The sequence below is a fragment of the Sorangium sp. So ce145 genome (assembly GCF_051525985.1).
Classification (GTDB): domain Bacteria; phylum Myxococcota_A; class Polyangia; order Polyangiales; family Polyangiaceae; genus Sorangium; species Sorangium cellulosum_B.
The window spans coordinates 1,150,912-1,208,582 of the sequence record NZ_CP150315.1; the positions used below are offsets into that span (position 1 = coordinate 1,150,912).

At 72.2% G+C, this 57,671-nt stretch carries 38 protein-coding genes (1 of these 38 running past the window's edge); 21 read left to right on the plus strand and 17 right to left on the minus strand.

The features are described 5' to 3' along the window. The 7 genes from WMF34_RS04290 to WMF34_RS04320 form a co-directional block, all read left to right on the plus strand. Window positions 1-1,418 carry the 3' portion of a nitrate- and nitrite sensing domain-containing protein gene (locus WMF34_RS04290; RefSeq protein ID WP_437992493.1) on the plus strand. It extends 1,372 nt beyond the left edge of the window, so the window shows 1,418 of its 2,790 coding nt (coding positions 1,373-2,790); its start codon lies off the left edge, out of view; its stop codon occupies window positions 1,416-1,418. 48 nt (window positions 1,419-1,466) lie between these two features. Further along, window positions 1,467-2,003, plus strand: coding sequence for a chemotaxis protein CheX (locus WMF34_RS04295; RefSeq protein ID WP_437992494.1), 537 nt, complete (start codon window positions 1,467-1,469; stop codon window positions 2,001-2,003). Window positions 2,004-2,039: 36 nt separating this feature from the next. Next, complete coding sequence (locus WMF34_RS04300) at window positions 2,040-2,417, plus strand: response regulator (RefSeq protein ID WP_012233438.1); 378 nt, start codon at window positions 2,040-2,042, stop codon at window positions 2,415-2,417. A gap of 341 nt (window positions 2,418-2,758) precedes the next feature. Further along, window positions 2,759-3,418 carry a hypothetical protein gene (locus WMF34_RS04305; RefSeq protein WP_012233439.1) on the plus strand — a complete coding sequence of 220 codons (660 nt, stop codon included), beginning with the start codon at window positions 2,759-2,761 and terminating at the stop codon, window positions 3,416-3,418. A 367-nt stretch (window positions 3,419-3,785) separates the two neighbouring features. Then, window positions 3,786-4,616: an SDR family NAD(P)-dependent oxidoreductase gene (locus WMF34_RS04310; protein ID WP_012233440.1), complete on the plus strand. Its 831-nt coding sequence runs from the start codon at window positions 3,786-3,788 to the stop codon at window positions 4,614-4,616. Between the two features lie 209 nt (window positions 4,617-4,825). Next, window positions 4,826-5,002 (plus strand): hypothetical protein, encoded by a 177-nt coding sequence (locus WMF34_RS04315; RefSeq protein ID WP_437992495.1) that lies wholly within the window; start codon window positions 4,826-4,828, stop codon window positions 5,000-5,002. 475 nt (window positions 5,003-5,477) lie between these two features. Next, a complete protein-coding gene (locus WMF34_RS04320; protein ID WP_437992496.1) occupies window positions 5,478-5,678 on the plus strand; it encodes a hypothetical protein in 201 nt (66 codons plus the stop codon). A gap of 10 nt (window positions 5,679-5,688) precedes the next feature. Here WMF34_RS04320 and WMF34_RS04325 read toward each other — a convergent pair whose 3' ends face one another. The 6 genes from WMF34_RS04325 to WMF34_RS04350 form a co-directional block, all read right to left on the minus strand. After that, complete coding sequence (locus tag WMF34_RS04325) at window positions 5,689-6,423, minus strand: hypothetical protein (RefSeq protein ID WP_012233442.1); 735 nt, start codon at window positions 6,421-6,423, stop codon at window positions 5,689-5,691. Window positions 6,424-6,646: 223 nt separating this feature from the next. Beyond that, window positions 6,647-8,548: a glycosyl hydrolase gene (locus WMF34_RS04330; RefSeq protein WP_437992497.1), complete on the minus strand. Its 1,902-nt coding sequence runs from the start codon at window positions 8,546-8,548 to the stop codon at window positions 6,647-6,649. Between the two features lie 502 nt (window positions 8,549-9,050). Continuing rightward, the gene (locus WMF34_RS04335) at window positions 9,051-9,407 is read right to left on the minus strand and encodes a hypothetical protein (protein ID WP_231864681.1); all 357 of its coding nucleotides are present in this window, start codon (window positions 9,405-9,407) and stop codon (window positions 9,051-9,053) included. Between the two features lie 97 nt (window positions 9,408-9,504). Continuing rightward, window positions 9,505-9,669 carry a hypothetical protein gene (locus WMF34_RS04340; RefSeq protein WP_162143973.1) on the minus strand — a complete coding sequence of 55 codons (165 nt, stop codon included), beginning with the start codon at window positions 9,667-9,669 and terminating at the stop codon, window positions 9,505-9,507. Window positions 9,670-9,772: 103 nt separating this feature from the next. Beyond that, window positions 9,773-10,117: a hypothetical protein gene (locus WMF34_RS04345; protein WP_044963947.1), complete on the minus strand. Its 345-nt coding sequence runs from the start codon at window positions 10,115-10,117 to the stop codon at window positions 9,773-9,775. Between the two features lie 286 nt (window positions 10,118-10,403). Beyond that, window positions 10,404-11,177, minus strand: a complete 774-nt coding sequence (locus tag WMF34_RS04350; protein WP_012233447.1) for an acyl-CoA desaturase — start codon at window positions 11,175-11,177, stop codon at window positions 10,404-10,406. A 555-nt stretch (window positions 11,178-11,732) separates the two neighbouring features. Here WMF34_RS04350 and WMF34_RS04355 point away from each other — a divergent pair. Beyond that, complete coding sequence (locus tag WMF34_RS04355) at window positions 11,733-12,542, plus strand: transglutaminase-like domain-containing protein (RefSeq protein ID WP_437992498.1); 810 nt, start codon at window positions 11,733-11,735, stop codon at window positions 12,540-12,542. 293 nt (window positions 12,543-12,835) lie between these two features. Beyond that, window positions 12,836-14,185, plus strand: coding sequence for an MBL fold metallo-hydrolase (locus WMF34_RS04360; RefSeq protein WP_437992499.1), 1,350 nt, complete (start codon window positions 12,836-12,838; stop codon window positions 14,183-14,185). A gap of 73 nt (window positions 14,186-14,258) precedes the next feature. Here the strand turns inward: WMF34_RS04360 and WMF34_RS04365 are convergent, their stop codons facing one another. After that, complete coding sequence (locus tag WMF34_RS04365) at window positions 14,259-15,437, minus strand: hypothetical protein (RefSeq protein ID WP_437992500.1); 1,179 nt, start codon at window positions 15,435-15,437, stop codon at window positions 14,259-14,261. Window positions 15,438-15,739: 302 nt separating this feature from the next. Between WMF34_RS04365 and WMF34_RS04370 the strand changes: the two genes are divergently transcribed. Then, complete coding sequence (locus WMF34_RS04370; protein ID WP_157906441.1) at window positions 15,740-16,489, plus strand: hypothetical protein; 750 nt, start codon at window positions 15,740-15,742, stop codon at window positions 16,487-16,489. A gap of 33 nt (window positions 16,490-16,522) precedes the next feature. On the opposite strand, the gene WMF34_RS04375 is transcribed toward WMF34_RS04370, so the two are convergent. Further along, the gene (locus WMF34_RS04375) at window positions 16,523-19,102 is read right to left on the minus strand and encodes an ATP-binding protein (RefSeq protein ID WP_437992501.1); all 2,580 of its coding nucleotides are present in this window, start codon (window positions 19,100-19,102) and stop codon (window positions 16,523-16,525) included. A 511-nt stretch (window positions 19,103-19,613) separates the two neighbouring features. Between WMF34_RS04375 and WMF34_RS04380 the strand changes: the two genes are divergently transcribed. The 3 genes from WMF34_RS04380 to WMF34_RS04390 are packed head-to-tail and all read left to right on the plus strand — an operon-like array spanning window position 19,614 to window position 36,783. After that, window positions 19,614-21,263: a PfaD family polyunsaturated fatty acid/polyketide biosynthesis protein gene (locus tag WMF34_RS04380; protein WP_437992502.1), complete on the plus strand. Its 1,650-nt coding sequence runs from the start codon at window positions 19,614-19,616 to the stop codon at window positions 21,261-21,263. Window positions 21,264-21,289: 26 nt separating this feature from the next. Beyond that, a complete protein-coding gene (locus tag WMF34_RS04385; protein ID WP_437992503.1) occupies window positions 21,290-29,002 on the plus strand; it encodes an SDR family NAD(P)-dependent oxidoreductase in 7,713 nt (2,570 codons plus the stop codon). Window positions 29,003-29,013: 11 nt separating this feature from the next. Continuing rightward, entirely contained in the window at window positions 29,014-36,783 is a 7,770-nt protein-coding gene (locus tag WMF34_RS04390; RefSeq protein WP_437992504.1) for a beta-ketoacyl synthase N-terminal-like domain-containing protein, read from the plus strand. 128 nt (window positions 36,784-36,911) lie between these two features. On the opposite strand, the gene WMF34_RS04395 is transcribed toward WMF34_RS04390, so the two are convergent. From WMF34_RS04395 to WMF34_RS04410, 4 genes are all read right to left on the minus strand, one after another. Continuing rightward, window positions 36,912-37,562 carry a DUF4276 family protein gene (locus WMF34_RS04395; RefSeq protein ID WP_012233456.1) on the minus strand — a complete coding sequence of 217 codons (651 nt, stop codon included), beginning with the start codon at window positions 37,560-37,562 and terminating at the stop codon, window positions 36,912-36,914. After that, window positions 37,559-38,929 (minus strand): AAA family ATPase, encoded by a 1,371-nt coding sequence (locus tag WMF34_RS04400; RefSeq protein ID WP_012233457.1) that lies wholly within the window; start codon window positions 38,927-38,929, stop codon window positions 37,559-37,561. The genes WMF34_RS04395 and WMF34_RS04400 overlap by 4 nt, the downstream gene beginning before the upstream one ends. Window positions 38,930-39,047: 118 nt before the next feature. Next, window positions 39,048-40,076 carry a PEGA domain-containing protein gene (locus WMF34_RS04405; protein WP_012233458.1) on the minus strand — a complete coding sequence of 343 codons (1,029 nt, stop codon included), beginning with the start codon at window positions 40,074-40,076 and terminating at the stop codon, window positions 39,048-39,050. A 26-nt stretch (window positions 40,077-40,102) separates the two neighbouring features. Next, a complete protein-coding gene (locus WMF34_RS04410; protein ID WP_012233459.1) occupies window positions 40,103-41,056 on the minus strand; it encodes a hypothetical protein in 954 nt (317 codons plus the stop codon). Between the two features lie 180 nt (window positions 41,057-41,236). Between WMF34_RS04410 and WMF34_RS04415 the strand changes: the two genes are divergently transcribed. The 5 genes from WMF34_RS04415 to WMF34_RS04435 all read left to right on the plus strand — a co-directional run bounded on the left by WMF34_RS04415 (window position 41,237) and on the right by WMF34_RS04435 (window position 47,390). Beyond that, complete coding sequence (locus tag WMF34_RS04415) at window positions 41,237-42,703, plus strand: formylglycine-generating enzyme family protein (RefSeq protein WP_012233460.1); 1,467 nt, start codon at window positions 41,237-41,239, stop codon at window positions 42,701-42,703. Continuing rightward, window positions 42,703-44,085, plus strand: coding sequence for a formylglycine-generating enzyme family protein (locus tag WMF34_RS04420; RefSeq protein ID WP_012233461.1), 1,383 nt, complete (start codon window positions 42,703-42,705; stop codon window positions 44,083-44,085). Before WMF34_RS04415 ends, WMF34_RS04420 begins: the two co-directional genes overlap by 1 nt. A 78-nt stretch (window positions 44,086-44,163) precedes the next feature. Then, on the plus strand, window positions 44,164-45,558 hold the full coding sequence (locus WMF34_RS04425) for a serine/threonine-protein kinase (protein ID WP_437992505.1): 1,395 nt from the start codon (window positions 44,164-44,166) through the stop codon (window positions 45,556-45,558). A 36-nt stretch (window positions 45,559-45,594) separates the two neighbouring features. Then, a complete protein-coding gene (locus WMF34_RS04430) occupies window positions 45,595-46,752 on the plus strand; it encodes a serine/threonine-protein kinase (RefSeq protein WP_437992506.1) in 1,158 nt (385 codons plus the stop codon). A gap of 128 nt (window positions 46,753-46,880) precedes the next feature. After that, window positions 46,881-47,390 carry a hypothetical protein gene (locus tag WMF34_RS04435; protein ID WP_157906443.1) on the plus strand — a complete coding sequence of 170 codons (510 nt, stop codon included), beginning with the start codon at window positions 46,881-46,883 and terminating at the stop codon, window positions 47,388-47,390. Between the two features lie 266 nt (window positions 47,391-47,656). Here WMF34_RS04435 and WMF34_RS04440 read toward each other — a convergent pair whose 3' ends face one another. Further along, entirely contained in the window at window positions 47,657-47,878 is a 222-nt protein-coding gene (locus WMF34_RS04440; RefSeq protein WP_157906444.1) for a YdcH family protein, read from the minus strand. Window positions 47,879-48,216: 338 nt separating this feature from the next. On the opposite strand from WMF34_RS04440, the gene WMF34_RS04445 reads away from it, so the two are divergent. Then, window positions 48,217-49,389 carry a tetratricopeptide repeat protein gene (locus WMF34_RS04445; RefSeq protein WP_437992507.1) on the plus strand — a complete coding sequence of 391 codons (1,173 nt, stop codon included), beginning with the start codon at window positions 48,217-48,219 and terminating at the stop codon, window positions 49,387-49,389. 36 nt (window positions 49,390-49,425) lie between these two features. On the opposite strand, the gene WMF34_RS04450 is transcribed toward WMF34_RS04445, so the two are convergent. Further along, window positions 49,426-50,559: a vWA domain-containing protein gene (locus WMF34_RS04450; RefSeq protein ID WP_437992508.1), complete on the minus strand. Its 1,134-nt coding sequence runs from the start codon at window positions 50,557-50,559 to the stop codon at window positions 49,426-49,428. Between the two features lie 634 nt (window positions 50,560-51,193). On the opposite strand from WMF34_RS04450, the gene WMF34_RS04455 reads away from it, so the two are divergent. Beyond that, on the plus strand, window positions 51,194-52,546 hold the full coding sequence (locus WMF34_RS04455; protein ID WP_049876161.1) for a hypothetical protein: 1,353 nt from the start codon (window positions 51,194-51,196) through the stop codon (window positions 52,544-52,546). A gap of 82 nt (window positions 52,547-52,628) precedes the next feature. Here the strand turns inward: WMF34_RS04455 and tmk are convergent, their stop codons facing one another. Beyond that, complete coding sequence (tmk, locus tag WMF34_RS04460) at window positions 52,629-53,327, minus strand: dTMP kinase (protein ID WP_044963957.1); 699 nt, start codon at window positions 53,325-53,327, stop codon at window positions 52,629-52,631. Beyond that, entirely contained in the window at window positions 53,328-54,218 is an 891-nt protein-coding gene (gene panC / locus WMF34_RS04465; RefSeq protein ID WP_437994608.1) for a pantoate--beta-alanine ligase, read from the minus strand. Between the two features lie 193 nt (window positions 54,219-54,411). Between panC and ppk1 the strand changes: the two genes are divergently transcribed. Beyond that, window positions 54,412-56,625 carry a polyphosphate kinase 1 gene (gene ppk1 / locus WMF34_RS04470; protein WP_437992509.1) on the plus strand — a complete coding sequence of 738 codons (2,214 nt, stop codon included), beginning with the start codon at window positions 54,412-54,414 and terminating at the stop codon, window positions 56,623-56,625. A gap of 77 nt (window positions 56,626-56,702) precedes the next feature. On the opposite strand, the gene WMF34_RS04475 is transcribed toward ppk1, so the two are convergent. Then, entirely contained in the window at window positions 56,703-57,500 is a 798-nt protein-coding gene (locus WMF34_RS04475) for a hypothetical protein (protein ID WP_437992510.1), read from the minus strand. Window positions 57,501-57,671: the final 171 nt, after the last annotated feature.

Below are 57,671 nucleotides of genomic sequence, written 5' to 3' on the forward strand. Positions count from 1 at the left end.
GCACGATGGAGCCCGTGCACTCCGCCGCCTTCGAGCGCCTCTTCGGCGTGCCGGCGCGCGACGAGCACTTCGCCGATCGCATCGCCGGCCACGATCCGCGGGCCCGCGCGTTCCTCAGGATGGGGTGGGAGGCGGCCTGCGACGATTTCCTCCCGCTCGAGGTCGTCCTCGACCAGCTCCCGAAGACCTTGCACCGCGAGGGCCGCTACCTCGCGCTCGGCTTCAAGCCGATCCTGTCGGGAGAGGGCCAGTTCAACGGGGCGCTGATGGTGATCACGGACGTCACGTCCACGATCGCCTCCGTGCGCGAGGCCGAGCAGCAGCACGAGTATATCCAGGTGTTCGAGCGGGCCGTGAAGGACCGGCTCGGCCTCGTCGGCTTCGTCAACGACACGACGAAGCTCGTCGACGCGGTGAGCGCGCGGTCCAGCGGCGAGGTGGACGAGGTGATGCGCCTCGTGCACACGATCAAGGGAAACGCCGGGCTCTGGGACGTGACGAGCGTGGCGAGGGTGGCGCACGAGATCGAGAGCTTCGTCGTCGAGGAGCGCGCGCTGCCGTCCGACGAGCAGATCGACGCGCTGAGGGACGTGTGGCTCGCGTTCGTGGGGCGCGTGAGCGTCCTGCTCGCGTCGACGGCGCAGTCCTCGCGCGCCGACGTCGGCCATGAAGAGGTCGATGCCCTGCTCGCCATGGTGCGCCAGCGCCGCGACCCCGCCGAGATCGAGCGGGCCATCGCGGCCCTCCGCGAAGAGCGGACCGAGGTGCGGTTCAGCCGGATGAAGGACCAGGCCGAGACGCTGGCCCGGAAGCTCCGCAAGCCGAAGCCCGAGGTCCGCATCGACGCCGGGGGCGTCCGGCTGCCCGCGTCGCGCTTCGCCGGGATGTGGCAGGCGCTGGGCCACGTCGTGCGCAACGTGATGGACCACGGGATCGAGCGGCCGGAGGCGCGCGAGGCGGCGGGCAAGCCGTCGAGGGGCACGCTCACGCTCGTCTCGCGGGTGACGGCGGACGAGATCGTCATCGAGATCGGCGACGACGGCGCGGGCATCGACTGGGAGCGCGTGCGCGAGAAGGCCGTGGCCGTCGGGCTGCCGGCCGCGACGCGGCGCGATCTCGAGGCCGCGCTGTTCGCGCCGGGCTTCAGCACGGCCGAGCAGGTCACGGACGTCTCCGGCCGCGGCGTCGGGCTCGGCGTCGCGCTCCACGAGTGCCGGCGGCTCGCGGGCCGGATAGAGCTCGACACCGAGCGCGGCCAGGGGACGACCTTTCGCTTCCGGTTCCCCCGGGAGCCGAGCGACGCCGCGGGGGTGTCGCTCACGACTGCCACGCTGCCGCCTCCGAGCGGGCGGGGCTCGCTGGTGCCTCCTCCTTCGCGGAGCGGATCGAGCCCGGGCATGGCGTCGGGGAGCGCGTGACACGGTGAGCACATCGACAATGCAGAGCGAGATATCGAGGAGAGGGGAATGAACTCGGAGAGCTGGGACCGCATCCACGAGGAGCTCGCTTCGTCGTGCGTCCATCTGTTTCGCGACAACGGCGTCGAGCTCCGGCGGCTGGACGACGGGACGTCGGAGGCGACGCCGGGCAACGCGGTGGTCTCCTTCATCGGCTTCACGGGCGACCACCTTCGCGGGAGCCTGACCATCGTCGCGCCCGTGGCGCTCATCACGCGCAGCCACCCGCTGCGAGAGCAGCGCGAGATCGACGAAGACATGGTGTGCGACTGGGCGAGCGAGCTCGCCAACCAGCTGCTCGGGCGGGTGAAGAACCGCCTGCGCCACCTCGGGCTGGTCATCGTGCTCTCGACGCCGAGCGCCGCGATCGGCGAGCACCTGCGCGCCAGGGAGGAGCAGAGCGAGGGGTTCCGGCGGCTCCTGTTCGCCGCGGGGAACGACCGGCTCGTCGTGCTCTTTGACGCGCTGGCGCCCGACGGCGCGCTGGAGCTCGAGGAGGTGAACATGCCCGATCCGCAGCCCGAGGGCGAGGTGCTGCTGTTCTGAGCCGGATGGCCGTACACGCAAGAGGAGACACGTCACATGGCCAAGAAGATTCTTCTCGTCGAGGATTCGAGTACGGTCCGCCAGCAGGTCGGCATTCTCCTGTCGGGGGCCGGTTATGGCACGCTGGAAGCGGACAACGGCCGAGATGCGGTCGCCGCGGTCGCAGCCCACAAGGATGAGCTGGCCATGATCATCGCGGACGTGAACATGCCCGTGATGAATGGCATCGAGATGATCCAGAGCTTGCGGGACAAGGGGCTCGCGCCGGGGGTTCCGATCCTGATGCTCACCACCGAGGGGCAGCCGGAGCTCATCGAGAAGGCCCGGAAGGCCGGGGCGAAGGGGTGGATCATCAAGCCGTTCAAGCCGGATCTGTTGCTCGCCGCGGTGAAGAAGCTCGCCGGCGAGCCCTGAAGCTGCGGCCCGCAAGGGGAGACCGCTCCCCGTGCACGAAGGGGCGCGGTCTCCCCTTGCGGGCCGCGACCTCGAGCGCCGCGAAATCCTCGCTTGCGGCGGCAGAGGCCGGAAGGGCCGAATCACAACCGCTGCCGCTCCCGGACAGAGCTACCCGACGGCGCTGGACAGCGCTCGGCACTTGCGGCGCAGCGCCGAACCGTGTGACCCTCGGTGCGGAAGTTCTCCAAAGGCGCCCGAACGCACGGATCTGGTCCACCGGTTTGACTTCTGCCTGTGCCAGCCGATGAACTCGCAATTCGCCTGTGCGCCCCGCGCGTGCTCTGCCAGTGTCGAGCGCGATGAACCAGCGTGAGAACCGCTACCAGGCGCCGCGCACCCCGATCGAGGCCGTCCCCGCGGGCCCCTTGTCACGAAGCGCTGCGAGGGTTTTCGTCGCGTGGCTTCTCGGGGCCTCGCTGGTGAGGGGCGCCGCGCTCGCCTTCCAGATCGGATACGCGCTGGCAGCGTTCGGCGCAGAGAAGCATCTCGCCGGACTGCTGGCAGCCTCCGTGCTGCGCACTGGCGCTGCCCAAGTCGCCGCGTCCGCCTGCAGTGTCGCGCTCGCGTGGGAGACCCACCATGGCCTCGGCGCCCAGCGCCCGCTCTGGCGAACGTACGCGCTCCTCCCGTTCACGGCACCCGTCGCTGCGGGCCTCATGATCGCCGTGGGGGTGGGGGCGACGACCTTCGGGTACGGCGCTACACCGTGCGCGTCGTGGCAGTCGATCCGAGCGTTCGCGACGCCCGGCGATGCGCTGTTCGGCCTGGTGCAGGCGAGCGCCCTGGCGATCGTCCTCGGTGGGCTTGCGGTGCTGCTGGGGCCTTGGCTCTCGGCTCTGCGCGCGGGCTTGCTCGCCAGGATCGTTGTGGCGCTGCTCGCGACGGGGTTGATCACCGGTGCGGTGCAGGCGGCACTCGTCGTCTTTCTCTCCGCGGGCGATGACGTGGGCGTGCCCTGACATGGCCTCTTGGTTGGCAGTCGGCAAGAGTCCTGAATTTCCTGCGAACTTTGGGCTCGACGTACATAGTTATGCGCTCCTGCAGCTGCCGCAGCACTGACGCCCTGGGGCGGACCGCAAGCGGGGCCGCCGAACCCGGCAATGCAGCCGCCAAGGTGCCTTGCGGCTGATGACGAAGACGTCGGGCAGGCGCGGCGCCACGAGGGGCGGCACGCTGGTACGGGCGTGTCGTCACTGGCCACGTGACCGAGCTTCCGCGCGTCGGCCGACTGCGTCGCGAGGAGCACCTTCCAGGTGCGCCCGGCGCGCCGAGCGGGAGCTTGACACGAGCGATGTTATCGTATGGCCTGTCCTGCTCGGAGAGCCCATGAAAAAAACGTGGAAAGATGCGGTCACCTTCATCACAGGCGGCGGCTCGGGCATCGGTCGAGCGCTCAGCCTGGAGCTCGCGCGGCGCGGAGCGCGCGTGACGGTGACGGACGTGAACGGCGACGCCGCCGCGAAGGTGGCGGCCGAGGCCGGCAACGGCGCTTCCTCGCGCGCGCTCGACGTGCGCGACGAGGCGGGCATGCGCGAGGCCATCGAGGACACCGCTGCCCGCGGCGGGCGCCTCGACTTGCTCATCAACAACGCGGGAATCGGCGCCGCCGGCGAGGCGCACGAGATCCCGCTCCCGCACTGGAACCGCGTCCTCGACGTCAACGTGCGCGGCGTGCTGCACGGCATCGTGGCGGGCTACCCGATCATGGTGCGCCAGAAGAGCGGCCATATCCTCAACGTGGCCTCGCTCGCCGGCCTGGGCCCAGCGCCGCTCTTCACGCCGTACGCGATGACCAAGCACGCCGTCGTCGGCCTCAGCACGAGCCTGCGAATCGAGGCGGCGGCCTACGGCGTCCACGTGAGCGTGCTCTGCCCGGCCGCGGTCGAGACCCCGATCCTGGACTCCGAGAACCCCCCCGATCTGCCGGCGGTCCCGTGGGTTCCGAACGCGCGCCGCCTGCTCGAGGCCCTCGCCGGCCCGCCTTACCCGGCCGACGCGCTCGCGCGCGAGGCGCTCGACGCGGCGGCCGACGACGTGCCCGTCATCGTGCTCCCCGCGCGCGCACGCTTCCTCTGGCGCCTCGGCAGGATGTTCCCGGCGCTCGTCGAGAAGGGCGGCCGCGACGAGATCGCCAAAGAGCGAGCGACGCGAGGGTGAGCGTTCGAGCACGCGCTCGCACGCAACCCGTCCAGAACGTGCGTGGGCGACGCGCCCGGCCAGGCGGCGCTGACCGACGCGTGGGTTGGTGTCTCGGCGCCGGGCGGGGCGGGGACTGGGCTCTCGACGTCCTATCCGCTCCGCATGCCGTGCCCGCTCGCCTCCTGTAGCCTCGCTTCGAGTCCTGCCGGGCGAGGGGAGGTTGCCACGTGAAGACGATCGATGTGAAGGGGCACGGCGTGGTGAGCGTGACGCCGGACGTGTCGACCCTGAACGTGCAGTGTCGGGTCACCGCGCTCGTCGAGTACGTGACGGACGAGGGCATCGGCTACGTCAAGGTGCACCACGTCATCGCCGATGGGAACTTCGTCTTCACCCTGTCGTAAGGGAAGCGCAACAACGCCGCCTGTGGCTTCTACGATCTGTTCCGCGTCGAGGGCGGCGACATCGTCGCGCACTGGGACTCGCGGCGCTCCGTGCCCAGCTCGACCAGGAGCGGGCTCCCGATCTTCTAGAGCACCGAGCACGTCGAAACCCGGAGAATTTTCACAGGGAGGCGAGGAGGCGGGGAGGAAGAAGAAATGAATTTCTCCCTCTTGCCGTCTCTCGCTCCCCGCCTCCCCGTCTCCCTGTGAAATTCCTGCTTTGTCTCGTGGTTTCAACCCATATGTCGCTCTAGTACTACAGCCGTACTTGCGGTCCATTTGCGGCTGTAGACGGGCGGACGGGCACGGATTTCTCGACGATTTTGATGTCTACAGCCGCACCTCGGACCAAGTACGGCTGTAGTACTAGCCCGACAGCCGCACCGCGAGCACCCCCCCGTCGGCCTCGAACGGGTGCGGCACGCGGCTTCACGAGATGCTCCAGGAGGCGCGAGCGCGCGGCGAGCCGCGCCCGACCGACCCCATCGTCATCGAGGTCGCGGGGCGGGCGATCGTCCACGGTCTCGCGCGCCTGTTCCTGGATGGCCACCTGCCGCGCGAGGGCGCGATGGATCTCGCCGCGGCCGTCCTCGATGTGCTCGGCGAGGGGCTCGCGCAGGGGCCCCCTGATGGGTGAGCCGCGCTCGTCAGTGCAGCTTGTCCTTCGCCTCGGCGAGCTCCTCGTTGATGCGGTCCACGAACGCGTCGAGGGTCATCGGGCCCTTGCTCGCGGCTGCGGCGGCCTCGATGGCCTGCGAGGCGAGCGAGGTGAGGCGCTCGACGTAGGCGAGCTGGCCCTCGAGCTTCTCGTAGTCCCCGTCGACGAAGTACCCGCTGTCGTCCTTGACGTCGAGCTCGGGCGCATACCGCTGCTTCACGTACCGCAGGATGGCGCACACGGCGACGTGGACCTTGGGGCCGGCGAACTGCGTCTTCGTCCAGTTGTAGCGGCTCCCCTCCTTGAAGAACTCGACGCCCGGCGCCTCTGGCAAGCTGGGGACGCCTACGCTTACGCGCGGCCCTCCGCCGCGCCCCGCCTTCTCCTGCGCTGCGCGGGTGAGGTTGCGCGTGATGGCCGCGGACTCCGCCAGCGCCTGACGCATCATGTCCGCCATCTTCGAGTCGCTGAGCAGCGCGTGGTACGTGTGGTTGATGAAGGTGCCTTCACCGTCGAAGTGGAAGTGGAGAGGCTCGCATTCGCGGTGGGGATAGAGCGTGATCCCCTCGAGACCCGAGCACGTCACGCGCCGCTCGGCGACGAGCTCCTTCATGGTCTTGCTGGGCCAGCCGGCGGCCGCAGCCTTGGCGGCGAGATCCGCGACGAGCTCGGGGACGACGGTCGGGTCGCGGAGCTTGCCCGAGTACGCGATGGAGATGCCCATGGTGCCTCCTGAACGATCTCCCCTTACTCCAGCGCCGTCGTCGAGGCCAGCGCGCGCCGGGGAGGGAGCCCTCGGCCTCGGCGACAGGGACAGTGAAAGAGCCGCCGGAGCTCCCTCGCTCCGGCGGCTCCGGGCCGCCTGGGGCCGCCTGAGCCTCGACACATGACCGCGAGGCCCCGGGCTCGGCGGATCCTTCACGTCTAGAGCGGATGTCCTCGCCGGGCTACTGGCAGGCTGTCGCGCCGAAGCAGACCGCCGGATCGCCCGCGAAGCGACGGAAGTTGTCCGCCTCCGGGTGGCCCGGGAACGGAACATAGTAGTAGACGGCCTTGTTATCGAAGTCGCTGCCGTCGTAGTAGGTCTGCCACGTCAGCGCGTAAGCGACGCCGGCGCTCTTGGCGAGATCGAGGAGGTGGGTGTTGTACCAGTCCTCGGTGAGCGCGCCTCGCCCCGCGTCCGGAAACAGGCTCGTCACCTCGGCGGAAGAGAGCGCGACGGCGCCCGCCGAGCCGAGGCCGTAGTTGGCCAGGAACTCCGTCCGCAGGCTCTCATCGAACAGGGTGTCGTGCCACTTGCTCACGTGGTCTGCCGGGTAGAGCGTGAGCGACGCGCCCGCCGCGAGCTTGCTGACCCGGTGGAGGAGGTGAAGCCGGTAGGTGCCCGTCTCGGTGAGCGCGTGAGGCTTGCCCTTGGCCGCGCCGATCGCCGCGACGGCGCTCGCCATCGCCTTCATGTCCTCGAGATCTGCCGGGGACGCCGCGCGCTCGTACGGGTAATAGAGATCGATGCCGAGGATGTCGATGAGGTCGTCGCCAGGGTACGCCTCGAGGTAGTACTCCTCCAGCAGCGCGGACGGCGGCTGGCCCTCGTTCTCGAGCGCCTCGATCGCCTCCTGGGGCGGGCTCTCGTACGCCGCGCCCAGCCCGGTGAGCTCCTCGACCAGGCGCGCCCGGAGCATGTCGCGAGAGAGGCTCTCTGGATCCCTGACCTTCGCCTCGGCGGGCGTCACCGAGCTGTCGCTCAGCTTTCGCACCTTGTCCGTCGAGTACGCGAAGATCACGTTCTCCATCCCCGGCTCGCTCCGGACGGCCTCGGCGAACGTGCGGTACGCGGCGCTGTAGGCGGCGGGGCCGGTGACGGCCTGATCGTCGTCGAGCAGGGCCTGGCAGTTCCAGTAGGGCTGACCCCACCAGAACCATCCGCCGGTGTGCTCGTGGAACGGGCGGAGGACGATCGGCTTGCCGTCGAGCCCGTGCTCGCGGAAGAACTGGGCCACGTACTTCGCGTGGGCCACGAGCCAGTCGCGCGCCGAGATCCCGGCGTGGGTCCCCTGCTCGATCGGCACGTCGTTGGCGATCTTGCAGATGCACTTCAGGTTCTCCGGGATGTCCGCGCTGGAGCCGAGGGAGCGCGAATAGTACGTCTCGGCGTAGAACGGGGTGCCTCCGCCCTGGGCGTGAATCGGGACGCTCTGTCCGTCGACCGTGATGGTGGCGAGCGGCGTCTCGATGGCGTCCGCGAAGTCCGAGGTGCTGATGTCGTAGGTGCACGGGGGCGTGTGCCAGTCGAAAGCCACCATCCCGCCCGGCTGCTCCAGCATGTACGCCGCGGCGTCCGCGGTGACGTCGCGGCGATTCCAGGGGACCGGATCGAAGACCATCGCGTCGAGGGAGACGCCGAGCAACCCGGGGTTCTCTCCCACGGTGGCGCCGGCGTCCGACGACCAGCCCCGCTCGCCGCGGCTGGCGGGGCCTGCCATGCTCGAGAACCAGTCGTTGGTCGACACGAGCTGCTTGGTGCCCGGATCGTAGAGCCCCCACGTGATGGCGTTCTCGTAACCGAACCGGAACTTGCCGGCTCGAGACGACGTCCAGAGGTCCTCGAGGAGGTCGCCCCTCGGCGTGTCCGGGAACTCCGGCGTGTCTCCCGGCGCGCCTCCCGTGCCTGACGACGTGCTCGACGAGGTGCTCGACGACGCGCCTCCCGAGGTGCCCGACGACGCGCCTCCCGAGGTGCCCGACGACGCGCCTCCCGGCGGCGTGTCCTCGTCCGACGACCCGCAGGCGGCCGTCAAGCACAGGAGGAATGCGGCATAAACGCGTGGACTGAGCGGGACAAGATTCATGGGTTCTCCCCTGCGAACGGTGCCAGTAACGAAGCGACAATAAAGCGTGTTAATCGGTTCAGTGTCAACGGCCATCTCACCAGGGGAGAGGTGCGCCGCACCGGGCTTCGCGCCGATTTCACCCTGAGCGCCGCGCGGCGCGATGCTGCGGCGCGTCACGGTGCAGCTGGCTCACCGTGAGCGCATCGCCGGCACGTTCGGCCGGCTGCCGCCGGCGCGCCCTGTCCTGGAGCCCCGCCGGGACAGGTTCTTAACCGGTTCTTCTTTTATGGGGTTACATCCGGCGAGCGCGCTTGAGCGCATGGCCTCAGCGGCCGAGGTGGCGACCCATCCATGCGTCGCGGCGGAAGCGGTTCCTACCGCCCGCCACCCGCAGCTGGCCCGTGGCGAGCACCACGCCGGACAGCCGGACCCGCGCGCTCCTTCGTCCTCGTTCGCCTACGAGGCGGCCAGATCACCGCGCCGCCGCGGCGCGTCCGCCGTGGACCGGCGATGGCACCGCTCACACGCTGCCGCTCACCTTCGCCGTACGGGTATTCCCGTCGAGCGACGATTCGATGGTGTACGACGCTCCCTGGTAGGAAATGCTCCCGTCGTCACTCAGGTTTCCGCCGCGCAACACGTTGGCGGCGCTCTCGTACAGAAGGAAGGAGGCGTGACCGGTGGGCACCGCGCTGGACAGCGTCCAGGTGCCCTCGGCGCCGCCCGATTCGATCACGAGGTGCTGCCGAGCGCCCGACGGGTCGATGAGCACGCCGAGCGTCGAGCCGCTTCGGTCGCGCGCCGTGGCGCGGAAGTGGAGGTGGGCAGCGGTGGCGAGCAACAGGGAGGAGGCGACTGGCTTCTGGGGGATGGACATGGCGGTGATGAACAGCTCCGTTGATGGACCTTGCAAGTTCCCGTACGACGCGTCGTTCCGGGGCTGCCCGGCGGCCGAGCTCTCGCGGAGAGGGCGATCACGGGCCTGCGCCGGCGAGCGCGCTCGTCGGCTGCCAGGAGAGCCCGTCGTACCTCCGGGGAGAGCCCGAGCGGTCGAGCCGCTTGAACGTCTCGCCTGCCTTGAGGTGCCGCTGCCTGTCGCGATCGAATGGACCGCGCTGCCCGCTCGCCGGCTCGTACATGACATCGCTCTTCCCATGCACATGGAAACGCCAGCAGAGCCTTTGTTCCACACCGTCCACGACCCGCGACAACAACGCTTTCATGGCCTATAGCTCTCTGCGCTCAGCGCGCGTGCTCGCGGCGAGGAAGCACGGGCGCGGCGGGATCGGCGAGCGCGGCCTTCCCGTCCGTACCACGCACAGGGCGCGCGCCTCCCTGACGTCGGCCTCGACCTCCGCCACCATCCAAGCCCTCGTCCTGCCCCGAGAGCGGCGACGGGCCTCCGGCGGAGCGGAGCGCGAACAGCGCGCTCGGGAGGAAGCGAGGCCACGATCGCAGGTCTTCCCCGAGCGCGCGCAGGACGGTCGGCATCCGCTCGACGCGCGACGGCGAGATCGACACGAGGCCGTCGCCCGGCCTCGCGTTGCTCGGCGCGGCGGTGATGCTGGGCGTAAACACGTGGATCATCTCGACGTTCTCCCGAAGGCGGAAAGCACGCCAGGCGCGTGCATCCCGGGGCTGTGCATGAACTGCCTCGAACGTCGCTTGACGGCCGTGCTTGCCGCTCCAGGACCGACGGCCCAGACGGCATCGCCGGCAACTTCGCTGCGCGTGCGCAAACAATGTATAGCAGAAAGGACGGCCGCTGCACCACGTTTATCGGCGGAGCACCCACCGATTTCACCGGCACGATGCTTTTCCGCGGCGCGGCGCCCCGGGCCTCATGAGAGATGTCTCTTTCAAGGAGGGGAGCTCAACCCTCGGCACCCGTGGTCCCGGTGTCCAACCGGGCGACCTGGCGCCTGCCGGCCATCTGGAGGATGCCCATCCAGGCGATCAAGCGGATGACCTGGTAGCCCGGGTCGATCTCGAACCAGCGCACCGCGAAGCTCGGGCTCTGCGGGTACTTGTGGTGGTTGTTCTGGAAGAGCTCGCCGAGCGTCACGAGGTCGAGGGCGATCGTGTTGCGCGAGTCGTCGTCGCTGTTGAAGTTACGGTAACCGTAGCGGTGGCCGCACCAGTTCACGATGGCGCCGTGGAGCGGGCCCATCGTCCAGTGGAGCGGGACAAACAGGAATTGCCACCATTGCGTGGCGAAGGCGATGTAAAAGAGCGCGTAGCCCGTCCCCCACGCGAGGCGGCTGACCCACGAGTTGCCGATGCGGTCGAGCGCGCGCCACTCGGGGTAGCCGCCTAGAAAGCGCGGCTCCACCTCCGCCGTGCCGTCGCAGATGGCGTCGTAGCGCTTCGCGGTCGACAGCATCATGGAGACTGGCTCCGCGTAGTAGCGTGGCGAGTGCGGGTCCTTCGGGGTATCGCTGTACGCGTGGTGCATGCGGTGCAAAATCGCATACGCCCGGGGCACAAGGTACGAGGAGCCCTGCGTGACGTAGGTGAGGAGATGGAAGATCCGTTCCCAGCGCTTCGACATCGTGAACATCCGATGCGAGGCGTACCGGTGCAGGAAGAAGGTCTGGAAAAAGACCGATAGCGTCGAATGGGCGATCAGGATGGCGACGAATTCCATGGCTCGCTTGTACACCCAGGTTGGGCCCACATGCGGTCAGCTCACGGTCACGATTCGCGAGGTCCGTTGCCGCGTCGCTCGTGCGAGCGCGTTTTCATGCCACGCGATTTCGTCCGTGGAGGCGAGTCCGTGACGGGCGAGTTCATCGACCGGAAACAATGCTGTGCTGCCAGGCGCCGCGTCGCTCCTGCAGGTATAGCGCATCACGGCATCACGCAAGCGACGTCGCACGCCGCCTTATCACGACGAGCCGAACGTTGACCGTCAGCGGCGGCGGATCGTTCTTGACATACATGGGCGCTGCGTACAGACTGGTTCAGTAAGCCATTCGAGCGTGTGCCGAAGAATTCGTCGCGCTCGGGGTCCAGGGGCCCGCAGCGGCGTCGCGCGGTGCGGCTCATCGAGCTTGACGTGGGATAGCTCGTCCGAGCGCTCCGTCGCGGCGGCGAGCTGGCGCGGCCGGCCGTCGCGCGGCGGTTCGTGCGCCGCAAGAACAGGGGGCCTCGCTGCGTCCTGCTCGTGACTGGAGCCGCGCAACCACATCGAGGTGCACGCATGCAGATCCGCGTAGGATACGAGCTGCTCTACGAGTTCCCACGACCGACGCCGGTGATCCTGACGCTGAGCGTCCACTACTCGCGTGCATCGGATCTGGTGCGGCCCGATCACATGCTCACCAGCCCGTCGATCCCGGTCCGAGCTTACCGGGATGCCTTCGGCAACTGGTGTAGCCGTATCGTCGCGCCGGCGGGTCAGCTGAAGATCTCCGCCGACGCGGTGGTGAACGACACGGGCGCGCCGGACCGCGTCGTGACATCGGCCGAGCAACACCCCGTCGATGCGCTGCCCGAGGAGACGCTGGTGTTCTTGCTGGGCAGCCGGTACTGCGAGACGGATCGCCTGTCAGAGGCGGCATGGGACCTGTTCGGCCAGTCGCCCACCGGCTGGGGTCGCGTGCAGGCCGTCTGCGACTTCGTTCATCGGCACATCGCCTTCGGGTACGAGTTTGCGAGCCCTACCAAGACGGCAGAGGAGGTGTTCAACGATCGGAGAGGCGTCTGCAGAGATTATGCGCATCTCGCGATCGCGCTCTGCCGTTGCCTGAACGTTCCGGCTCGTTACTGCACCGGCTACCTGGGCGACATCGGCGTACCTCCTCCCCACGGGACGATGGACTTCTCCGGCTGGTTCGAGGCCTATCTCGGTGGCGAGTGGCATACGTTCGACGCGCGCAACAACGTGCCTCGCATCGGGCGCGTGCTGATCGCCCGCGGGCGCGATGCCGCCGACGTGGCGATCACCACAACCTTCGGCGAGAACACGTTGCGGAGCTTCCGCGTCTGGACGGATGAGGTTGTGGGCTAGCTCCGCCCGGGGCAGCCTCGCGCGGTGGCCGCGCTCATCGGGGCGGTGAGGGTGCTCGTCGTGAGCTCGCTCGAAGGCGCCGCAGCGCTGCCTTCTTCGACCGCCGCCAGAGCGATGTGACGGCGCTGCACCGCCGCGAATGTCGTCGATGCAGGAGACGGCGGTGTGCAACTTGGACGATCGGGTGGTGAGGTGATGGCGTCATGGCATTGGGGCCGCCTCGGTGCGTCCGGCCGCTTGAGGCGAGTCGGCGCACATGCCTGCTCTCGGTCAGCGTGGTAGTCTGCGCGCCCATGGACAACGCGCAGGGCGACGGTATCGATGAAGGAGACTGGGGACGACTTCACGTCACGCGCGCCTGCTGTGGTGCAGGCGTTTGCAGGAACTTCGCTCCAGAGCTCCTGGGCGAGGTCGCGCCCGCGCACTGGGGAGCCATGGACGGCGACGTCCGGCGCCGCGGCCCCGCCGTGCTCGCGGGCACCTATGAGGACGGGGCCTTCACCGGCATCCTGCGCCAGCCCCGGAGCCGGGCCGACCTCGAGGCGGCGCGCTCGGCGGTCGCCGCCTGCCCCGTTCACGCCTTGCGCCTCCGATCGCCGCCGCCATCCGGCGCGCGGCCCGGCGCGGTCGGCGCCCCGTTCCACGCCTGGCCGCGCCGCATCGAAGAGGACGTCTGGGCCCTCGGCCACCCCGCGCGCGAGAACGCGGGCGCGACGGCCTACTTCATCGAGCGCCCCGGCGGCGGCGTGCTCGTCGACCTGCCGAGCCCGACCGAGGCCGTCTTCCGTTTCCTCGAAGAGCGCGGCGGCGTGCGGTGGATCTTCCTCACCCACCGTGACCACACCGCGCACCACGCCGAGTTCGCGGCCCGCTTCCCTGGGTGTCGCCGCGTCCTCGCCGCCGCGGACGTGAACCCGCGCGGCGCCGGGCGCAATCCGGCCACCTCCGAGGTGGAGATCCAGCTCAGCGACCGCCTCGATCCGATGACCCTCGACGGCTCGCCGCTCGCCGACAGCGACCTCGCCGGCGCCGAGCTCGCCGTGCTCTCGCAGCCCGGCCACACAGCGGGCTCGATGTGCCTGCTGTACCGGGGCCGCTTCCTGTTCACCGGCGACCACCTGGCCTACTCGCGCCGCATCGGCCAGATGATGGCGTTCCGGCTCCAGTGCTGGAACGACTGGGAGCGTCAGATCCGCTCCGTTCGCCGCCTGGTCGCGCTGGCGGACGCTGGCCACCTCCGCTTCGCGTGGCTCCTGCCCGGCCATGGCGAATGGCACCGACTCGAAGGCGACGGCGGCGCTCCCGCGGCGGCCGCCGAGCTCGGGCGGGCGCTCGCGTGGATGGAGCGGCAAGCGCCTGGCCACGTCCCTTTCTTCCGGTTCATCCCCTGGCTGCAGAGCCGCTCGTACCCCGGCACCCGCCTCGCGCGCGCGGTGCACGCGATCGGCGGCGATGGCCCCGGGAGCGAGGCCTGGGTGCTGCCGCGCGCCGCCCGCCCGTACCTGCCCGATTACCGGCCGGAGAAGGCCGCCGCCGCGTGGCTGCGGGTCTCCCTGGTCGCCGTGACGGCGCTCGGGGCCGCGGCGGCCGCCGCCCGGCTCGCCGCGCGCGCGGCGGGGGCGGTCGCGAAGAGGGGGGCGTGAAGCGGCGGCCGGCGCTCCGATCGTCGCAGCGCCGGGGCAGGGGATCGAGGCGCCGCCGCGCCGGCCTGCGCGCTCAGCCGGCCGCGCCGCCTCGGTCGTCCTGTCGTAGCAGATACGATGTCTCGGGGTTCTCCCGGCGCCAGATCACGTTGTCCATGAAATAGTGGTGGATGTTCACGAACACGAAGACGGCCGCGAAGTACGGCGTCGGGCCCAGGTCGGACATCGCTTCGCCGTCGCTCGAGCTCAGCACGAGCGCGCCGTGCGCGCCGTCGAAGAGCGCGGGTGCGCCGCGGAACACGACCCACCCGAGGCCGACGGCGGTCGCCGCCAGGATCCCGAGGCGCAAGCCGGCAGGGCGCCCGAACAGCGGCGGGCCCTCGGCGTCGCGCGCCTCGTTCCGCTTCATGAGCCAGACGAAATACAGATACTGAACGGAGTGGAGCGCCGGGATCACGTACACCATGAGCCGGTCGAGGCTCGAGTAGACCGTCCAGAGCCAGATCGTGATGAGGAAACCGGCCAGCGGCGCGAGCGGCGGCAGGCGCCGCTCCATGCGCCACCTGCGCGCGAGCACCCAGAGCAGCGCGAGCGCGCTGAGCCCGAACGCGAGCCCGGTGACGGGCTCGAGCGCCGGCGGGTGCGCGAGCGACGTGTAGACCACGCCTTTCTCCTCGACCTCCCTGCCTGGATCCGCCGGGCTCGCCCACGCGTACGCCCAGGCCGCGAAGCAGTGCGCGAGGATCACCTTGCGCTCCAGGGGACCGAACCGGAACCCACGCCGCGCCGAGAGCACCGTCAGCACGCCGAAGCCCTGCTTCACGTAGTGCCAGCCCACCAGGAGGAACATGAGCTGGATCATGAAGCCCATGGACCGCGCCGAGCCGGTCGAGAGCGCCCCGATCGCCCACGCGAGCAGCGCGGCCGGGACCAGGAGGCCGGCCAGGATGTAGCGGGCCCGCTGCGCCGGGGCGAACGCGCCGCCGAACGCGCGGCGCCTCGCGTCCTTGTAGAACAGCAGGTACGTCACCGCGAAGTGAGGATCGTTGATCACGGACGCGGCGTGGAACGTCAGGAAGCCGATCGCGAGCTCCGCCGCGTCGAGCCCGACGGCCCTGCGGGCGAGCCACGCGAGCGGGAAGAGCACGAGCGTCGCGCCCCCGACGAGCAGGAACTCGGCGAGCTGGGCGCGCAACGCGGCTCGACGCGGCGTCGCGACCGGGACTGGCAGCGTCGCGCCCGCGCTGGTCATGCGCCGAAGCTACCACACAGGGGCGCCCGTACGGCGCGCGCCGCAGATCGAGCTCCGGCCCGAGGGCGAGCTTGATGCGGTGCGCTGTCGGCTTGAGGGGGGTCGCGGGGCGCCGTGGCCTCCCTCCCTCTTCGATCAATAAATGACGAGATCTCTCGTCACAAATAAATGACAGATCGCTCGCCGCAAATAAATGACAGATCCGATGTCGCGCCGACGCCGGCGGCATCGAGGGCGTTCGGCGCGAAGCGGGCGCCGCTCCTCGTCCAGCTGTGCTATTCCGCGATCATGCGGAGTCGATCGTGAGCCTGGGCGACCTGGTCGACGACGTCCCCGAGGACCCGCTCATCACCGGCGCGGTCCGGCGCGCGCTCGTCGCCTATGGGGCGGTCCTCCCCGCAGATGTCCTCCGTGACGTCGAGATGCTCGCCACGAGGACGCTGTTCGTGCACCCGCTCGGGATCTCGTTCGTCGCCCGGCTCGCCCCCGGGATCCGCGTCGAGGTGGACATGGGCGACGATCTCGCCGAGCAGGCGCAGCAGGGGTTCGCGGTCGGCGAGATCATGATCTCGATGATGCGCGTGCTCCGCAGGCGGTCGCGCGAGCGGGGCGAGCGTCGCTTCTTGATGCCCGAGACGCCGATGCTCATGCTGCAAGCGTTCCTGGGCTACTTCAGCCCGGACCCGGCGCTCTGGACGATGGGCGACGACGCCGTGCGCGGCGCGCTGGATCGCCTCTGCGAGGCCGTCGTCGGCCTGTTCTTCACGGGCCTCGTCGTCGATGTGCTGGAGAGCCCCTCGTCGCTCGACGACTGGGGGGAGACCGGCCGCGCGCTCTCCGCGGTGCTGCCGGCCATGACCGCGGCGCTTCACGGCGCGAGGGCCCGGCTGTCCAGGCGCGACCGGCACGCGCTGGAGACCTACGACGCCTGCGGCTGGGATGCGGCGCGGCTCGAGCGCCGGCTGGGCGGCGGCCCGGAGCCCGCCCGGCCGGCGTTCTTCGCCCTGGGCGCGGCGCTCGCCGCGGAGCTCCGCGCCTCGCCGGCGAGCTGACCCCGCGTGGTCGTGAGCGCGCGCTCCCTCGCCTCACTCCGCCCCTTCCGTTTGCCGCGCGGGCAGCCACATGCGCACCGTCGTGCCCTCGCCCGGCGCGCTCTCGATACGGATGCTGCCCTGGTGCTCCTCGATGAACCGGTGCGTCAGCGACAGCCCGAGCCCGGTCCCTTGCCCGGGCGGCTTCGTCGTGAAGAACGGCTCGAAGATGCGGCTCAGGTCCTCGGCGCGGATGCCGCAGCCGTGGTCGTGCACATCGATCTCCACGCCGTGGATGTCCCCGCGCGGCCGCGGGCGAGCCTCGACCACCACGGCGCTGCCGTGCGGGCTGGCGTCGAGCGCATTGCCTATCACGTTGAGCAAGGCCGACTCGAGCTGCGATGCATTGACGAGCACCTCGGGCAGCGCCGATGAGTTGCCGTCCGTCTCGAGGTGGACCCTGCGCTCGCGCGCCCGCGGCGCGGACAGGTCGACCGCGCGGCGGAGCGCCGCGCGCACGTCGCACGGCTCCCGGCCGATCGGCTTGCCGCGCGCGTACTCGAGCAGCGCCGTCACGAGATCCGAGCACCGGATCGCCTGCCGCTCGATGGTGCCGAGCGCCTTCAGGAGCGAGGCCTCGTCGGGCAGGCCGTGCCCCTTCCGGTGCCGCCTGAGCAGCAGCTGGGCGTTCATCAGGATGGCCGACACCGGGTTGTTCATCTCGTGCGACAGCCCCGCCACCAGCGTCCCTATCGCCGCCATCTTGCCCGCCTGGAGCAGCTCCTGCTGCGCCTCCGAGAGCTGCTCCAGCGCCGCCGCGAGCTCGTCGTTCTTCGCCGCGAGCTCCAGATAGGCGCGGTGCAGCCGCTCCGCGGCGCGGACTCGCGCCCTGAGCTCCAGGGGGTCGAACGGCTTGCTCATGTACTCGTCGGCGCCGACGTCGAGCCCCCCCACGGCCTCCGCGCCGCTCGCCCTCGCCGTCAAGAGGAGGACAGGGATGTCCCGGAGCGCGGGATCCCCCTTGAGCCGCCTGACCAGCTCGAATCCGTCCATCTCCGGCATCATCACGTCCGAGACGATGACATTGGGCCGCTTCGCCGCGATCGACTCGAGCGCTTCCCGGCCGTTCGTCGCCAGGACGATCTCGTGTCCGGCCGACAGGATGTCCGCCAGGTACGATCTCATGTCCGGGTTGTCTTCCACCACGAGCACGCGCGGCCCCTCCGCGCCGCCGCCGGCGCCGGGCGCGCCTGCGGCGGGCGCCGGGGGCACCTCGAAGCCGCGGAGATTGACGGACGACGGGGGAGGCTCGGAGGTGCCCGCGCCGTCGAGCGATCGCGGCGGCTCGGGCGCGGCGGTCGCCCGCCGCGCTGCCAGGAAATCCGCGGCGCGCGGGAGCCGCACGAAGAAGCGAGAGCCGACCCCGGGCTCGCTCTCCACGCCGACCGCGCCGCCCATGAGCTCCGTGAGCTCCTTGGCCAGCGACAGCCCGATCCCCGTCCCCTCGTGCTTTCGCGTCGCCGAGGCGTCGATCTGCTGAAACCGTTGAAAGAGCAGGTGTCTCCTGTCCGCCGGGATGCCAGGGCCGGTGTCCTCGACCGAGAGCTCGAACAGACCATCGAGCGCCCGCAGGTCGACGGTGACGCGCCCGCCAGGCGGGGTAAACTTCAGCGCGTTGCCCAGCAGGTTGAGCGCTATCTTCTCGAGCTTGCGCCGATCGGCGGGGACCCTCCGCAGCTCGGGATCCACGCGAATCGAGAGATCGAGCCCGCCGCGCGCCGCCGCCGGGCGAGCCTCCTCCACCATGTCCGAGACGAGCTCTCCGACGTCGACGGCCTCCCAGTCGATCTGCATCTTGCCGGCCTCGATCTTCTGATGATCCAGGACATCGTCGACCAGCCGGCGGAGCCGCCGCCCGCTGCGCTGGATGAGCTCGAGGTCCGCCCGCACCCGCGGCGAGAGCGGTTCGTCCCGGCTCGACAGGAGCGACTCGAGCGGTCCGAGGATGAGGGAGAGCGGCGTCCGGAGCTCGTGGCTCATCACCGTGAGGAACTCTCCCTTTGCGCAGGCCGCGGCGTCCGCCGCCTCCTTGGCCTTCTGGAGCTCGATCTCCATCCGTTTGCGCTCGGTGATGTCCGCGTAGATCCCGAGGATCCCCGTCACCTCGCCCCGTTCGTCGCGGATGGGCACCTTGCTGGTGAGCAGGAACCGCTGCTCGCCGTCCGGGCGCAGCAGCGGCTCCTCGACGTCGAGGATCGGGGTGCCACCCTCCATGACCTCCCGGTCGATGCGCACGAAGCACTCCGCGTTCTTGCTGCCCCATACGTCGAAATCGGTCTTGCCGACGAGGTTCTCCAGCTCCTTCGTGTTGGTGTCGTTGAGGAAGTTCTGATTTCCCCCGAGAAACCGTCCGTGACGGTCTTTCCAGAAGATGGCATGGGGGACGTTGGCGATGACGTACTTGAGCACCGCCTGCTGATGGTCGAGGGGCTCCGGCGTCCATTCCTGCGCGGCGGTGCCAGTCGGGGCCTCGTCCGGCGGCGCCACACGGGGTGTCCGCGCGCGTGCTTCGCGCGTGCGACGGGCCGCGAGGAGCCTGCTGATCTTGGCAGAGAGGCGGTAGAGACGTCTCATCGTCGTATCGTCACAGGAGCATAAGGCGAGCGCGGGCGACATCAAACCTGCTCAGCACCGGGACGCCGCGGTCGAGCGCGGGCGGTCGTGTAAAAATGACACCCGAGCAGGCAGGCGCGTCGGATCCGCCGCTCACCTCGCCGCCGGGCGCTGTGGTAGCGCCCGGTGTCGGTCCCGTCGAGCCCTCCCGGCGGCGCTGGCCTGCGCGTCGCTGGCCTCGTCGCACAGGCCCTGAACGCCACCAGCCCTGCACCGGCGCCCGCGCGGTGAGCGCCGCGCTGCGGTGAGCGTCGCGCTGCGGTGCGCGCCGCGCTGCGGTGCGCGTGACAGTCACGAAACAAAGGCGCGGTGCGTCACGAGGGCGCGTCAGGCGCAGAGGAGCCGAGGGAAAGCGCTTTCATCGCCTGGTCAACGGGTCCGTCCCGCCGTTGCGCCGTGACCGAACCATTACCGCGGGCCGCTCACGACGGGTGTTATAGAGGCCGTGCTTGTCATTAGGAGGCAGCCCAGCATGATTGAGGATCCGCAGGTCATCCGCAGCGCCGGCCTCCAGCCGATCGGCATCTGGCGCAGCGGGCCCTGGCTCCCCGCGTTCACATCGACCGATCTGCGGGAGGCCGTCTCCTGCGTGCGAGAGCCGGTGCACGTGGTGCGTGAGACGCCGGAGGGGCGCGTCGGCGTGTCCCGCGGCGGCGCTGTCCTCCGCGAGGATCAGGTCAACGGGGTCCCGACGTTCCCGCTCCTCGGAACGCTGCCCGCCCTGTACCCGGAGTGGCTCGGAGACCGCTCCTTCGTCGAGGTCCACGGCCTGCGCTTCCCGTACGTGGCCGGCGCGATGGCGAACGGCATCCACACCACGCGGCTCACGATCGCGATGGCCAAGGCAGGCATGATGGGGTTCTTCGGCGCCGCCGGGCTCGGGCTGCGCCGGATCGAGCAGGCGATCGACGAGATCTCGGCGGCGCTCGGCACGGACGGCCCCACCTGGGGCTGCAACCTCATCCACGCTCCGAACCAGCCCAGGCTGGAGAGCGACACGGTGGAGCTCTACCTGAAGAGGGGAGTCCGGCGGGCCGAGGCGGCCGCCTACATGGGCCTGAACCCGATGGTCGTGCGGTTCGCCTACAGCGGCGTCAAGCGCTTGCCCGACGGCCGCGTCGACCGGAAGAACCACCTGTTCGCGAAGATCTCGCGCCCGGAGGTCGCCGCGCGCTTCCTGTCGCCCGCGCCGGCCGAGATCCTCGATACTTGCGTTCGCAACGGGTGGCTCACCCGCGACGAGGCGGAGCTCGCGCGGAGCCTCCCGGTCGCCGAGGACATCACCGTGGAAGCGGACTCCGGCGGTCACACCGACAACCAGCCCCTCGTCGCGCTGTTCCCGGTGATCCTCGGCGTCCGCGACGAGCTCGCGGCGAAGTACGGGTATCACCGGCCGATCCGCGTCGGCGCCGCCGGCGGCCTCTCCACGCCGGAGTCGGTCGCCGCCGCGTTCGCGCTCGGGGCGGCGTACGTGCTCACGGGCTCGGTCAACCAGTCGTGCATCGAGTCGGGCCTGTCCGACGAGGGCAAGAAGATGCTGGCCCAGGCCGATCTCCCGGACGTGGTGATGACGCCGGCCGCCGACATGTTCGAGCTCGGCGTGCAGGTCCAGGTGCTCAAGCGCGGCACGATGTTCGGTGTCCGCGCGCAGCGGCTCTACGACCTCTACGTCGCCCACGACTCCATCGAGTCGCTGCCCGGCGACGTGCGCGCGCGCATCGAGAGGGAGCTGTTCCAGATGTCGTGCGACGAGGTGTGGGCGGGCTGCGAGCGGTTCTTCGCCGAGCGCGACCCGGCCGAGCTCGAGCGCGCCGCGCGCGAGCCGAAGCACAAGATGGCGCTGATCTTCCGCTGGTATCTCGGCATGTCCAGCAAGTGGGCGATCGCCGGGGACCCGAAGCGCCGCGCCGATTACCAGATCTGGTGCGGCCCGGCCATGGGCGCGTTCAACCGCTGGGTCAAGGGGTCGTTCCTCGAGGACCCGGCGCGCCGCACCGCGGTCCAGGTCGCGCGCAACCTGCTCGAGGGCGCGGCCGTCGTCACGCGAGCGCAGCAGCTCCGGACGTACGGCGTCCCCGTGCCGAGCGCCGCATTCCACTTCACTCCTCGCCCGCTCGCCTGAGCGCCTGACCACCTGCCGAGGTCCTCATGCATCCTTCGTCTTCGCGTATCCCGCACATCGCCGTCGTCGGCGTCAGCGCCATCTTCCCCGGCTCGCTCGATGCGCACGGCTTCTGGCGCGATATCCTGTCCGGGACAGACCTCATCACGGATGTCCCGAGCACCCACTGGCTTGTCGAGGACTACTACGATCCCGACCCGTCCGCCCCGGACAAGACGTATGCGAAGCGCGGCGCCTTTCTCAAGGACGTGCCGTTCGATCCGCTCGAGTGGGGGGTCCCGCCCTCGATCGTCCCGGCGACGGACACGACGCAGCTGCTCGCGCTGATCGTGGCGAAGCGGGTCCTGGAGGACGCGGCGCAGGGGCAGTTCGAGTCGATGAGCCGCGAGCGGATGAGCGTGATCCTCGGCGTCACCTCCGCGCAGGAGCTGCTCGCCTCGATGGTGAGCCGGATCCAGCGGCCGGTGTGGGCGAAGGCGCTCCGGGATCTCGGGTATCCGGAGGACGAGGTGAAGCGCGCCTGCGACAAGATCGCGGGCAACTACGTGCCGTGGCAGGAGTCGAGCTTTCCGGGCCTGCTCGGGAACGTGGTGGCCGGGCGCATCGCGAACCGGCTCGACCTCGGCGGGACGAACTGCGTGACCGACGCGGCGTGCGCGTCGTCGCTGTCGGCGATGTCGATGGCGATCAACGAGCTGGCGCTCGGCCAGTCCGATCTCGTGATCGCGGGCGGCTGCGACACGATGAACGACGCGTTCATGTACATGTGCTTCAGCAAGACGCCCGCGCTGTCGAAGTCGGGCGACTGCCGGCCGTTCTCCGACAAGGCCGACGGCACGCTGCTCGGCGAGGGCATCGCGATGGTGGCGCTCAAGCGGCTCGACGACGCCGAGCGCGACGGGGACCGGGTCTACGCGGTGATCCGCGGGATCGGCTCGTCGTCGGACGGGCGGAGCAAGAGCGTGTACGCGCCGGTGCCGGAAGGGCAGGCGAAGGCGCTCCGCCGGACGTACGCCGCCGCCGGGTACGGCCCCGAGACCGTGGAGCTGATGGAGGCGCACGGCACCGGGACGAAGGCCGGCGACGCGGCCGAGTTCGAGGGCCTGCGGGCGATGTTCGACGAGTCGGGGCGCGAAGACCGCCAGTGGTGCGCGCTCGGCAGCGTGAAGTCGCAGATCGGCCACACCAAGGCGGCGGCCGGCGCGGCCGGCCTGTTCAAGGCGATCATGGCGCTGCACCACAAGGTGCTGCCGCCGACCATCAAGGTCGACAAGCCGAACCCCAAGCTCGACATAGAAAAGACCGCTTTCTATCTCAACACCCAGGCGCGGCCGTGGATCCGGCCGGGGGACCACCCGCGGCGGGCGTCGGTGAGCTCGTTCGGCTTCGGCGGCTCGAACTTCCACGTGGCGCTGGAGGAGTACACGGGCCCGGCGCCGAAGGCGTGGCGGGTGCGGGCCTTGCCGGCGGAGCTCTTCCTCCTGTCGGCGGACACGCCGGCGGCGCTCGCGGATCGCGCGCGGGCGCTGGCGAAGGAGGCGGAGGTGCCCGAGATCCTGCGCTTCCTGGCGCGGGAGTCGGTGCGCTCGTTCGACGCGTCGAGGCCGGCGCGGCTCGGGCTGTGCGCGACGGACGAGGCGGATCTCAGGAAGAAGCTCGAGCAGGTCGCGGCGCACCTCGAGGCGAGGCCGGAGCAGGCGCTCTCGGCGCCGCTCGTGCACTGCGCGAGCGGGGAGGCGCCGGGGCGGGTGGCGTTCCTGTTCCCGGGGCAGGGGAGCCAGTACGTCGGGATGGGCGCGGACGCGCTCATGACGTTCGACCCGGCGCGCGCGGCCTGGGACGCGGCGGCGGGCGTCGCGATCGCGGACGCGCCGCTGCACGAGGTGGTGTTCCCGCGGCCGGTGTTCTCGGACGAGGACCGGGCGGCGCAGGAGGCGCGGCTCCGCGAGACGCGGTGGGCGCAGCCGGCGATCGGCGCGACGAGCCTCGCGCACCTCGCGCTGCTCGCGGCGCTCGGGGTGCGGGCCGAGGCGTTCGCGGGCCACAGCTTCGGCGAGATCACGGCGCTGCACGCGGCCGGCGCGCTGTCCGCGGCGGACCTCCTGCGCGTGGCGCGGCGGCGCGGGGAGCTGATGGGCGCGGCGTCGTCGGAGCGGGGCGCGATGATCGCGGTCCCGCGGGGGATCGACGAGGTGCGGGCGCTCGGCCTCGGCGGCGTGGTGATCGCGAACCACAACGGCCCGAAGCAGGTGGTGCTGTCGGGCTCGGTCGCGGCGATCGAGGCCGCGGAGGAGCGGCTGAAGGGCGCCGGGATCCAGGCGCGGCGCCTCGACGTGGCCGCGGCGTTCCACTCGCCGCTCGTGGCGGAGGCGAGCGCGCCGCTCCGCGAGTTCCTGGCGGGCATCGCGGTCGAGGCGCCGGCGGCGCCCGTGTACAGCAACGCGGAGATCGAGCCGTACGCGGGCGGCGGCGACGCGGCGCGCGACCGGCTGGCGCGGCAGCTCGCGGAGCCGGTGCGGTTCGTGGAGGAGATCGAGCGGATGTACGCGGACGGCGTGCGCACGTTCGTCGAGGTCGGGCCGGGCTCGGTGCTGACGAACCTGGTCGGCGACATCCTGAGCGGCCGGCCGCACCGGGCGGTGGCGCTCGACCGCAAGGGCAAGCACGGCGTGACGAGCCTGCTCGAGGCGGTGGCGCGGCTCGCCGTGGCCGGGGTGCCGCTGGACGCGCGGGTCCTCTGGGAAGGCTTCGCGGCGCCGAGCGATCCGCGGGCGCTGCCGAAGCCGAAGCTGGCGCTGCAGATCAACGGCAGCAACTACGGGAAGCCGTACCCGCCGCAGGGGGGCGCGAAGGCGCTGCCGGCGGCGAGCCCGCCGCGGGCGGCGCAGAAGCCGGCGCCGGAGGCGGCGCGGGCGGTGGTGAGCGCGCCGCGGGCGGTGGTGAGCGCGTCGCAGCCGGTGGTGAGCGCGTCGGCGCCTGTGGTGAGCGCGCCGGCGCCGGCAGTGAGCGCGTCGGCGCCGGCAGTGAGCGCGTCGCGGCCGGCAGTGAGCGCGTCGGCGCCGGCAGTGAGCGCGTCGACGTCTGCGGTGGCGAGCGTGTCGGCGCCTGTGGTGAGCACGTCGCGGCCGGCAGTGAGCGCGTCGGCGCCTGCGGTGAGCACGTCGCGGCCGGCAGTGAGCGCGTCGGCGCCTGTGGTGAGCACGTCGCGGCCGGCAGTGAGCGCGTCGACGGCTGTGGTGAGCGCGTCGCGGCCGGCGGTGAGCGCGTCGTGGCTGGCCGCGTACCAGGAGGCGCAGCGCGCCACGGCGGAAGCCCACAGCGTGTACCAGCGCACGATGGCCGAGAGCCACATCGCCTTTCTCCAGGCCGCCGAGGCGTCCTTCTCAGGGCTTGCCGCGCTGGCGACCGGCGCTCCGTACCCGGTCGCCCCGACGACGGTGTCCGAGGTGCGGCCTGCGCCGGTTCTCCTCGCTCCGGTGCATGCGGGGCCTGTCTCGGAGGCGTCCGTACGGCCTGCAGCGGCGCCGACCGCGCGCTCCGAGGGCAGGAGCAGCGTGGCCCTGGACGGCCTGAACGGCGCAGGCGGGGAGCTCCCCACGCCTGTCGCGCTGCCGGCGCAGGCGGCGCCTGCCGTGACCGCGAAGGCGGCAGTTGCAGCGCCCGCCGTGACAGCAAGAGCGGTCACAGCGGCGCCTGCTACGGCTGTGAAGGCCGCAGCCGCGGCGCCAGTGGCAGTGTCCACGGCCGTCACCGCGCCCGCGGCCGCCGTGGTAACGCAGGCGGCGGTCGCCGCTGCGCCGCGTGTCGATATCGAGCGGTTGGTCCTCGACGTTGTCGCGGACAAGACGGGATACCCCGTCTCCATGCTCGGGCTGCAGATGGAGCTGGAGAGCGATCTCGGCATCGACAGCATCAAGCGGGTGGAGATCCTGTCCTCGGTCCGTGACCGGACGCCCGGGCTGTCGGAGGTCGACGCGTCGGCGCTGGCGCAGCTGCGCACGCTGGGGCAGGTCGTCGACCACCTCCGCGCCTCGCTGCCGGCCGCCGGGCCGGCCGCCAGCGCCAGTCCGGCTACCGCCGCGCCCGCGGCGAAGGCATCCGCCGTCGCGGCGCCTGCCGTCGCTTCTGGCGCGGCGCCTGGCGCGGCCGAGGTGGAGCAGGTGGTGATGGCGGTCGTCGCGGAGACGACGGGCTACCCGGCGGAGATGCTTGGGCTGCAGATGGAGCTGGAGAGCGACCTCGGCATCGACAGCATCAAGCGGGTGGAGATCCTGTCGGCGGTCCGCGACCGGACGCCGGGGCTGTCGGAGGTGGATGCCTCGGCGCTGGCGCAGCTGCGCACGCTGGGGCAGGTCGTCGACCACCTCCGCGCCTCGCTGCCGGCCGCCAGCGCCGGCCCGGCCGTCGCCGCGCCCGCCGCGAAGGCTCCTGCCGTCGCGGCGCATGCAGTCGCGTCCGTCGCGGCGCCTGGCGCGGCCGAGGTGGAGCGCGTCGTGATGGCGGTCGTCGCGGAGACGACGGGCTACCCGGCGGAGATGCTGGGGCTGCAGATGGAGCTGGAGAGCGACCTCGGCATCGACAGCATCAAGCGGGTGGAGATCCTGTCGGCGGTCCGCGACCGGACGCCCGGGTTGTCGGAGGTCGACGCGTCGGCGCTGGCGCAGCTGCGCACGCTGGGGCAGGTCGTCGACCACCTCCGCGCCTCGCTGCCAGCCGCCGGGCCGGCCGCCAGCGCCAGTCCGGCTGCCGCCGCGTCCGTACCGAAGGCCTCCACCGCTGCGGTGCCTGCCGTCGCGTCCGTCGCGGCGCCCGGCGCGGCCGAGGTGGAGCGCGTCGTGATGGCGGTCGTCGCGGAGACGACGGGCTACCCGGCGGAGATGCTGGGGCTGCAGATGGAGCTGGAGAGCGACCTCGGCATCGACAGCATCAAGCGGGTGGAGATCCTGTCGGCGGTCCGCGACCGGACGCCCGGGTTGTCGGAGGTGGATGCCTCGGCGCTGGCGCAGCTGCGCACGCTGGGGCAGGTCGTCGACCACCTCCGCGCCTCGCTGCCGGCCGCCAGCGCCGGCCCGGCCGTCGCTGCGCCCGCCGCGAAGGCTCCTGCCGTTGCGGCGCCTACCGGCGTGTCCGGCGCGACGCCCGGCGCGGCCGAGGTGGAGCGCGTCGTGATGGCGGTCGTCGCGGAGACGACGGGCTACCCGGCGGAGATGCTGGGGCTGCAGATGGAGCTGGAGAGCGACCTCGGCATCGACAGCATCAAGCGGGTGGAGATCCTGTCGGCGGTCCGCGATCGGACGCCGGGGCTGGCGGAGGTCGACGCTTCGGCGCTGGCGCAGCTGCGCACGCTGGGGCAGGTCGTCGACCACCTCCGCGCGAGCCTCGGTCCCGCCGCTGTCACCGCCGGCGCTGCCCCGGCGGAGCCCGCCGAGGAGCCGGCCTCCACGCCCCTCGGCCGGTGGACGCTCGTCGAGGAGCCGGCGCCCGCCGCCGGCCTCGCGATGCCCGGCCTCTTCGACGCAGGCACCCTCGTGATCACCGGCCACGACGCGATCGGCCCCGCGCTCGTCGCGGCCCTCGCGGCGCGCGGGATCGCCGCCGAGTACGCCCCCGCCGTGCCCCGCGGCGCGCGCGGCGCCGTGTTCCTCGGCGGCCTGCGCGAGCTGGCCACGGCCGACGCGGCGCTCGCCGTCCACCGCGAGGCGTTCCTCGCTGCCCAGGCGATCGCGGCGAAGCCGGCCCTCTTCGTCACGGTCCAGGACACCGGCGGCGACTTCGGCCTCGCGGGCTCGGACCGAGCCTGGGTCGGCGGGCTGCCGGGCCTCGTGAAGACCGCGGCGCTGGAGTGGCCCGAGGCGTCCTGCCGCGCGATCGACCTCGAGCGTGCCGGCCGGTCCGACGGCGAGCTCGCGGAGGCCATCGCCTCGGAGCTCCTGTCCGGCGGCGTCGAGCTCGAGATCGGCCTGCGCGCGGACGGCCGGCGCACCACGCCGCGCAGCGTCCGGCAGGACGCGCAGCCCGGGCCGCTCCCCCTCGGGCCGTCCGACGTGGTCGTGGCGAGCGGCGGCGCCCGCGGCGTCACCGCGGCGACGCTGATCGCGCTCGCCAGGGCCAGCCACGCGCGGTTCGCGCTGCTCGGCCGCACCGCGCTCGAGGACGAGCCGGCCGCCTGCCGCGGCGCCGACGGCGAGGCCGCGCTCAAGGCAGCGCTCGTCAAGGCGGCGACCTCCGCGGGCCAGCGGGTGACCCCGGCCGAGATCGGCCGGAGCGTCGCGAAGATCCTCGCGAACCGCGAGGTCCGCGCGACGCTCGACGCGATCCGCGCCGCCGGCGGCGAGGCCCTCTACGTCCCTGTCGACGTGAACGACGCGCGGGCGGTGGCCGCGGCGCTCGACGGCGTGCGCGGCGCCCTCGGCCCCGTCACGGCGATCGTCCACGGCGCCGGCGTGCTCGCCGACAAGCTCGTCGCCGAGAAGACGGTCGAGCAGTTCGAGCGCGTGTTCAGCACGAAGGTCGACGGCCTCCGGGCCCTGCTCGGCGCGACAGCGGGCGACCCGCTCAAGGCGATCGTCCTCTTCAGCTCGATCGCCGCGCGCGGCGGCAACAAGGGGCAGTGCGACTACGCGATGGCGAACGAGGTCCTGAACAAGGTCGCGGCCGCCGAGGCAGCCCGCCGCCCGGGCTGCCGGGTGAAGTCGCTCGGCTGGGGGCCCTGGCAAGGCGGCATGGTGAACGCGGCGCTCGAGGCCCACTTCGCGCAGCTCGGCGTGCCGCTCATCCCGCTCGCCGCGGGCGCGAAGATGCTCCTCGACGAGCTGTGCGACGCCTCGGGTGATCGCGGCGCGCGCGGGCAAGGCGGCGCCCCGCCCGGCGCGGTCGAGCTCGTGCTCGGCGCGGAGCCGAAGGCGCTCGCGGCCCAAGGCCACGGCGGCCGGGTCGCGCTGGCCGTCCGCGCGGACCGCGCGACGCACCCCTACCTCGGCGATCACGCCATCAACGGCGTGCCCGTGGTGCCTGTGGTGATCGCGCTCGAGTGGTTCGCCCGCGCCGCGCGCGCGTGCCGGCCGGATCTCGTCGTGACCGAGCTCCGCGACGTGCGGGTCCTGCGCGGGATCAAGCTCGCGGCGTACGAGTCCGGCGGCGAGGTGTTCCGCGTCGACTGCCGCGAGGTGAGCAACGGCCACGGCGCGGTGCTCGCGGCGGAGCTGCGCGGGCCGCAGGGGGCGCTGCACTACGCGGCGACCATCCAGATGCAGCAGCCCGAAGGGCGCGTGGCCCCGAAGGGCCCGGCCGCGCCGGAGCTCGGCCCGTGGCCCGCCGGCGGCGAGCTGTACGACGGCCGCACGCTCTTCCACGGCCGCGACTTCCAGGTGATCCGGCGGCTCGACGGCGTGAGCCGCGACGGGATCGCGGGGACGGTCGTGGGCCTCCGCGAGGCCGGCTGGGTGGCCCAGCCGTGGAAGACCGATCCGGCGGCGCTCGACGGCGGGCTGCAGCTCGCGACGCTGTGGACGCAGCACGTGCTCGGCGGCGCGGCGCTCCCGATGTCCGTGGGCGCGCTGCACACCTTCGCGGAGGGGCCGTCCGACGGCCCGCTGCGCGCGGTGGTGCGCGGGCAGATCGTGGCCCGCGATCGCACGAAGGCCGACATCGCGTTCGTCGACGACCGCGGCTCGCTCGTCGCGGAGCTGCGCGACGTGCAGTACGTCCTGCGCCCCGACACGGCGCGCGGCCAGGCGTGATCGAGGCCAGCGTGTTCGAGCCCATCGCGATCGTCGGCCGCGGGTGCGTCCTCCCGGGCGCGCTCCACCCCGCGGCCCTCTGGGACAACGTGCTCGCCGGCCGGGACCTCCTGTCCGCCGCGCCCGACGGCCGCTGGCGCCTCTCGCGCGAGCGCGCGCTCGCGCAGGAGGGGCCTTCCGCGCGCGGCGCGCGCGACGTGCGCGACGCGAAGGACCGCGCGTGGAGCGACCGCGGCGGCTACGTCACCGGGTTCGACGAGCACTTCCGCCGCGTGCTCGCGAGCGACCCGTTCCCGCGGCGGGGCGGGACGCCCGAGTCGCTGCTCGCGCTCGACCCGCTCTTCCAGTGGGTGCTCCACGCGGGCCGCGAGGCGCTGCGCGAGGCGGGCCACGAGGGCCGGTCCGACCGCGCGGGCGCGGTGCTCGGGAACCTCTCGTTCCCGTCGTCGGCCATGTCGGCGTGGGTCGAGTCGACGTGGCTCGGCGATCTCGCCGGCGTCCCGCGCCCCGATCCGCGCAACCGGTTCATGTCGGGGCTGCCCGCCCACCTGCTGGCCGACGTGCTCGGCCTCGGGGCCGGGGCGTTCGCGCTCGACGCCGCGTGCGCGTCGTCGCTGTACGCGATCGCGCTCGCCTGCGAGCGGCTGCAGGATCGCGAGGCCGACCGGATGCTCGCGGGCGCGGTGTGCCGCTCGGACGACCTCTTCATGCACATCGGGTTCTGCGCGCTGTCGGCCATGAGCCGCACCGGGCAGAGCCGCCCGTTCTCGTCGGAGGCCGACGGCCTGGTCCCGGCGGAGGGCGCGGCGTTCGTTGTCCTGGAGCGCCTGTCGGACGCGGAGGCCGCGGGCAGGCCGATCCTCGGCGTGATCCGCGGGATCGGCCTGTCGAACGACGGCCGCGGCCGCGGCCTCCTGGCGCCCTCCGTCGAGGGCCAGCTGCGCGCGATGCGGGCCGCGTACGCCATGGCGGGCCTCGATCCCCGCGAGGTGTCGCTGCTCGAGTGCCACGCGACGGGCACGCCCCTCGGCGACGCGACCGAGATCGCGACCCTCAAGGAGGTGTTCGGCTCCCGCGAGGTCCCGCTCGGCTCGCTCAAGTCGAACCTCGGTCACCTCGTCACGACGGCCGGCGCGGCCGGGCTCCTCAAGCTGCTCGGCGCCATGGCGGCCGGCGTCCGCCCGCCGACGCTGCACGCCGATCCGCTGAGCGAGGCGGTGGCCTCGAGCCCCTTCCGGGTGCTGCAGCGCGCCGAGCCGTGGGAGGGGCGGCGGCTCGCGGGCCTGTCGGCGTTCGGGTTCGGCGGGAACAATGCCCACCTCCTCGTGGAGGCGTACGAGCCGTCCTCGCCGAGGGGCCGCGCGGCCCGCGCCGCGCCGCAGGCCGCCGCGGCGGCCTCGCGCCCTGTCGACGCCGGGCGCCCCGCGCCGGCAGGCCACCTGGCCGTGGTGGCCATGGGCCTGTGCGTCGGTGAGCTCAGCGGCGTCCGGGCCTTCGCGGAGCCGCTCCTCTCGGGCCGCGGCGCGGATCCCCGCCGGGCGGCGGTCGCGCTGCCCGCGGATCGGCTCCGGTTTCCGCCGCGCGATCTGCAGCAGGCGCTCGCCCAGCAGACGCTGCTGCTCGAGGCGGCGATCGAGGCCACCGAGGGGCTCGCGCTGCCGCGCGATCGCACCGCCGTGCTGATCGGCATGGGCGCCGACACCGAGGTGTGCCGGTACATGACGCGCTGGCGGCTCGCCGAGACGGCGCCGGCGCGGCTCGGTCCGTCGGTCGACGTCGGCGCGCTCCAGGACGCGATCATCCCTGCGCTGCAGGCGGCGGGCGTCGTCGGGAACATGCCCAACATCCCGGCGAACCGGCTGAACAGCCAGCTCGACGTCGGTGGACCGTCGTTCACGATCGCGGCCGAGGAGCTGTCCGGCCCCTGGGCGCTGCGCGTCGCGTCCCGCGCCCTGCGCGCCGGCGCGGTGGACGCGGCGATCGTCGGCGCGGTGGATCTCTCGTGCGAGCCCGCCCACGCGGCTGCGCTCGAGGCGCTCGGCGTCCGCCTGCCCCCCGGCGACGCCGCCGTGGTGCTCGTGCTCGAGCGCCTCGACGACGCCGTCCGGGAGCGGCACCCGGTCCTGGCCGTTGTCGTGGACGAGCCGGCCGACCCTGGCCTCGTGCTGTCGTCCACGGATCTCGCGCCGCGGTTCGGCCACGCGCACGCGGCCTCGGGCCTGCTGCACGTGGCCGCCGCGGTGCTCGCCTGCCGTCACGGCCGCAAGCCCGACGGGGCGCCGTGGTCCGACGAGATCCGGGTCGCCGAGGTCCGCTGCGCCGGCCTCGGCGGCGGCTCGCTGTCGGTCCGCATCGGGGCCGGCGGCCCCGCCGCGCCGCTCCCGCCGCCGCGATCGGCGGAGGGGCCGACGCTGACGCTCCCCGCCCACCCGCCGGCGATCGTCGTGCCCGGCGCGGCCTCCTGTTCATCCCCCGGAGACTCCATGGAACCTGCGCCGCCTCTGCCGTCCGCTCTCGACGACCTGCCGCCGCTGTACCCCGGGCCCACGGGGTTCTCTGCCGCCGACGCGGATCGGGCGCCGTCCTGGGACGAGCCGCCGCCGGTCGGGCCGGCGGTCGTCACGGCCGTCGCCGCGAGCCTCGCAGAGGAGCCGCCGCCGGTCGGACCGGCCGTCGTCGCGGCCGCTGCCGTGGACATCCCGGGCGACGTGATCGCCGGCGCCGCGGCGTTCACCGTGCAGCTGGCGCAGATCCACAAGGAGTGGGCGGAGCAGCAGGCCCAGGTCCACCGCCGGTTCCTTCAGATGCGGCAGCGCGCGCTGGACTCGCTCGTGCAGGCGTCGTCGGGCGCGGCCGCGGTGGTGGTCGAGACCCCCTTGGCGCAGGTGCCCCACGCCGCGCCGGTCCGTATCGAGGGGCCGCGCCTGGTCGATGCGCCGCGCCTGGTCGATGCGCCGCCGCTCGCCCGCGCCGAGGCGCCGCAGCTCGCTCGCGCCGAGTCGCCGCGTGTCGTTGAACCGCCGCGCGTCGTCGAGGCGCCGCGCCTCTCCGCCGCGCCGCCCCCTGCGCCGCGTCCCTCCGCCCAGCCGGTGCTCTCCGCGGCGCCTTCCGTCGCGCCCCGCGGCCCCCGGTTCAGCCGCGAGCAGCTCGAGCACCTCGCCTCGGGGCGGATCTCCGACGTGTTCGGCCCGCTCTTCGCCCGGCAGGACGCCTATCGCCGCCAGGTGCGCATGCCCATGCCGCCGCTGCTGCTCGCCGATCGGGTCACCGGGATCGACGCCGAGCCCGGCTCGATGAAGCTCGGCACGATGTGGACCGAGACCGACGTGCGGTGGGATTCCTGGTACCTGCACGACGGCGCGATGCCGGCCGGCGTCATGATCGAGAGCGGCCAGGCCGACCTGCTGCTCATCAGCTGGCTCGGCGCGGACTTCGAGAACAAGGGCGAGCGCGTCTACCGCCTGCTCGGCTGCGAGCTCACCTTCTACGGCGGCCTGCCGCGCCCGGGCGACACGCTCGTCTACGACATCCACGTCGACGGGCACGCGAAGCACGGCGACGTCCGCCTGTTCTTCTTCCACTACGACTGCCGGATCGGCGGCGAGCTGCGCCTGAAGACGCGCAAGGGCCAGGCCGGCTTCTTCACCGACGAGGAGCTCGCGAGCTCCGGCGGCGTGCTCTGGGACGCGGACACCGCCGAGCCCGCGACGACCGCCCGCCTCGATCCGCCCCGGATCGCGTGCGGGAAGTCCGCGTTCGACCGGGCCGACCTGCTCGCGTTCGCGGCCGGCGACGGCGCGGCGGCGTTCGGCCCCGGCTTCGATCGGCTGAGCACCCACGTCAGGACGCCGCGGATCAGCGCCCCGCCCATGCTGTTCTTCGATCGCGTCGACGTGTTCGACCCGGCGGGCGGCCCGTGGAAGCGCGGCTATCTCCGGGCCACGCTGCCGATCACGAAGGACGGCTGGTACTTCGAGGGCCACTTCAAGGACGACCCCTGCATGCCGGGGACGCTCATGTTCGAGGGCTGCCTGCAGGCGCTCGCGTTCTACATGGCGGCCATGGGCTTCACGGTGGACGCGGACGGCTTCCGCTTCGAGCCCGTGCCGGAGATCCCGTACCTGCTCCGCTGCCGCGGCCAGGTGGTCCCGGCGAGCCGCGTGCTCACGTACGAGGTGTTCGTCGAGGAGGTCCACGACGGCCCGTGCCCGACGGTGTTCGCCGACTTCCTGTGCACGGTCGACGGCCTCAAGGCGTTCCACGCCCGCCGCGTGGGCCTGCGCCTCAGCCCCGACTGGCCGCTGACGAGCGCCCCCGAGCTGCTCGACGGCCACGTCGAGCCGGTGCCGGTCGCGCGCGTCCCCTGGTCCGAGACGGGCGCGCCGCCGCCGGACGGCGCCTCTGCAGACGCCGGTGGCTTCCCGTTCGATTACCGGAGCCTGCTCTCGTGCGCCTGGGGCAGGCCGTCGGACGCGTTCGGCCCGCTCTACCGCAGGTTCGACGGGGGCCAGCACGTCGCCCGGCTCCCGGGGCCGCCGTACCACTTCATGAGCCGGGTCCTGTCGGTCTCGCGCCCCATGGCGGCGATGAAGGCCGGCGCCGAGGTCGAGGTCGAGTACGACGTCCCGGAGGACGCGTGGTACTTCGACGAGAACGCGAGCCTCACGATGCCGTTCGCGGTGGTGCTCGAGGCCGCGCTCCAGACGTGCGGCTGGCTCGCGAGCTACGCCGGCTGCGCGCTCTCGACCGACGGCGCGCTGTACTTCCGCAACCTCGACGGCAAGGGCACGCTGCACGCCGAGGTCCTGCCGGCGCCGGCCGGCGGCGCCCTGCGCACCCGATCGCGGCTCACGAACATGTCCCGGTCGGGCGGCATGATCATCCTGTCGTTCCGGGTCGAGTGCAGCCTCGGCGGCGCGCGGGTGTACGACCTCGACACGGTGTTCGGCTTCTTCCCGAAGGCCGCGCTCGCGACGCAGATCGGGATCCCGCCGAGGCCCGAGGAGGTCGCCGCGCTCGATGAGCCGTCCGATTTCGAGGTCGATCTCCGCGAGCGCCCCGCGCGGTACTGCGGCGGCAAGCTCGGGCTCGCGCGGCCGTCGCTGCTGATGATCGACCGGATCGACGGCCTGTGGCAGGCCGGCGGCCGGAAGGGGCTCGGCCGGCTCCGCGCGCGGCGGGACGTGCACGCGTCGGAGTGGTTCTTCAAGGCTCATTTCCTGGGCGATCCCGTGCAGCCGGGCTCGCTCGGCATCGAGGCGATGCTGCAGACGATCCAGTTCTGGATGCTGCACCAGGACCTCCACGCGGGCCTCCGCGACCCGCGGTTCGAGCCCGTGATGACGGGGCACGAGCACTCCTGGCGGTACCGGGGCCAGGTGCTGCCGGCCAGCCGGCGGGTGACGGTCGACACCGACATCCTCGAGGTCGGCCGCGACGATCGCGGGCCCTACGTCATCGCCGAGTCCTACCTCTGGGTGGACAGCCTGCGCATCTACGGCGCGACGCTCGGCGTGCGGATCGTCGACGGCGCCTCGCCGCGGGCGCGGCGCGACGTCGGCTTCGACCCGCGCGCGAGCGCGCGCCGCCTCGCCTCGCTCCCGGGCGCCGTGGGCGGGAGCCCGCGCCTGCGCCCGCAGGAGCAGCCCGCGGCGAAGGCCGCGCCGGCGCCGGCGCTCGACGACGTCGAGGAGGTGCTGGACCCGGACGGGTGGGTCGCGGACCACCGCCCCACGTGGACGGTTCCGGCGCTCCCCGGGATGAGCATGGTCGACCGGCTGGCCGGCGCCGCGTTGCGGGCGCGCCCGGGGAGCGTGGTCGTGGCCGTGGAGGACGTGGTGGTGCAGCGCTGGCTGCCCGTGCCGGGGCCGGTGCGCGTGAAGGCCGAGGCGACCGGATCCGGCGACGTCCTCGACGTCCGGCTGCTCGCGTGGCGCGAGGCATCGAACCCGGCGCTCTCGCGGTTCGAGCCCGTGTGCACCGGCCGCGTGCGGGTGGCCCGTGACTACCCGCCCGCCCCGGCGCCGGAGCCGGCGCTCGACGCGCCGGAGGCGGACGATCCGTACGCCGCGGGGACGCTGTTCCACGGCCCTGCGTTCCAGTACCTGACCGCGCTCCGCCTCGGCGCGCGCGGGTCATCGGCGGTGCTGGACCCCCGGAGGGGCTCGGTGCCCGCTGGGACGCTGCACCAGGGCATGCTCGACGCGCTGACCCATACCATCCCGCACGACCGGCTGTCGCTGTGGGATCCGGGGTGCCCGCCCGCCCAGATCGCGTTCCCGTCGCGCATCCCGTCGCTCCGCCTGTACGGGCCGGCGCCCGAGTCGCCGGTGCGCGTGGAGGTGCGTTACGAGGGCCGTGACGATCGCTTCGTCTCGTTCCGGGTGCAGGCCATCGCGCAGGCCGGGGTCGAGGCGGGAGAGCGCGTCTGGCTGGAGCTCCGGCTGGTCGAGGTGCTGCTCCCGCAGGGGCCGATCGGCGGCGCGCCTCCCGGGATCCGCCGGGCGTTCCTGCGCGATCGCGCGCCGGTCGACCTCGCTGTCTCGCGCGTCGACGCGGCGTCGGGCGAGGCGCGCTGCAGCCCCGCCGACGTGCGCACGATGGACTGGATGCCCGGCACCGTGGCGCAGCTCTACGCCGCGTCGGGCGACCTCGTCGAGGCGGCGGCGGTGAAGGATCACGTCGCGCGGCGCGCGGGCGTGCACCCGTCGACCGTGTCGCTCGCCGGCGTCTCCTCGGCGCAGCCGCTCACGCGCTGGCCGTTCACCGTGGCGCGCGAGGGCTCCGAGGTCGTGGTCCGCGACGCGGGCCCGCCCGTGATCGACATCGCGCCTGTCCGCCGCTACTGGGGCGCGGCCATGGGCATCGGCCGGTGGCCGGCGGAGGACCTGTACTTCGGGCTCATCGAGCGGTTCATCCGCCGGGTGCACGTCGTCGATCCCGAGGCGTTCCGCGCCGTGAAGGGCCGGAGCCTGCTCTACCTCGGCAACCACCAGGTCGGCGTGGAGTCGCTGCTGTTCGGCATCGCCGTGTCCGGCCTGACGGAGGTCTCGACGGTGACGCTGGCCAAGGCCGAGCACCGGACGACGTGGCTCGGCACGATGCTCGCGCACTGCTTCGCGTACCCAGGCGCGCGCGATCCGAAGGTGATCACGTACTTCGATCGCGAGGACAAGGCGTCGCTCGGGAGCATCATCGCCGAGCTCGGGGCCGAGATGCAGGGGGCCGGCAAGGGCGTGATGGTGCACGTCGAGGGCACGCGGTCGCTCGAGTGCCGCACGCCGGTGCGCAAGATGAGCGGCTCGTTCATCGACATGGCGCTCGCGGTGGGCGTCCCGGTGGTGCCGGTGCGCTTCTCCGGCGCGCTGCCGCCGGAGCCGCTCGAGCGGCGGCTCGAATTCCCGCTCGGCATGGGCGTGCAGGACATCTGGATCGGCCGCCCGCTGCTGCCCGAGGAGCTCGCGGGGCTGACCTACAAGGATCGCAAGGACCTCGTGATCAGCGGCATCAACGGGCTCGGCCCGAGCAACACGGAGGAGCAGCCGTTCCCCGGGGATCCCGCGTTCGCGGCGTCGGTGGACGCGTGGGTGGACGAGGCGGGCGTCGCGCACGAGGACGCGACGGTCTTCCGGGTGCTGCAGGCGTGCGCCGATCCGACGCCGGAGACGGCGGCGATCCTGGAGGCCGCGCGCACGGGGCGGCTCGTCGCGCCCGACGCGCGGCGGGCGGACTGGCTGCGGAAGCTCGCCGCACGGCTCCTCGGGAGGCGGCTCGGGGGGTGAGCCTAGACTACAGCCGTACCTGGTCCGAGGTGCGGCTGTAGGCATCAAAATCGTCGAGAAATCCCTGTCCGTCCGCCCGCCTACAGCCGCAGATGGGCCGCAAGTATGGCTGTAGTACTAGGTGGCTCTCATCGCGGCCATCCCTGCGAGCGCGCGACAGCGCGGATTGCTTCGGCGAGCTCCGCTTCGAAGCGCTGGAAAGCCGGCAGTGCTCGCAGCGCCTCGAGGCTGACCTCTTTGCCGAACAAGTCGAAGAGGCGCTGGGGGTTTCGCCGCATTCCTCCTTCTTTCAGGAGCCGCCTCAGCGTCTGCTTGGGATCGTCCTCGCGTTCTGGCTCGGCGGGAAGCGCTGATCGCGCTCCGTTACCGAGCCAGGGCCGGAAGACCTCGGCATCGACCAGCATCCATGCCTCGGTCTCGTGCACTGGAACGCAAGGGACCGCCACGAGGTTCGGAAACGCGCACCGAGCGGCGGCTATTCCCGGGTCGATGCAGCGCCGTCGCGCAGATCTGGGATCGCCTGCGCCGTCGGCATGGATGACGAACAGCGTGCATTCTGCCCAGCGGTCGGCGATGGCGGCTGCGATTCGCTCGGCGCGCTCGCCTGGGGCCGGGTGCGGCGCATCGATCCCCAGGCTGTCCGCGACATCGCAGGCGCCGGGAAATAGCGACCGGGCGAGCGTGGACAGCAATCGATCGAGGAGCGGCAAGAGAAAGTCGTAGTCACTCGGACCTTCCGCATAGAGTCCTGCGCGGAGGTAGAGCCGCCTTCTGCTCATTCGGCAGCCTCGCTGGCTGCCGCCTGGAGGAGCGCGTCGACCTCACGCAGCGACACGACGTGCGCGCCGTCGCCCGGCGCGTTCAGCTGCCCCACCGTGCGCGCGCGCGTTACGAGCTGGCCGTCGCGTCGCACGAGGTCCATGAAGCGCAGATGCTCGGGTCTGTCCCGGAACGCGGCGAGGACGACAGGCGAGTGGCTGGTGAGGAGGAGCTGCGTCGCGGGTTGAGCTGAGTCAGGAGAGGCTTCGTCTCCTGGAGTCGTTATCTCACGTAACAGCGAGAGCAGCGTGCGCAGGCGGCCTGGGTAAATGCCGTTCTCAGGCTCCTCTACACCAACGATGGATGGACGAGGCTCGACGCGGAGCGCTGTGAGCAACGCCAGGCCGCGCAGCGTGCCATCAGAGGCGAGGCGAGCCGGGAGGCGCTCGCCGCCGGAGAGCTTGAACTCGATGCGCAGGTCGTCGTCGTCGGGTACGACATTGAAGCCGGCGAGCCCCGGGATGAGTGAGACCAGATCCGCGCGGATCTCTCCGAGCGTCGGTGCCGGCAGATCGGCAAGGATGGTGGGGAGGTTCGATGCGTCGGGAGCGAGCGCGATCGAGTCGGTGCGCTCGCTCGAGTCGCGCAGGCGCGCGGGGTCGAGCTGGAGGAGGCTGAAACGGGAGAGCTCGTCGGTGATGATGTTGATGACCGCCCTCCATCCCCTCTCCGAGTTTGTGTTCCGGAAGTCGGCGTACTCCTCGAAGAGGGCAGCGCGTTCAGCGGTCAATTCCTTCGGGAAGTCGAGGTTGATGTGGTAGGTTCCAGATCCTGTCTTGAGCGCCGCGAGCGCGGCGTGTGTTCGTGGACAGCGATAGTTCAGTCCCGCCCAGCTCTCGTATTCGGGCGCGATGAGCACGCGCCGCTCGCGTCCGTCTTCGTCCTCGTGGCGCAGGATGATCTCTCGTCGAGGCGGTCCGTCCTTGTCGGCGAGCGCGCGAAGGCATTCTCCGGAGACCACGAGCTCCTCGACGCCTGACGGACGCGCCCGACGCTCGATGACGAGCTCGTACCGATAACGGACCGGCAGCGGTGGCTCACCGTCTTGAAACGGCGCTGGCGTGCTTCGCAGCGACACCTCGACTGCGAGCCGGATCGTCTTCCCCGCCTCTCCCCCCGAGCGGCTGAACTGATCGATGACCCGCCCCCGTCCGAGCTTGAACGCCTCCTCGAGCGGCATGGATGCGAGCCGCCCCAGCAGTCCGATCGCCTCCAGCAGGTTTGACTTTCCCGCTCCGTTCGGCCCGACGAACACCGTCAGTGGCTCCAGATCGACCATGAAATCCCGCAGCGACTTGAAGCCGTCGATCTCGAACCGCGTGATCATGCCTCGACCCTACCATGTCCGCGCTGCCGTGCGGCTTGCCGGCCCGCCCCTATGCGCCGTCACGCGCAGCCCGGACGCTCGTCGCTCCGCGGCCCTGCCGGCTCGACGCCGCGGCCCCTCACCACCTGATCGCCGCCGGCTCCGCGACCCAGTTCAGGCTCCCCCCGTTGTAGTCCGGCTCCGGCCGCGTCAGCGCGTACGTCAGCACCACGCCTCCCGTCACCACCGCCGCCGCGCCCGTCCAGAACCACCACCGCGTCCACAGCGACGGCCGCACCGGGATCAGCTTGGCCGTCAGATCCGCCCGCTGCCCCGCGTGCAGATCCAGCGTCGCCGCGTACGTCTCGAACCCGTCTCGCACCACCTCGATCCTGTACTTCCCCGGCGGCCGCTCGAGGTCGATGGGCGCGAGCCCGGCCTCGCGGCCGTCCACGCGCACGAGCGCCTGCGCCGGCTCCGCGCGCACGGCCACGCGCGCGGGGAGGATGTCGAGGTGCAGATCGAGCGTGGCCTTCTCCCCTGGCCTGTAGGTCTTCTGGACGAAGGCATCCTGGCGCCCTGGCCGCGCCGCGCGGAAGAGGTGGACCCCGGGATCGAGCTCCACGGTGAAGGTCTTCTCCACCGGCGCCGCCGCGCGCTCGGCGGACCCGGGGAGCGTCACGAACACCCGGGTCCCATCGTCGGTCGCCGGCCGGAGCGCGCGCCCGTCGACGGTCAGCGGGGTGCCCGGGGGATCCAGCGTGACCGCCACCCGGACCACGAGCTGATCCAGCTCGGCGACGAACGCCCTCGCGTCGTCGATCTGCGCGGCCGCCAGGCCCTCGGTGGCCGCGAGCACGCGGCGGAAGGTGCGGCGCGCGGCGACGTAGCGGCCCAGGGCGCGCTCGCAGAAGCCGATGTTGTACTGGACGATGGGCGCGTCCCGCGCCGCCGCCGCCTCCTCGAAGGCGGCGAGCGCCTCGCCCCATTGAGCGTCCTTCGATCGCTGCACGCCGAGCAGGAACGCCGCCCTGCCGCGCGCGGTGCGCTCATCGACCGCCGGCGCCTCTGCCGCCTCCGGGGCCGGTGCCTCGGCGCGCGCGCGCCCGGCCGTCGAGAGATCGACCGCCGCCACGACCAGGCCACCCAGGATCCATCGTGTCCGCATCGTACCCCTCGTCCCTGGCCGTCTCCTCAGTCCGTCCCGGCGCAAGCGATCTCGCAGTGGGCGAGCGCGCAATCGAGCCCGGCCTCGTGGGGGGCCACCGCGTCCGGGAACATGGCGTCACACTCCATGAGACAGGCCTGGTCCGCGACGTCGCACGGGACCTTGCAGTTGTCCAGCAACGCACACTCGATCTCGTGCTGGCAAGCCGCCATCTCATCGGCGCAGTGCAGGTTCTGGCACTTGACGCAGGGGTCCAGCGGCTCGTTGCCGCAAGCGTCGTCGTCGAAGCAGAAGTACTGCATACACGCCATCCGGTGGCTGTAGGCGGCGTAGCCGGCGGCGTGCGCCTGGTAACACGCGCTCTCGCAGGGCGAGAATGCCGCGTCATCCGGGTCCTCGGCGCACGCCTTGACGCACGTGACCAGGTCCTGGCAATCCTGGTCGTCTTTGCAAGCCTGGTAGGTCTCGCAGCAGCGCTCGTCCTCGCACTTGTAACAGGTGTTCGGATCCGCCGACGGCGAGCACGTCTGGTTGAAATCCGGATCTGTCGGGGCGGGGATCTGACCGCAACCGGCGCACGCCGCGCCCGGGCCGGCGAGGCGGCAGTCGATGAAGGCCTGCTTCGCGCTCTGGCCAAGAGAGCCGGTGACGGGCGGGCACGCCTGCTCGCACGCGATGTCCGCGTCTCCGCTCGGGCCCAGCGGACAAGCGTCGAGGCAGTCGAGGTAGGCGGCGCAGCCCGGGTCGGCCGCGCAGGCGTTCACCTGGGACAAGCACGCTGTCTGCTCCACGCACGTTCCGCACGCGCTCGCGCCGTACGTGGCATCACCGCCACCGCCGCTGCCGCCGCCGGCGCCCGATCCCGTGCTCGCCGCCGCCCCCGGATCTCCGGAGGAGGAATCTCCGTCGCACGCGGGGGAGAGCGCCGCCGCGATGGCTACGGAGAGCGCGGCGAGCACTGGCCGGGTGACCCACGACATACAATCTCCTCGCGAGCGGCAGAGCGATGTTCGGGTGATTCGGGTAACGAGTGATTCGGGTGACGGGTGATTCGGATGAAGAAGCGAAAGAACCCTCTTGGCCTCGCCCCTCCTCGATGATAGCGAGGAGACTACCCCTGGGTCCTGTCGGGCGGCAACGAGAAAGGCGAAAGGCGGCAGGTGGTCGAACCGACACGCGCGCTCTCGATCCTCGTCGTGCTCGCTGCGGCGGGGCTCTCCGGCGCCTGCGGCCAGCGAGAGCGACCGCAGCTCCTCGTCGTCGTGGACACCGACGCGCCGGTCGCCGCGCAGCTCCTGGCAGACCCCTCCATCTCGCCGGAGGCGGTCATCGACACGGTGCGCATCGACGGGTTCGACGGCGCGTGGCGCCCCGGCTGCATCGATGACGTCGACTGCACGGCGAACTTCGTCCTGCCGGACCCTTCGTCCTGGCCGTTCTCCTTCGGGGTGGCCGCGCCGGAGGAGGGGAGCGCCGCGCTCCGCCTGCGCATCCGGGCGTTCCGCGGCGCCGTCGCGACGCGGGGGAAGGACTCCATCGAGGGGAGGGGGTTCTCGACCATCGATCCTCCGCCAGAGGTCGCCATCGACCGGCTGATCGAGGTCGCGCTCCCCGCGTCCGGCGTGGTGACGGTGCAACTCACGCTCTCGGCCGACTGCCTGGGCGTGCCCGCGTCGCTGCGCAAGCCGCCGCACACATGCATCGATGCCTCCAGGCGGACGGCGGCCCCATCGGAGGGGGTCCTCGTCGGATCAGGGGCAGAGAGGGGCGCGACGCGCGCCGGCACGTGGTCGCGCGCGCGGGAGGTCCCCTGCGGCGCCGCGCCCGAGGGCGCCGATGCCATCTGCATCCCCGGCGGATTCAGCGTCATCGGCCAGGCCGAGCTCGCTGGCGTCGACGAGCAGAGCTACGTCTCGGTCGTGCCGCCGCGGCCGGTGCATGTGGGCCCGTTCTTCATGGACAGGACGGAGTTCACGGTCGGCCGTCTCCGTGCGCTGCTGAACGAGGGGCTCCTCCACGCCGAGGCCGATGACCTCGTCGGGCCTGATCCGAGCAGGGCGGGGCTCGCGGACTGCCGCTGGCTGGGCGCCGCCGACGGAGCGAACGATGGATATCCCCTCAACTGCATCTCGTGGCGCCTTGCCCGGGAGGCGTGCAGAGCGAGCGGCGGTGATCTGCCGACGGAGGCGCAGTGGGAGCACGCCGCGCGGGGTCGAGGGCAGGGGCGAATCTATCCCTGGGGTGACGCGTCTCCCGCGTGCTGCACGGCGAGCGCCGGGCGCGGGACGCTGTGCCCTGGCGATCCGGGGCCGGAGGAGGTCGGCTCGCATCGGCCCTCGGCGACGTGCGGTGGCCTGGGCGACAGCTCCAGGGATGGCGTCCTGGATCTCGGCGGGAGCCTGAGCGAGCTGTGCGCCGACAAGCTGGTTCCGTACGGAGAGGGCTGCTGGAGCGCGCCCGGGATCTTCGTCGAGCCCCGCTGCGACGATGACGGCATCAACGCGCACGCCTCCCGCGGTGGAGACTGGGCCAGCGGCCCCGCGAACACCAGGCCCGCGTTCCGGAGAGGCGATGTCCTGGACTCGCTCCACGGCTTCCGGTGCGTCTACGCGGGAGGTGCGCCGTGATGGCTCGTGGCCTGTCGGCGGCGCTCGCGGCCGCCGGGTTTCTGCTCTCGGCGTGCGAGCCCGAGCCTCGCCAGTGGCTCGTCAGCGTCTCCACGGACGCCCCGGCGCCCAGGTTCGGTGATCACCTGCTGCTCGAGGTGATGGGCGAGGGCGCCATCTGCACCGGGTGCATGCGGCTCATCGGGGTGGATGGGCCGGACAGCCTGCCCGTCAGCTTCGGCGTGGTCCCGCGGGAGGAAGGCGCCGCCGTGCGGGTCCGCGCGCGGCTCTACCGGGCCGAGCAGGCGGGCCCCGACGGCCTCCCCGGCGGTCCGGCGCTGATCGACGCCGTGGCCAGGCTCCCGCCGCTCGATGGCGAGACACACGTGGCCCTCGATCTGTCCATGCGCTGCTTCGGCGTCCCGAGCCTCCCCGAGCAGCGCGCGACCTGCGACCCGGAGGCGGGCGCGCTCGCGCCGGAGCCGGTGCTCCCGCTGCTGTCCGAGGTCGAGGCCCGGCCCGAGCCCGGCTCCTGGCCCAGCGCGGCCCCGGTACCCTGCCAGGGGCCGGCGCCGGCGGGGATGGTGTGTGTGCCCGGCGGGGTCTTCCTTCTCGGGACGCCGCGACCCGGTTACACCATCGACCTCGACGAGCTGAGCCAGCCCGAGCGCCTCGTGCGGCTTGGGGCGTTCGCCATCGACGCGGACGAGGTGACCGTGGGCATGGTCCGGGAGCTCGTGGCGACAGGGCAGATCCGGTCAGAGCCGGTGGCCAGGGACCTCGATGCGCCGGGGTCGGACCTGGGCGCTTGCACGTACCTCGGCGCGTCCGACGGCGCGAACGACGCGCTGCCCGTCAACTGCGTCACCCACGCGCTCGCGGAAGAGGCCTGTTCCGCGCGGGGATTGCGGCTCCCCACCGAGGCGGAATGGGAGGTCGCGGCCGGCAACCTCGATGACGAGACCGCCTATCCCTGGGGCAACGGCGGCGATCTCTGCGCGATGGCGCTCCTCGGCAGGGGCCGGGGCAGCGGGGAGGCCGACCAGGGCGTGTTCGAGAACTCCGGCTGTCGCCCGCTCGACGCGCCGGTGCCCTGGGGGCCTGTCGCCGGAGGCGCCCCGAGCGACGTGACCGCCCTTGGCATCCGGAACCTCGCCGGGAACATGTCCGAGTGGGTGGCCGACACCTTCGCTCCCTACGCCGCGCCTTGCTGGCAGTCGGGCGGGCCGCTCCTCGTCGATCCGGTGTGTCGCGAGCCGGCCCCCGGCGCGGCGCTGGGCTTCTCTTATCGCGGGAGCTCCTGGTCGGGTTACAAGCTGGGGGCCCGGGCCACGGCGCGAAGCCATGAGAGGGCGTCGGCGTTCAACCCGGCCACCGGCTTCCGCTGCGCGCGGCCGATGTGACCGCGCTGCCGCGGATCGGGGCCGGCCGGCGACCGCGAACCGCTGCGTCCGGCCGGGAACCACGGTACGCTGCCGCTCGTGTCGGACGACCTCCAGGGCTCCCTCCCGGCCGGCAAGATCATCGCCGGGCGCTTCCGGATCGAGCGCCTCATCGGCCGCGGCGGGATGGGCGAGGTGTACGCGGCCAGGAACGTCGGCACAGGGCGCGACGTCGCGCTCAAGATGATCCGCGGCGTCGCCGACGCCGCGCAGACCCGGCGCTTCCTGCGCGAGGCCAAGGCGGCGACCGCGATCCAGCACCCGAACGTGATCGAGGTGCTCGACGTCTTCGAGGAGGACCACACGCCCGTGATGGTCATGGAGCTGCTCCGCGGCGAGCCGCTCTCCGGGCTGCGCAAGCGCAGGGGCGCCCTGCAGCTGTTCGAGGCGGCGCGCCTCCTCGTGCCGGTCGCCTCCGCGCTCCGCGCCGCGCACGAGAAGGGGATCGTGCACCGCGACCTCAAGCCGGACAACATCTTCCTCTCGGAGCCGCAGGCCGGCGGGTGCGTGCCCAAGGTGCTCGACTTCGGGATCGCCAAGGTGCTCGACCCGACCTCCATCAGCTCGGAGACGCAGGGAGGCAACACAAGCACCGGCTCGATCCTCGGGACGCCTCATTACATGTCGTTCGAGCAGGCGATGAGCGAGAAGGACATCGATCATCGCGCGGACATCTGGGCGATGGGCGTCATCCTCTTCGAGGCGCTCACCGGCCGGAGGCCGCTCGAGTTCGAGAACCTCGGCGAGATGTACACGGCGTTCCTGCAGCGCGAGGTGCCGTCGATCCGCTCGGCGGTGCCCGACCTGCCCGCGGACGTCGCCGGGGTGCTCGACCGCTGCCTGCAAAAGCGGCGCGAGGATCGGCTCGACGATCTGGGGCCGCTCGTCGAGGTCCTCGGCCGCTACACCGATCCCACGTCGGCGGGCGCGCTCGCGGGAGGCAAGGTCGTGGGCGCGCTCGCGCCGCTCGCCGCGCCTCCGAGCTCGGGAGACGTCGCGGCGCCTCCGGCCCTCGCGGCCCCCGGCGGGCGCGCGCGATCGCTGAAGAGGGCGTTCGCGGTCGCGGCGCTCCTCGTGGTGGCCTTCGTGGCGGCCTTCGCTGCGCGCCGCCTCCCGCCGCCGGAAGGGCCTGCCGCTCCGGTCCTCGCCTCGGCGGAAGAAGCGGTGATGAAGCCGCCGCCCGCGGCGGTCGCGGTGCCTCCAGCATCCATGTCGAGCTCGCCCGCCCCGCCGCTTCCCGCTCGGGACGAGCCTGCGGTCGCAGGCGTCGCGCCGTCCGCTGCGCCGTCGTCCAGGCGGCCCTCACCGAGCGCGCTCGCTGCCACGCTGAAGGCGCCGGCGACGCCGGCGACGCCGGCGACATCGGCGACACCGCCGCCGCCGTCGGCGCCGACGACGCAAGCGCGGGGGATCGTCGACCAACTCCCGTACTGACGGCGAGCGCGGCCCGCGTTACCCTGCTCCCGCGCCATGGAAGGACAACGTATCGCCGGGAAGTACCGTCTTGCCCGGCTCCTCGGCAGGGGCGGGATGGGCTCGGTGTGGCTGGCAGAGCACCTGTCGCTGCGCACGCCGGTGGCCATCAAGCTCATCGACGTCGAGGCCGCGAAGAACGCGACCGCCCGGGCGCGCTTCGACCGTGAGGCGCAGATCGCCGCGCGGATCCGCAGCGCCCATGTGGTCAAGGTGCTCGACCATGGCCTCACCGACGATGGATTACCGTACATCGCGATGGAGTGTCTGGCAGGCGAGAGCCTGCGCGATCGCCTCTCCGCGCGCCGGCGCCTGACGCCGGCGGAGACGGCGAAGATCGTCTCTCACGTCTGCCGCGCCCTCTCGCGCGCCCACGAGGCCGGGCTCGTCCATCGCGACATCAAGCCGGAGAACCTCTTTATCGCGCGCGAGGATGATGGGGAGATCGTCAAGATCCTCGACTTCGGTGTGGCGAAGGTGACAGACGCGCTCGCCATCACCGGCATGGATCCCACGCGCACGGGGGCGCTCCTCGGGACGCCCTACTACATGAGCCCGGAGCAGGCGAGAGGCCTGAAGAGCGTCGATCACCGGTCCGATCTGTGGTCCCTGGGCGTCGTGGTCTACGAGTGTCTCACGGGGGAACGTCCATTCACCGCCCCGGCGCTCGGGCCGCTCATCGCCAAGATCCTGGGCGCGCCCCCGCCCGCGCTGACCGCGGCGGCGCCGGGCGCTGGCATCCCGGTGGAGGTCGAGGCCTGGATGCGGAAGGCGCTCGCCGTCGAGCCGGACGCGCGCTTCGCCTCGGCCCGGGAGCTCTCCGAGGCGTTCATGGTGGCGTCGGGCGTCGCCGACTCGATGGATCGCGGCTCCTCCGCGGGCCTCCCGGACGGCAAGCCGCCCTCGGCCGTGCGCCCTCCTGCCGGGATGTGGGAGACGGCCGACACGGTGGCCTTGCCCTCGAGCGACGGCCAGGCGCCGGTCGCCGCTGCGCCGCAGCCCCCGGTCGTCCCCCTGTCGTCGGCGACGGGGCCGGGCGCGGCCGCGGCCGCGCGCCCTGTTGCGCCCGCGCGCGGCCTCGTCTGGGCGGTCGTTCTGCTGGCGGTCGCGCTGCTCGCGGTGAGCGGCGTCCTCGCCGCGACGCTCCTGCGCTGACGGCGGTCCGCTGGACGCGGAGCGGCGTGCGACGGCGCGCCGTGCGTCAGCGGCCAGCGTGGCCCGTGGTGTGTGGTGCGCTGCCTTCGTGCTTGATCGCCCGGCGATACGGGAGATACCCTGCGCGCATGCGCCGCCTGGTCCCGTGCGTCCTCCTTCTCTCGTCCTTCGCCCTTGCGTCGGGTTGCGCGACCTACACGCAGGATCTCGATCGCGCCCGCAGCCACTACGAGGCGAACCGGTTCGAGCAGGCGCTGGCGCTGTTCCGGGTGCTCGAGCACGATCAGGACTCGTTCTCGGTCCCGGAGCGGGCGCAGTACGCCTACCTCCGGGGCATGACGGACTACCGCCTGGCCGACCTCGCGCCGCAGGGCACCGGCGTCGCCGATCCGCGCAAGGGCTACCGCGACAACGCGCGCCACTGGCTCGGGCTCGCCGCGGCGACCGAGAAGCAGGCCCCCGGCGGCATCACCAGCGAGCAGAAGAACCGCCTGACCGAGACCCTCGCGGACCTCAACCGCGACGTGTACGGCGGCGCCGAGGCGCTGCCGGAGGGGGGCGCCGCGCCGCAGACCGACGCTCCCGCCTCGCCCGAGGAGCCGCCGTCGGCGTCGGAGCCGTCGGCGCCCACGCTCTGACCGCCGCGCGCTGACGTCCCCGCTCGTCGCGCCTCGCGGGCATCGACTCGGGTGCGAGTATCGCATTGCGTGCGCGTGTCCCCGACCGCCGTCACGTTCGCCGTGGCGATCGGGCGCGCGCGTCCCAGCAGCGCGCAGATCCGTGCGGCGCGCGCAGCGCGCGAGCGGCCCATTGCGTGGGCGCTCGGGATGTCTGGAATAGAACGGAAAGGGGCGGGGGTGCGCCGTGTGTGGCGCAGGATCGAGGGGCGGCGAGGGGTCGTTCGCTACGACAACCGCCGGCGCAGGGATTCGATCTCGTCCTTCGCGGCGAGCTTACGCTTCTTGAGCTGGGCAGCTTCCATTCTCTCCCCCGGTGTCAGGAACGCCCGTCGACCCAGCTGCCTGAGGCGTGAGTCGAGCTCGCGGTGACGCGCTTCCGCCATGCTCAGCCGCTGCTCCGGGCCGATTCCAGTCACCGCGCGAGGAGAGATGATCTGATGCTTCATGTGCCCACCTCCAAGGCCCCACAACGGGGCCGTGATGCCTTCGAGGGCCCACAACAGAAGCCCTCGTTCCGATCGTCGCTGGAGAGGAGAACGCCGCCGACCGAGCTACACGCCGAGACAGCGGCCTGATGAACGAATGCGAGATTACCGCAACATGGCGGATCCATGCAGGCTTTTTGTCGGGCGAGGCCATTCTGCAATTTCACAGAGCAGCCGTTGTAGTCAGGGATTGCCCTACGGCGTACAGCAATCCACCGGTGTCCCGGACGGCCGGGCCGGACTCTCCGTCCATGCACGTTGCGGAACAACCTCGAGCGTGGGGCTATTCTTCCCCGGCAATGTCGAGTTCCAGCGCCACCTCGGTCGCCCTTCTGGCCCTTGCGGTCGTCCTGGGCGGATGCACTTCGGAGGCCAACGTGCCGGCGCCGGCGCGATCGCCGCAGCCGGCCTCGGCGCGCGCGCCGGTCGAGCTCGCGCCGGTCGTCGTGTCGCCTTACTCGGACGCCGAGCTCGCGGCGGAGTTCGAGCGGGCGCGCGCGCTGCTCCTGGCCGACAAGGCGCGTGAGGCGGCGCCCCTGTTCGAGCGGCTCGCCCGCCTCGCGCCGGGCGGCGAGGTCGCGCCCCCGAGCCTGTTCAACGCCGGGCTGGCGCACGAGGCGCTCGGCGACCGCGCGCTCGCGGCCGAGCGCTACCGCGAGGTCGCGCAGCGCTTCCCGGACCACGCGGTCGCGCGCGGCGCGCTCTTCCGGCTCTCGCGCGCGGCGGCCGCCCTCGAGCGGTGGCCCGAGCTCGTCGAGGTCTCGCGGCGCCTGCTCCGCCTCGGCGATCTGAGCGTGCTGGAGGCGATCGAGGCGCGCGGCGCGCTCGCGCTCGGCCTGGTCGAGCAGGATCTCGTGGAGGAGGCGGCGCGTCAGGTGGCGCTCGCGCGCGATCTCATCGAGGAGCACCGGCTGGGCGAGTCCGGCAAGCCGCCGATCGAGCTTGCGCAGGTGAGCTTCGCGCTCGGCGAGGTGCGGCGGCGCCGGAGCGAGGCGATCACCTTCGTCCCGGTGCCGGCGAGCTTCGTCGACGCGCTCGAGCGCCGCTGCCAGGGGCTGCTCGACGCGCAGAGCGCCTACACCGAGGCCATGCGCAGCCTCGACGCCCACTGGTCGGCGATGGCGGGTTACCGCATCGGGCAGCTCTACAAGGAGCTCCACCGCGACGTGATGCAGGTCCCGCCGCCGCGGAGCGCCGGCACCCCGAGGGAGAGGCAGCTGTTCGAGGGGGCGATGCGCCTGCGCTACCGCGTGCTCCTGGAGAAGGGTCAGAAGATGCTCGCCGGCACCGTGCGCCTCGGCGACCGCACCGGCGAGTCGTCGGCGTGGGTCCTCCGCGCCCGCGACGCGCAGCGCGAGATAGAGCTCGCGCTCGCCGACGAGCAGGCGGCCCTCGCGAGGCTCCCGTTCACCGAGGCCGAGCTCCTCGCCGCGCTCGACGCCCTGAAGACGGCGGCGCCGAAGCGGCCGTGAGCCCCGCGCGGGCGGCTGGGGCGGGGCCCGCGCGGCTCAGTTCAGCGTCGGCGCGCACCCGAAGAGCACGTCGAGCTCCGCGCGCACCTCGCGTTGCACCGTCGTGCAGGACGCGGGGCAGAGGATGATCTTCTTCGGGAGCACATCGTCGTCGTAATACCACCCCGGCCCCGTGCCGCAGTCCGCCGCGTCGTCCGCCTTCGGGACCTCCAGCGGGCTCGCGCCCTCGGGCGCGAACCTGACCGCGACCCGGGTCGTGTCGAGGACCGCGCCTGCGGGCGGCGCGGGGATGAGGAGCTCGCACGGGAGCGCCGACGCGCGGATCTCGGCCATCTTCGCCGAGAACGCCGTGATGTCCGCCGTGACGTCGAACGCGCGGGTCGTCCCGCCGGCGGCGGCGATCTGGTCCAGGTTGGTGAGCGTCGAGCCCTGCACAGCGACGACGTAGGTCTGGACGCCGTTGTAGCGGAGGGCCCTCTGCGCCATCTCCGCGGTGCTCGCGACGGTGTTTCCGGAGCAGCCCGAGGGATCGCCGTCGGTCGCGAGCACGACGATCACCTTGTGGGAAGGGTTCGCGTCCTTGTAGGCGGTCGCGTTCGTGAGCACCCCCTGGAGCGCCGGGCGCATGGGCGTCCCGCCGCCCGGCGACGTGCTCTGGATCGAGGCGGTGAGCTCCGGCGTGTTCACCGGCAGCTCGCCGATAGCGACAGCGAGCTCGTCGTAGCTCGTGTGGTTGCAGTCGCTCTGCCCATTGCTGCTCCGCGGGAAGTAGGTCAGCCCCACGTTCATCCCGGCCGAGGCGGCGTCGGTCACGAACGCCGAGAGCGCGTTCGTGACGCCGACCCATTTCGAGCCGAGCATGCTGCCGGATCGGTCGAGCAGGATGAGCATATCGAGCGGCACGAGCGTGGCCTCCGCGCTCGCCTGGGCGCAGGAGGACCCCTCCCCGAGGCCGCCCTCGCCGGCGCCGCCGAGCCCTCCCCCCTCGCCGAGCGACGTGTCTCCGCTCGCGCTGCTCACGCCGAAGGAGCCGCCGCCGCTGGCGGCGCCGTCCGGCGGGGGGATCGTCGCGGGCTTCTCGTCCTCGGTGGCCGCGCAGCCGCCCGACTGCGCCGCGATCCCGGCGGCGACGAGGAAAGGGGCAAACACGAAATGACGTCGGAAGGACATCTCTGCGCTCCTCTGAAAATGGGCGCGACGTGGCTCGCTGCCGCGGGGCTCCACGCGCGAAGTGGTCTGTCTATCGAGGGGTGGCCGAGCTCCGAGACGATCTCGTCAGTGTATGTAGTTCTCGATCGAGGCGCGATAGGGGCTCTCCGGTTTGTAAGCCCCGCTCGTGTCGTGCTGTCGTTGCTCTCTCTTCTTTCGTCGCTTGTCGCGGCTCTCGTCGCTTGTCGCAGCTCTCGTCGCTTGTCGCAGCTCTCGTTGCTCTCGTGGCCTCGCGCGCGCGCCCGCGCGGCTGGGCTCGGCGTCTTTGCTCGTCGCTGAGCGCGCCGACCGTTCCGGGTGCTCGCGCGCCGGAACATCATGTTTCCTTGCGCAGCCGCGAAGGACGCGTAATTCCCACGAGGTGCGTCACGCTTGCTGGAAAGAGGCGAACATGACTAGGTGGATTCCATGGGTACTTTCCGCTGTCGCCCTGACGGATCTCGGCTGTTCGACTGCGACATCCGCGGGCAGCTCGGGCCCGGCGGGGGCCGGCGGCGCCGCTGGGGCGGCTGTCTCGAGCGGAGGGGGAGGCGCAGGCGGGGACGGCGCGCCGTGCCGGATCGACTGCTCGCTCGTCCCGACCTCGCAATGTGTCATGGCCGTCTGCAACGAGGCGACGCGCGATTGCGAGCTCGTCCCCAGCGCGGGTGGGGAGCCCTGTGACGACAGGGACGCCTGCACGGTCGGCGAGAGGTGCGAGGAGGGTGTCTGTCAGGGCGGGGCCCAGGAGGACTGCGGCCTCGCGCCGGACGCCTGTCACGTGGTCACGTGCGTCGACGCGGGCGGCGCGCCTCGCTGCGGGGTGGAGCCGAGGGAGAACGGGGCCCCGTGCGCGACGGAAGACCGCTGTCTCCTCGACGCGGCGTGCCTGGACGGCGCCTGCGTCGGGACGCCGCGGGACTGCTTCTTCTTCCACGTGCCGGACTCCTGTCATGTCGGTGCGTGCGACCCGGCCACCGGTGCGTGCGAGGCGGTTCCGGGGAACGAGGGGGCGCCGTGCGCGGACTCCGGCGATCTCTGCATGGTCGGCAAGACCTGCCAGACCGGCCGCTGCGAGGGGGGCGTCCCGAAGGACTGCAGCGCGCTGAGCGTCGGGTGCAACGATGGCGCCTGTGATCCGGGCTCTGGCAATTGCTATGCTGAGCCGATCGGACCGGGAGGCGCCTGCCTCTCTGGGACCGACGAGTGCAATCGTGGCGTCTGTGACGAGAGCGGCGCCTGTATTTCCATCCCCACCCCAGGGGAGTCGTGCCTCTCGCAGGCCGTCGGTTGCACGCGCGGCGTCTGCAGCGAGGCCGGGGTGTGCACGGCGCGCCCGGTTCCCGACGGCGGGGTCTGCGTCGACAGCGACTCGTGCACCGTGGGGGAGTCCTGCCTGGCCGGCGTCTGTCAGGGCGGCGCCGCCGCGGCGGCGCCGGTGGTCTATTTCCGGGATACGTTCGAGAGCGACGGGGCCGGGTGGGAGCTCGGTCCGACCTGGCAGATCGGCGCGGCGAAGGCGTCAATCGGGCAGACCTACGGGCACGCCGATCCGGCGCTCGATCACACGGCGACGTCGGACAACGGGGTGGCCGGCGTGGTCATCGGAGGGAACGCGCCCCTCGGGGTCCACCCGTACTTCTACCTGACGAGCCCGGTCGTCAACGCCGATGTCGCGGGCGGCGTGTACCTGACGTTCTGGCGTCTCCTGAACAGCGATGAGACGCCTCACATGACGAACCGCGTCGAGGTCTATGACGGCGTCCGCTGGAAGGTGCTCTTCGAGTCGGGGGCGTACCCCGGCATCCGCGACTCGGCCTGGACGAAGGTCGTCCATGACCTGACGCCCTACAAGAACGCCAGCCTGCGCGTCCGCTTCGGCTACGAGATCGGGCGGGAAGCCTTCGTCGATACCGTGTCGAGCTGGAACATCGATGATGTGGAGATCGCGAACGCGGCTTGCCCGTAGAGCCCGCGGCGGGGACGCGGGGAGGCTCAGGGACCTCGCGCCGTCGGCAGCTCGACTCCGATGTTCGAGCGGAGGCTCTGGCTCACCGCTCCACGACGGCCGAGAGCGCCGCCGTGATCGCCCGGGCGACCTCGTCGACCGAGCCATTCCCGTCGATATGGATGACCCTGTCCCCCGGGACGAGCTCCTCCGCCCGGCGGTATGCCTCCGCGAGCCGCGCCTGCAGCTCGGTCTTCTCGAACAGCTCCTCCGCCCCCCCGCGGCCGCGGCGGCGCTTCTCGGCGATCTCGGGCGCCACGTCGATCACCACCGTGACATCGGGCCTCAGGGCGTGGCGGTTGAGCTCACGGATCCATTCGACGATCGCCCCGGAGCCGGCCCCGTCCTCGCCCGCCGTCGTGGACTGGTAGGCCAGGCTCGACAGGTCGTAGCGATCCGAGATCACGACGTATCCATCGCGGAGGAGCGGCTCGATCTCGGCGCCGAGGTGATCGAGGCGATCGGCCGAGAAGAGGAGCGCCATGATCTCCGCCTGGCGGGCGCCGGGAAGCGAGATCCGGTGGGTCAGGACCTGCCGGAGCAGCGCGCCCACCGGCCCGGCGCTCGGCTCTCGGGTGACGTGGACCATGCGCCGCGCCGCCCTGAGGTGCGCCGCGAAGCGCTCGGCCTGCGTGCTCGTGCCGGCGCCGTCGATGCCCTCGAACACCACGAAGACGCCACGGCCGGCCTCCCTCGCGGGGCGCGACGCGGGGCTCTCTTGCTCGCCTCTCGTCTTCGACATCTAGCTCGCCTCCTCGCTCGGCTCCGCGACGGGCGGCGCGTCCTCCCCGAGCACGACGTTGTCGATGAGCCGCGTCGTCCCGACGCGGACGGCGACCGCCAGCAGCGCCTGCTCGCCGATCGCCGCGGAGTCGCTCCAGATCGCCAGGGACTCCGGATCGGCGAGGTCCACGTAATCGATGCTCGTCGCGGCGGCCGCGAGGCGCGCGCGCGCGGGCTCGAGGAGCGCCGCGGCGCGCCGCTCGCCGCGGGCGAAGGCGCGGCAGGCGCCGGCGAGGGCGAGCGGGATGGCGCGCGCCGCGCTCCGCTGCTCGGGCGAGAGGTAGGCGTTCCGCGACGACATGGCGAGGCCGTCCGGCTCGCGCACCGTCGTGGCCCCGACGATCTCGACGGGGAGGAACAGGTCGGCGACGAGCCGCCGGATGACCTGGAGCTGCTGGTAGTCCTTCCGGCCGAAGACGGCGACGCACGGGCCAGCGAGCGAGAGCAGCTTCGTCACCACGGTGGCGACGCCCTCGAAGTGCGCGGGCCGATGGACGCCGCAGAGCGGGCCCGCGGTCGCGCCGACGCGCACGCGCGTCTCCTCGCCGGGCGGGTACATCGCCGCGACGTCCGGCGCGAACACGCCGTCGGCGCCGGCCTCCGCGCAGGCGGCGAGGTCTCGCTCGAGCGTCCGCGGGTAGCGCGCCAGGTCTTCGCCCGCGCCGAACTGGGTCGGGTTGACGAAGATGGTCACGGCCACGAAGTCCGTCCTCCTCCGCGCCTCCGCGATCAGGGCGAGGTGGCCTGCGTGGAGCGCGCCCATCGTCGGGACGAGGCCGACGCGGCTCCCTCCTGCACGAGCCCGGTCGCACGCCACCCTGAGGTCGCCAGGATGTCGCCAAAACTCCATCATTGAACCCTATCAGACGTACGGCAAAATCGGAGCTTCGATCATGGCTGACCCGCCGTCCACCCCAGATAGCGCCCTCGCTCCCGACTCCGAAGACGACGTGGATTCAGCGCGGGTCGCCGTGCCTGCACCGCGCCCGAGCGGCCCCTCCAGCGCGCGGTCCGGGGGGAGCTCCGCCCCGTCGAGCGGCCCGGTGTCGATATCGGCCGCGCCGGGGGCGATCCCGATCGAGGGGGACCCGACGCACTACCTGAACCGCGAGCTCTCGTGGCTCGAGTTCAACGCGCGGGTGCTGGCGGAGGCCAGGTCGCACGAGGTGCCGCTGTTCGAGCGCCTCAAGTTCCTGAGCATCTTCTTCTCCAACCTCGACGAGTTCTTCATGGTGCGCGTCGCCGGCCTCCAGGCGCAGACGCAGCGCACGATCGCGGAGGTCCCGCCGGACGGGCTCACGCCCCACGAGCAGCTCGTGGCGATCAGCGCGCGGGTCCACGCGCTCGTCGATGACGCCTACCAGCTGTGGCACTCGGATCTGATCCCGGCGCTCCAGCGCGCCGGCATCGTGATCGTCCGGCCCGATGAGCTCGACGCGACCGAGCTCAGCGCGCTCGACGAGCGGTTCCGCACGGACATCTTCCCGATCCTCACGCCGATCGCGATCGACCCGGGGCACCCGTTCCCGCACCTGCGCAACAAGATGATCAACCTCGGGATCATGTTCTCCCGGGAGCATGAAGCGCAGGAGCCCGGCTTCGCGGTCATCCAGGTGCCGCCGGGGCTGAGCCGGCTGATGCGGGTCCGCGTGGAGGGCGCGACGCGCGCGTTCGTCCTGCTCGAGGACGTGATCGCCCGCCACGTGAAGGATTTCTTCCCCTCGGGCAGGCTGCGCGGCACGTACCCCTTCCGCGTCACCCGGAACTGGGACCTCGAGATCGACGAGGAGGAAGGCGAGGACCTGCTCGAGACGATCCAGGCCGAGCTCCGCCGGCGCGATCGCGGCAACGCCGTGCGCCTGGAGATCGGCTTCGGCGAGGGCGCCGGCACCTCGGTCCAGCGGCTCTGCCGCGCGCTCAAGGTCGACGCGTCGCACGCCGTCTACCGGGTGCCTGGGCCGCTCCACATCGCCGACCTCATGGGCATCGTCGCGGACGACGAGCGCCGCGAGTACCGGGACGAGCCGTTCGCGCCGCAGGTCCCGCCGCTCTTCCGGGACGTCGAGGACATCTTCGCCGTCATCCGGGAGCAGGACGTGCTCCTGCACCACCCCTACGAGTCGTTCGATCCGGTCGCGGAGTTCGTCTCTCGCGCCGCCGACGACCCGAACGTGCTCGCGATCAAGCAGACGCTCTACCGGACCGGCGGCGACTCGCCGATCCTGAAGGCGCTCGCGCGCGCGGCCGAGAGCGGCAAGCAGGTGACGGCCATCGTCGAGCTGAAGGCGCGGTTCGACGAGGCGAGCAACATCCAGTGGGCGAGGACGCTCGAGCAGAGCGGCGTGCAGGTGATCTACGGCCTGCTCGGGCTGAAGACGCACGCGAAGGCGCTGCTCGTGGTGCGGCGCGAGAAGGACAAGCTGCGCCGCTACGTGCACCTGTCGACGGGCAACTACAACCCGCAGACCGCGCGGCTCTACACCGACATCGGCCTGTTCACGGCGAACCGGGAGATCGGCGAGGACATGACGTCGCTCTTCAACCTGCTGACCGGCTACAGCGCGCCGCCCAAGTGGAACCGCCTCCTCGTGGCGCCGCTCGGCCTCCACGAGGCGGTGCTGGGCCTCATCGCGCGCGAGGAGGCCCACGCGCGGGCCGGGCGCAAGGCGGAGATCGTGGCGCAGATGAACGCGCTCGTGGACGTCGACGTCATCGACGCGCTCTACTCGGCGTCGCAGGCCGGGGTCGACATCAAGCTCGCCGTGCGCGGCATCTGCTGCCTCCGGCCGGGGATCCCGGGCCTGTCGGAGCGGATCCAGGTGCGCGCGATCATCGATCGTTTCCTCGAGCACAAGCGCCTGTTCCGGTTCGCGAACGGCGGCAGCGAGGAGATCTACATGTCGAGCGCCGACTGGATGCCGCGCAACTTCCATCGCCGCGTCGAGCTGATGATCCCGATCATCGAGCCCGCCACCCGCGCGCGCGTGGAGGACATGCTGAACACCGTGATGTCCGACACGGCGAAGACCTGGGAGCTCGCGAGCGACGGCAGCTACCACAAGCTCCAGCAGCCCGCCGGCGCCCCCCAGCTGCGGTCGCAGCACCGCTTCATCGAGCTCGCGCGCGAGCGGGTGAAGCTCAGCGATCCGCTGGCGCGCGGCGGCGGGCGCTTCCACATCCTCCGCATGCCCGCGGGCGCGGACGACGGCGGGCCGCGCCACCGCAAGGGCGCCAAGAAGAAGAAGGGTCTGCCCTGAGCGACGACGCGCAGGAGCGGTAGAGGCCTCGCCGCGCGCGACGTCGCGCGCGGCGAGGATCGGGCGAGGGGAGCCCTTCAGAACTGCGTCTGCAACGCGGCGGAGCCGGGGCCGAGCGAGAGCGTGGTCTGGGCCGACGCCTTGGGCGTCGCGTCGCTGACCGGCACCTTCTTCCCGCCGATGACCCAGAGCGGGATGCCCACGGCGATCATGATGCCGCCCGCCACGGAGACGAGCGCGCCGGCCAGCTGGCGGCGCCCGTCGGAGCGCGTCTCGCAGATGCCCGTGAAGCCCCCGAAATCGCAGTAGATCTCGTATCGATTGCTCGCCGACGCGAGCAGGCCCGTCCCGGTGAAGAACGCGATCGTGCCGCCGGCGGTGAGCGCGATGCCGCCCAGCATGAGGCCCGGGCTCTTCCGGCGCAGGGGAACCGGGGGCGGAGCAGGCGGGATCTCCGCCGGAGTCACCGGGTAGCCCGGCGGGAGCGGAGCGTAGGCGCCGTACGGAGCGTAGCCGCCCGGGGGACCAGGCGGCGGATAGCCCGGCGAGGCCCCTGGCGGAGCCCGCGGGGCCTCCTGCGGCGGCGCCGGGTAGGGGACCGCCGGGTACGGCGGCGCGGAGGCAGCGGGCGGCGCGGAAGCAGCGGGCGGCGCGGAGGCGGCCGGCGGCGCGGAGGCAGCGGGCGGCGCGGAGGCAGCGGGCAGCGCGGAGGCGGCCGGCGGAGCGGGATGCGGGGCCGGCTGCGCGCCCGCCGTCGCCGCGGCGAGGAAGCTGGACAGCGCGACGCCGAGCGGTAGCGCGAGCGCCCGCGCGCGGGAGCGCGGCGAGCGGCCCGGCGTTCGAGCGGCGTCGGGCGAAGCATTCAAGCGAAGCATCTCGGGCGTCCTTTCATCACGGCGGTTGCGATCACTCGTGTGGAAGCTCGGCAGGCTTTTGCGCCGGCTCCGGCGGAGGCGCCGCCTCCGCTGTCGACGCCCCCGCTGCCGGTGTCGCCCCCGCTGCCGGCGTCGCCGCCGCTGTCGCCACGGGCGGGGCGGCGGGCGGCT

What these genes read in the sequence shown, in the direction of transcription:
- WMF34_RS04295 (WP_437992494.1), top strand. Translation starts at nt 1,467, where the DNA reads ATGAACTCGGAGAGCTGGGACCGCATCCACGAGGAGCTCGCTTCGTCG.
- WMF34_RS04300 (WP_012233438.1), top strand. Translation starts at nt 2,040, where the DNA reads ATGGCCAAGAAGATTCTTCTCGTCGAGGATTCGAGTACGGTCCGCCAG.
- WMF34_RS04305 (WP_012233439.1), top strand. Translation starts at nt 2,759, where the DNA reads ATGAACCAGCGTGAGAACCGCTACCAGGCGCCGCGCACCCCGATCGAG.
- WMF34_RS04310 (WP_012233440.1), top strand. Translation starts at nt 3,786, where the DNA reads ATGAAAAAAACGTGGAAAGATGCGGTCACCTTCATCACAGGCGGCGGC.
- WMF34_RS04320 (WP_437992496.1), top strand. Translation starts at nt 5,478, where the DNA reads ATGCTCCAGGAGGCGCGAGCGCGCGGCGAGCCGCGCCCGACCGACCCC.
- WMF34_RS04325 (WP_012233442.1), bottom strand. Translation starts at nt 6,423, where the DNA reads ATGGGCATCTCCATCGCGTACTCGGGCAAGCTCCGCGACCCGACCGTC.
- WMF34_RS04330 (WP_437992497.1), bottom strand. Translation starts at nt 8,548, where the DNA reads ATGAATCTTGTCCCGCTCAGTCCACGCGTTTATGCCGCATTCCTCCTG.
- WMF34_RS04335 (WP_231864681.1), bottom strand. Translation starts at nt 9,407, where the DNA reads ATGTCCATCCCCCAGAAGCCAGTCGCCTCCTCCCTGTTGCTCGCCACC.
- WMF34_RS04340 (WP_162143973.1), bottom strand. Translation starts at nt 9,669, where the DNA reads ATGTACGAGCCGGCGAGCGGGCAGCGCGGTCCATTCGATCGCGACAGG.
- WMF34_RS04345 (WP_044963947.1), bottom strand. Translation starts at nt 10,117, where the DNA reads ATGATCCACGTGTTTACGCCCAGCATCACCGCCGCGCCGAGCAACGCG.
- WMF34_RS04350 (WP_012233447.1), bottom strand. Translation starts at nt 11,177, where the DNA reads ATGGAATTCGTCGCCATCCTGATCGCCCATTCGACGCTATCGGTCTTT.
- WMF34_RS04355 (WP_437992498.1), top strand. Translation starts at nt 11,733, where the DNA reads ATGCAGATCCGCGTAGGATACGAGCTGCTCTACGAGTTCCCACGACCG.
- WMF34_RS04360 (WP_437992499.1), top strand. Translation starts at nt 12,836, where the DNA reads ATGGACAACGCGCAGGGCGACGGTATCGATGAAGGAGACTGGGGACGA.
- WMF34_RS04365 (WP_437992500.1), bottom strand. Translation starts at nt 15,437, where the DNA reads ATGACCAGCGCGGGCGCGACGCTGCCAGTCCCGGTCGCGACGCCGCGT.
- WMF34_RS04375 (WP_437992501.1), bottom strand. Translation starts at nt 19,102, where the DNA reads ATGAGACGTCTCTACCGCCTCTCTGCCAAGATCAGCAGGCTCCTCGCG.
- WMF34_RS04380 (WP_437992502.1), top strand. Translation starts at nt 19,614, where the DNA reads ATGATTGAGGATCCGCAGGTCATCCGCAGCGCCGGCCTCCAGCCGATC.
- WMF34_RS04385 (WP_437992503.1), top strand. Translation starts at nt 21,290, where the DNA reads ATGCATCCTTCGTCTTCGCGTATCCCGCACATCGCCGTCGTCGGCGTC.
- WMF34_RS04395 (WP_012233456.1), bottom strand. Translation starts at nt 37,562, where the DNA reads ATGAGCAGAAGGCGGCTCTACCTCCGCGCAGGACTCTATGCGGAAGGT.
- WMF34_RS04400 (WP_012233457.1), bottom strand. Translation starts at nt 38,929, where the DNA reads ATGATCACGCGGTTCGAGATCGACGGCTTCAAGTCGCTGCGGGATTTC.
- WMF34_RS04405 (WP_012233458.1), bottom strand. Translation starts at nt 40,076, where the DNA reads ATGCGGACACGATGGATCCTGGGTGGCCTGGTCGTGGCGGCGGTCGAT.
- WMF34_RS04410 (WP_012233459.1), bottom strand. Translation starts at nt 41,056, where the DNA reads ATGTCGTGGGTCACCCGGCCAGTGCTCGCCGCGCTCTCCGTAGCCATC.
- WMF34_RS04420 (WP_012233461.1), top strand. Translation starts at nt 42,703, where the DNA reads ATGGCTCGTGGCCTGTCGGCGGCGCTCGCGGCCGCCGGGTTTCTGCTC.
- WMF34_RS04430 (WP_437992506.1), top strand. Translation starts at nt 45,595, where the DNA reads ATGGAAGGACAACGTATCGCCGGGAAGTACCGTCTTGCCCGGCTCCTC.
- WMF34_RS04435 (WP_157906443.1), top strand. Translation starts at nt 46,881, where the DNA reads ATGCGCCGCCTGGTCCCGTGCGTCCTCCTTCTCTCGTCCTTCGCCCTT.
- WMF34_RS04440 (WP_157906444.1), bottom strand. Translation starts at nt 47,878, where the DNA reads ATGAAGCATCAGATCATCTCTCCTCGCGCGGTGACTGGAATCGGCCCG.
- WMF34_RS04445 (WP_437992507.1), top strand. Translation starts at nt 48,217, where the DNA reads ATGTCGAGTTCCAGCGCCACCTCGGTCGCCCTTCTGGCCCTTGCGGTC.
- WMF34_RS04450 (WP_437992508.1), bottom strand. Translation starts at nt 50,559, where the DNA reads ATGTCCTTCCGACGTCATTTCGTGTTTGCCCCTTTCCTCGTCGCCGCC.
- WMF34_RS04455 (WP_049876161.1), top strand. Translation starts at nt 51,194, where the DNA reads ATGGCCGTCTGCAACGAGGCGACGCGCGATTGCGAGCTCGTCCCCAGC.
- tmk (WP_044963957.1), bottom strand. Translation starts at nt 53,327, where the DNA reads ATGTCGAAGACGAGAGGCGAGCAAGAGAGCCCCGCGTCGCGCCCCGCG.
- panC (WP_437994608.1), bottom strand. Translation starts at nt 54,218, where the DNA reads ATGGAGTTTTGGCGACATCCTGGCGACCTCAGGGTGGCGTGCGACCGG.
- WMF34_RS04475 (WP_437992510.1), bottom strand. Translation starts at nt 57,500, where the DNA reads ATGCTTCGCTTGAATGCTTCGCCCGACGCCGCTCGAACGCCGGGCCGC.